This window comes from Intrasporangium sp. Soil_C_50 (genome assembly GCF_057656595.1).
Window position 1 is genome coordinate 114,571 of the sequence record NZ_JBDGKB010000006.1, and the last position, 57,508, is coordinate 172,078.

49 protein-coding genes and 1 riboswitch (2 of these 50 running past the window's edge) are annotated in these 57,508 nt (G+C 72.8%); of the genes, 25 read left to right on the top strand and 24 right to left on the bottom strand.

Translation table 11 applies throughout. From position 1 onward, the window contains the following. Positions 1 to 1,278, top strand: partial view of a cell division protein PerM gene (locus tag AC3A5R_RS14730; protein ID WP_487621517.1) — the 3' portion only. The gene continues 57 nt to the left of window position 1, outside the view; only the last 1,278 of its 1,335 coding nucleotides appear in the window; the start codon falls outside the window, past its left edge; it ends in the stop codon at positions 1,276 to 1,278. On the opposite strand, the gene AC3A5R_RS14735 is transcribed toward AC3A5R_RS14730, so the two are convergent. Beyond that, complete coding sequence (locus tag AC3A5R_RS14735; protein WP_487621518.1) at positions 1,265 to 1,669, bottom strand: hypothetical protein; 405 nt, start codon at positions 1,667 to 1,669, stop codon at positions 1,265 to 1,267. The two genes, AC3A5R_RS14730 and AC3A5R_RS14735, sit on opposite strands and share 14 nt — an antisense overlap. A gap of 139 nt (positions 1,670 to 1,808) precedes the next feature. On the opposite strand from AC3A5R_RS14735, the gene purN reads away from it, so the two are divergent. From purN to AC3A5R_RS14750, 3 genes are all read left to right on the top strand, one after another. Continuing rightward, positions 1,809 to 2,405, top strand: a complete 597-nt coding sequence (purN, locus tag AC3A5R_RS14740) for a phosphoribosylglycinamide formyltransferase (protein ID WP_487621615.1) — start codon at positions 1,809 to 1,811, stop codon at positions 2,403 to 2,405. Positions 2,406 to 2,500: 95 nt separating this feature from the next. After that, positions 2,501 to 2,578: riboswitch (ZMP/ZTP riboswitch) on the top strand. Between the two features lie 45 nt (positions 2,579 to 2,623). Further along, a complete protein-coding gene (gene purH, locus AC3A5R_RS14745; protein ID WP_487621519.1) occupies positions 2,624 to 4,225 on the top strand; it encodes a bifunctional phosphoribosylaminoimidazolecarboxamide formyltransferase/IMP cyclohydrolase in 1,602 nt (533 codons plus the stop codon). 259 nt (positions 4,226 to 4,484) lie between these two features. Next, positions 4,485 to 4,907: an OsmC family protein gene (locus tag AC3A5R_RS14750; RefSeq protein WP_487621520.1), complete on the top strand. Its 423-nt coding sequence runs from the start codon at positions 4,485 to 4,487 to the stop codon at positions 4,905 to 4,907. A 170-nt stretch (positions 4,908 to 5,077) separates the two neighbouring features. Here AC3A5R_RS14750 and bar read toward each other — a convergent pair whose 3' ends face one another. Together bar and AC3A5R_RS14760 are read right to left on the bottom strand one after the other, a co-directional pair. Next, positions 5,078 to 6,214: a barbiturase gene (gene bar / locus AC3A5R_RS14755; protein ID WP_487621521.1), complete on the bottom strand. Its 1,137-nt coding sequence runs from the start codon at positions 6,212 to 6,214 to the stop codon at positions 5,078 to 5,080. A gap of 18 nt (positions 6,215 to 6,232) precedes the next feature. Further along, positions 6,233 to 7,267, bottom strand: a complete 1,035-nt coding sequence (locus AC3A5R_RS14760) for a carbamate kinase (protein WP_487621522.1) — start codon at positions 7,265 to 7,267, stop codon at positions 6,233 to 6,235. 202 nt (positions 7,268 to 7,469) lie between these two features. On the opposite strand from AC3A5R_RS14760, the gene AC3A5R_RS14765 reads away from it, so the two are divergent. After that, complete coding sequence (locus AC3A5R_RS14765) at positions 7,470 to 7,715, top strand: hypothetical protein (RefSeq protein ID WP_487621523.1); 246 nt, start codon at positions 7,470 to 7,472, stop codon at positions 7,713 to 7,715. 35 nt (positions 7,716 to 7,750) lie between these two features. On the opposite strand, the gene AC3A5R_RS14770 is transcribed toward AC3A5R_RS14765, so the two are convergent. From AC3A5R_RS14770 to AC3A5R_RS14780, 3 genes are read right to left on the bottom strand one after another with little or no spacing between them, the layout of a single operon-like run. Then, positions 7,751 to 8,584 (bottom strand): SDR family oxidoreductase, encoded by an 834-nt coding sequence (locus AC3A5R_RS14770; RefSeq protein ID WP_487621524.1) that lies wholly within the window; start codon positions 8,582 to 8,584, stop codon positions 7,751 to 7,753. Positions 8,585 to 8,587: 3 nt separating this feature from the next. Next, positions 8,588 to 10,627 carry a hydantoinase B/oxoprolinase family protein gene (locus tag AC3A5R_RS14775; RefSeq protein WP_487621525.1) on the bottom strand — a complete coding sequence of 680 codons (2,040 nt, stop codon included), beginning with the start codon at positions 10,625 to 10,627 and terminating at the stop codon, positions 8,588 to 8,590. A gap of 1 nt (position 10,628) precedes the next feature. Beyond that, positions 10,629 to 12,764 carry a hydantoinase/oxoprolinase family protein gene (locus AC3A5R_RS14780; RefSeq protein ID WP_487621526.1) on the bottom strand — a complete coding sequence of 712 codons (2,136 nt, stop codon included), beginning with the start codon at positions 12,762 to 12,764 and terminating at the stop codon, positions 10,629 to 10,631. A 186-nt stretch (positions 12,765 to 12,950) separates the two neighbouring features. On the opposite strand from AC3A5R_RS14780, the gene AC3A5R_RS14785 reads away from it, so the two are divergent. Both AC3A5R_RS14785 and AC3A5R_RS14790 read left to right on the top strand, forming a co-directional pair. Next, entirely contained in the window at positions 12,951 to 13,391 is a 441-nt protein-coding gene (locus AC3A5R_RS14785) for a YciI family protein (RefSeq protein ID WP_487621527.1), read from the top strand. A 32-nt stretch (positions 13,392 to 13,423) separates the two neighbouring features. Then, positions 13,424 to 14,608 (top strand): RNA polymerase sigma factor, encoded by a 1,185-nt coding sequence (locus AC3A5R_RS14790; RefSeq protein ID WP_487621616.1) that lies wholly within the window; start codon positions 13,424 to 13,426, stop codon positions 14,606 to 14,608. Between the two features lie 37 nt (positions 14,609 to 14,645). Here AC3A5R_RS14790 and AC3A5R_RS14795 read toward each other — a convergent pair whose 3' ends face one another. Both AC3A5R_RS14795 and AC3A5R_RS14800 read right to left on the bottom strand, forming a co-directional pair. Beyond that, positions 14,646 to 15,956 (bottom strand): glycosyltransferase, encoded by a 1,311-nt coding sequence (locus AC3A5R_RS14795; protein ID WP_487621528.1) that lies wholly within the window; start codon positions 15,954 to 15,956, stop codon positions 14,646 to 14,648. Between the two features lie 35 nt (positions 15,957 to 15,991). Then, on the bottom strand, positions 15,992 to 16,675 hold the full coding sequence (locus tag AC3A5R_RS14800; RefSeq protein ID WP_487621529.1) for a head GIN domain-containing protein: 684 nt from the start codon (positions 16,673 to 16,675) through the stop codon (positions 15,992 to 15,994). Positions 16,676 to 16,870: 195 nt separating this feature from the next. Between AC3A5R_RS14800 and AC3A5R_RS14805 the strand changes: the two genes are divergently transcribed. Both AC3A5R_RS14805 and AC3A5R_RS14810 read left to right on the top strand, forming a co-directional pair. Further along, on the top strand, positions 16,871 to 17,860 hold the full coding sequence (locus AC3A5R_RS14805; protein WP_487621530.1) for a hypothetical protein: 990 nt from the start codon (positions 16,871 to 16,873) through the stop codon (positions 17,858 to 17,860). Between the two features lie 5 nt (positions 17,861 to 17,865). After that, positions 17,866 to 18,438: an RDD family protein gene (locus AC3A5R_RS14810; protein WP_487621531.1), complete on the top strand. Its 573-nt coding sequence runs from the start codon at positions 17,866 to 17,868 to the stop codon at positions 18,436 to 18,438. A gap of 20 nt (positions 18,439 to 18,458) precedes the next feature. On the opposite strand, the gene AC3A5R_RS14815 is transcribed toward AC3A5R_RS14810, so the two are convergent. After that, positions 18,459 to 19,982, bottom strand: a complete 1,524-nt coding sequence (locus tag AC3A5R_RS14815) for a YhjD/YihY/BrkB family envelope integrity protein (RefSeq protein WP_487621532.1) — start codon at positions 19,980 to 19,982, stop codon at positions 18,459 to 18,461. Between the two features lie 369 nt (positions 19,983 to 20,351). Between AC3A5R_RS14815 and AC3A5R_RS14820 the strand changes: the two genes are divergently transcribed. From AC3A5R_RS14820 to AC3A5R_RS14830, 3 genes are all read left to right on the top strand, one after another. Then, entirely contained in the window at positions 20,352 to 21,665 is a 1,314-nt protein-coding gene (locus tag AC3A5R_RS14820) for a hypothetical protein (protein WP_487621533.1), read from the top strand. 278 nt (positions 21,666 to 21,943) lie between these two features. Further along, on the top strand, positions 21,944 to 22,711 hold the full coding sequence (locus AC3A5R_RS14825) for a hypothetical protein (protein WP_487621534.1): 768 nt from the start codon (positions 21,944 to 21,946) through the stop codon (positions 22,709 to 22,711). Beyond that, positions 22,708 to 23,076: a winged helix-turn-helix domain-containing protein gene (locus tag AC3A5R_RS14830; RefSeq protein WP_487621535.1), complete on the top strand. Its 369-nt coding sequence runs from the start codon at positions 22,708 to 22,710 to the stop codon at positions 23,074 to 23,076. Before AC3A5R_RS14825 ends, AC3A5R_RS14830 begins: the two co-directional genes overlap by 4 nt. Before the next feature lie 21 nt (positions 23,077 to 23,097). Here AC3A5R_RS14830 and AC3A5R_RS14835 read toward each other — a convergent pair whose 3' ends face one another. From AC3A5R_RS14835 to AC3A5R_RS14865, 7 genes are all read right to left on the bottom strand, one after another. Beyond that, positions 23,098 to 24,021, bottom strand: coding sequence for a carbon-nitrogen hydrolase family protein (locus AC3A5R_RS14835; protein ID WP_487621536.1), 924 nt, complete (start codon positions 24,019 to 24,021; stop codon positions 23,098 to 23,100). Between the two features lie 3 nt (positions 24,022 to 24,024). Next, positions 24,025 to 24,681 (bottom strand): SRPBCC family protein, encoded by a 657-nt coding sequence (locus AC3A5R_RS14840; protein WP_487621537.1) that lies wholly within the window; start codon positions 24,679 to 24,681, stop codon positions 24,025 to 24,027. Next, positions 24,678 to 27,131, bottom strand: a complete 2,454-nt coding sequence (cutA, locus tag AC3A5R_RS14845) for an aerobic carbon-monoxide dehydrogenase large subunit (protein ID WP_487621538.1) — start codon at positions 27,129 to 27,131, stop codon at positions 24,678 to 24,680. The genes AC3A5R_RS14840 and cutA overlap by 4 nt, the downstream gene beginning before the upstream one ends. Beyond that, positions 27,128 to 27,721, bottom strand: a complete 594-nt coding sequence (locus AC3A5R_RS14850; RefSeq protein WP_487621539.1) for a (2Fe-2S)-binding protein — start codon at positions 27,719 to 27,721, stop codon at positions 27,128 to 27,130. The genes cutA and AC3A5R_RS14850 overlap by 4 nt, the downstream gene beginning before the upstream one ends. Beyond that, complete coding sequence (locus tag AC3A5R_RS14855; protein ID WP_487621540.1) at positions 27,718 to 28,617, bottom strand: FAD binding domain-containing protein; 900 nt, start codon at positions 28,615 to 28,617, stop codon at positions 27,718 to 27,720. Before AC3A5R_RS14855 ends, AC3A5R_RS14850 begins: the two co-directional genes overlap by 4 nt. Positions 28,618 to 28,830: 213 nt before the next feature. After that, complete coding sequence (locus tag AC3A5R_RS14860; protein WP_487621541.1) at positions 28,831 to 30,321, bottom strand: uracil-xanthine permease family protein; 1,491 nt, start codon at positions 30,319 to 30,321, stop codon at positions 28,831 to 28,833. Positions 30,322 to 30,474: 153 nt separating this feature from the next. Further along, positions 30,475 to 32,184 carry a helix-turn-helix domain-containing protein gene (locus tag AC3A5R_RS14865; RefSeq protein ID WP_487621542.1) on the bottom strand — a complete coding sequence of 570 codons (1,710 nt, stop codon included), beginning with the start codon at positions 32,182 to 32,184 and terminating at the stop codon, positions 30,475 to 30,477. Positions 32,185 to 32,323: 139 nt separating this feature from the next. On the opposite strand from AC3A5R_RS14865, the gene AC3A5R_RS14870 reads away from it, so the two are divergent. From AC3A5R_RS14870 to AC3A5R_RS14910, 9 genes are all read left to right on the top strand, one after another. Further along, entirely contained in the window at positions 32,324 to 33,271 is a 948-nt protein-coding gene (locus tag AC3A5R_RS14870; RefSeq protein WP_487621543.1) for an oxamate carbamoyltransferase subunit AllH family protein, read from the top strand. Further along, positions 33,264 to 36,269, top strand: coding sequence for a bifunctional FdrA/YlbE family protein (locus AC3A5R_RS14875; RefSeq protein WP_487621544.1), 3,006 nt, complete (start codon positions 33,264 to 33,266; stop codon positions 36,267 to 36,269). Before AC3A5R_RS14870 ends, AC3A5R_RS14875 begins: the two co-directional genes overlap by 8 nt. Positions 36,270 to 36,452: 183 nt before the next feature. Further along, positions 36,453 to 38,126 carry a sialidase family protein gene (locus AC3A5R_RS14880; protein ID WP_487621545.1) on the top strand — a complete coding sequence of 558 codons (1,674 nt, stop codon included), beginning with the start codon at positions 36,453 to 36,455 and terminating at the stop codon, positions 38,124 to 38,126. A gap of 123 nt (positions 38,127 to 38,249) precedes the next feature. Beyond that, positions 38,250 to 39,860: a N,N-dimethylformamidase beta subunit family domain-containing protein gene (locus AC3A5R_RS14885; protein WP_487621546.1), complete on the top strand. Its 1,611-nt coding sequence runs from the start codon at positions 38,250 to 38,252 to the stop codon at positions 39,858 to 39,860. A gap of 105 nt (positions 39,861 to 39,965) precedes the next feature. Continuing rightward, positions 39,966 to 41,954, top strand: coding sequence for an ABC transporter ATP-binding protein (locus AC3A5R_RS14890; RefSeq protein ID WP_487621547.1), 1,989 nt, complete (start codon positions 39,966 to 39,968; stop codon positions 41,952 to 41,954). Continuing rightward, positions 41,951 to 43,948: an ABC transporter ATP-binding protein gene (locus AC3A5R_RS14895; protein WP_487621548.1), complete on the top strand. Its 1,998-nt coding sequence runs from the start codon at positions 41,951 to 41,953 to the stop codon at positions 43,946 to 43,948. The genes AC3A5R_RS14890 and AC3A5R_RS14895 overlap by 4 nt, the downstream gene beginning before the upstream one ends. Positions 43,949 to 44,359: 411 nt before the next feature. After that, complete coding sequence (locus AC3A5R_RS14900; protein ID WP_487621549.1) at positions 44,360 to 45,622, top strand: NAD(P)/FAD-dependent oxidoreductase; 1,263 nt, start codon at positions 44,360 to 44,362, stop codon at positions 45,620 to 45,622. Positions 45,623 to 45,708: 86 nt separating this feature from the next. After that, positions 45,709 to 46,566: a bifunctional methylenetetrahydrofolate dehydrogenase/methenyltetrahydrofolate cyclohydrolase gene (locus tag AC3A5R_RS14905; RefSeq protein WP_487621550.1), complete on the top strand. Its 858-nt coding sequence runs from the start codon at positions 45,709 to 45,711 to the stop codon at positions 46,564 to 46,566. 9 nt (positions 46,567 to 46,575) lie between these two features. Next, positions 46,576 to 46,896, top strand: a complete 321-nt coding sequence (locus AC3A5R_RS14910) for a DUF3017 domain-containing protein (protein ID WP_487621551.1) — start codon at positions 46,576 to 46,578, stop codon at positions 46,894 to 46,896. Between the two features lie 243 nt (positions 46,897 to 47,139). Here AC3A5R_RS14910 and AC3A5R_RS14915 read toward each other — a convergent pair whose 3' ends face one another. The 7 genes from AC3A5R_RS14915 to rfbB form a co-directional block, all read right to left on the bottom strand. Further along, positions 47,140 to 48,129: a malate dehydrogenase gene (locus AC3A5R_RS14915; protein ID WP_487621552.1), complete on the bottom strand. Its 990-nt coding sequence runs from the start codon at positions 48,127 to 48,129 to the stop codon at positions 47,140 to 47,142. Positions 48,130 to 48,274: 145 nt separating this feature from the next. Continuing rightward, positions 48,275 to 48,628, bottom strand: coding sequence for a hypothetical protein (locus AC3A5R_RS14920; protein WP_487621553.1), 354 nt, complete (start codon positions 48,626 to 48,628; stop codon positions 48,275 to 48,277). Between the two features lie 158 nt (positions 48,629 to 48,786). Beyond that, on the bottom strand, positions 48,787 to 49,572 hold the full coding sequence (locus tag AC3A5R_RS14925) for a hypothetical protein (protein WP_487621554.1): 786 nt from the start codon (positions 49,570 to 49,572) through the stop codon (positions 48,787 to 48,789). Further along, positions 49,569 to 50,219 (bottom strand): SatD family protein, encoded by a 651-nt coding sequence (locus tag AC3A5R_RS14930; RefSeq protein WP_487621555.1) that lies wholly within the window; start codon positions 50,217 to 50,219, stop codon positions 49,569 to 49,571. The genes AC3A5R_RS14925 and AC3A5R_RS14930 overlap by 4 nt, the downstream gene beginning before the upstream one ends. A gap of 123 nt (positions 50,220 to 50,342) precedes the next feature. Beyond that, positions 50,343 to 51,155 (bottom strand): aquaporin Z, encoded by an 813-nt coding sequence (aqpZ, locus tag AC3A5R_RS14935; RefSeq protein WP_487621556.1) that lies wholly within the window; start codon positions 51,153 to 51,155, stop codon positions 50,343 to 50,345. A gap of 152 nt (positions 51,156 to 51,307) precedes the next feature. Further along, positions 51,308 to 52,183, bottom strand: coding sequence for a dTDP-4-dehydrorhamnose reductase (gene rfbD / locus AC3A5R_RS14940; protein WP_487621617.1), 876 nt, complete (start codon positions 52,181 to 52,183; stop codon positions 51,308 to 51,310). Beyond that, positions 52,180 to 53,193, bottom strand: a complete 1,014-nt coding sequence (rfbB, locus tag AC3A5R_RS14945; RefSeq protein WP_487621557.1) for a dTDP-glucose 4,6-dehydratase — start codon at positions 53,191 to 53,193, stop codon at positions 52,180 to 52,182. Before rfbB ends, rfbD begins: the two co-directional genes overlap by 4 nt. Positions 53,194 to 53,266: 73 nt before the next feature. On the opposite strand from rfbB, the gene AC3A5R_RS14950 reads away from it, so the two are divergent. Beyond that, on the top strand, positions 53,267 to 54,610 hold the full coding sequence (locus AC3A5R_RS14950; RefSeq protein WP_487621558.1) for a UDP-glucose dehydrogenase family protein: 1,344 nt from the start codon (positions 53,267 to 53,269) through the stop codon (positions 54,608 to 54,610). 227 nt (positions 54,611 to 54,837) lie between these two features. Here the strand turns inward: AC3A5R_RS14950 and AC3A5R_RS14955 are convergent, their stop codons facing one another. Then, complete coding sequence (locus AC3A5R_RS14955) at positions 54,838 to 55,152, bottom strand: LCP family protein (RefSeq protein ID WP_487621559.1); 315 nt, start codon at positions 55,150 to 55,152, stop codon at positions 54,838 to 54,840. Positions 55,153 to 55,365: 213 nt separating this feature from the next. Here AC3A5R_RS14955 and rfbA point away from each other — a divergent pair, with 213 nt between their 5' ends. The 3 genes from rfbA to AC3A5R_RS14970 all read left to right on the top strand — a co-directional run. Then, positions 55,366 to 56,244, top strand: coding sequence for a glucose-1-phosphate thymidylyltransferase RfbA (rfbA, locus tag AC3A5R_RS14960; RefSeq protein WP_487621560.1), 879 nt, complete (start codon positions 55,366 to 55,368; stop codon positions 56,242 to 56,244). 84 nt (positions 56,245 to 56,328) lie between these two features. Next, complete coding sequence (locus tag AC3A5R_RS14965; RefSeq protein WP_487621561.1) at positions 56,329 to 56,937, top strand: dTDP-4-dehydrorhamnose 3,5-epimerase family protein; 609 nt, start codon at positions 56,329 to 56,331, stop codon at positions 56,935 to 56,937. Further along, positions 56,934 to 57,508: the 5' portion of an arsenate reductase/protein-tyrosine-phosphatase family protein gene (locus AC3A5R_RS14970; RefSeq protein ID WP_487621562.1), read on the top strand. The gene runs 97 nt beyond the window's last position; only the first 575 of its 672 coding nucleotides appear in the window; its start codon is at positions 56,934 to 56,936; the stop codon falls past the right edge of the window. Before AC3A5R_RS14965 ends, AC3A5R_RS14970 begins: the two co-directional genes overlap by 4 nt.

Here is a 57,508-nt window from a genome sequence, read left to right on the forward strand (position 1 = left end):
CGCGCCGGACTGCTCGCCGCGGTCGGTACGTGGTCGGTCGTCGGTCTGCCCGCCCTCATCGGCTGGGTGGCTGCTCCAGAGAGCTCGCTCGGGTGGTTCTCCGCGGTGTCCGTCGGCAGCGCCGTGTGGTTCCTCGGGCACGGCCAGTCGGTCGGCACCGCCGCGGGCGTGACGCTCTCGGTGACGCCGGTGCTGCTCCTGCTCGTCTTCGTGCACGTCACCTTCCGGTTCGCCCGACGCGTCGTCGCCACGGAGCGGCTCCGCGTCGGTCCCGACGCGTGGAGCCAGGTGGCGCGCTGGGGCGTCGTGCCGGGGTTCGTCGTCGGCTACGGCGCCGGCTCCGCGGTCTTCGCGCTCTTCACCCTCGGCGGCCCGGCGACGCCGGGGGTCGCAGCGGTGCTCGGCTCGCTGCTCGTGCCGCTGCTCGCCCTCGGCTTCGTGCTCCTGCGCCCCGAGGACGACGCGGCTCCGGCCTTCGTGCGCACGTGGTTCCGCCGCGGGCCGACGTGGCTGCCGGCGGTGTGGCGTACCGGCTGGCGCGGAGTCGGCGTCCTGCTGACGCTCGGGGCGGCCGTCGTCGTGGCGCGGCTCGCCGTGTCATGGGGCCAGGTCATGGCGATCCAGGACGAGTACGGCGTCAACGCGGGCGCCACCGTCGTGCTCGGCCTCGCGCAGCTGACCCTGCTCGGGAACGCGGCGACGTGGGCGCTCGGGTTCCTCGCCGGGCCCGGCTTCCAGCTCGCGCTCGGCGGGGCGATCACCCCGGCTGCCGCCCAGCCCGGCCTCCTGCCACTCGTGCCCGTGCTCGGCGCGATGCCTCAGTCGGCCGACTACCCGGCGGCGATGTACCTCGTGCTCCTCGCGCCGGTCGCCGTCGGCGCGCTGCAGGCCCGGCGTGTCGACCGCGAGCTCGAGTTCTTCGGCAACGTCCGGGCGCGCGTCACCGCGACCGCCGTGGCCGCCCTGCTGCCGGTGGCCGTCGTCGTGGCGCTCACGGCGCTCGCGAACGGCGCGGTGGGCACCGACCGGCTGTCACGCGTCGGCGTGCCGGTCGGGGCCTTCGCGGCGGCCCTGGCTGCAGAGGTGCTTGCCGGGGCGCTGCTGTGGCTGGCGGTCCTGCTCGTGCGCGAACGACCGGACCGAGGGGCGGCCGACGCCTCGGCCGCGTTCACGTCGGCCGGAGCCGGGAGCGCAGGTGCCGCCGACGGCGCCGACGCTGCCGACGCTGCCGACGCGTCGGCCGGCTCCCCGGGGACCGGACGCGTCAGTCCGCGATGAACCCCAGCGGGCTCGCGTCGCGCAGCCGCTCGCACTGTCCGCGGGCGACGTTCGTCTGGGCCCCGGCGACGCACTCCTCGTAGCGGCTGACCGGCCCGTACATCAGGGCCTGCAGCAGCAGCGAGGTCACCGGCAGCATCAGCACGGCGAGGGAGATCCCGGCCCAGACCTTCTCCCGGCCCGGTCGCGGCGTCAGGAAGCGCAGCAGCCGCACGGCCAGCACCATCGCGATGACGAGCGGCAGCAGGGCGACGAACCGCTGCGGCAGCGGCAGGTACATCGCGGTGATCCCGACGAGCGCGAAGAGGGGCACGGGCAGGGAGTACCGCGCCTTCTCGCGCGCGTAGGCGATCTCTGCCTGGCGCTGCGGGTCCCGGGGCGGCTGGCTCATGGGCCCATCCTCACCCATGCCCGCGGGCGGGGCAGCACGGGGCTGCGGTGCCGTCGTTAGACTCCGGCGCGTGACGACCGCGGCCACTCCCAGCCAGCCCGACCCCGCAGCGACCCCCTCGCCCGCAGAAGGCCCGAGCGTGCCGGTCGACGTCGTCGTCCTCGTCTCGGGCTCGGGCACGCTCCTGCAGGCGCTCCTCGACGCGTCCGCCGACCCCGCGCTCGGCGTCCGCGTGGCCGCAGTGGTGGCCGACCGGCCGTGCGCCGGGATCGAGCGCGCCCAGCGGGCCGGGGTGCCCGTCTCGGTCATCGCCCCCGTCGACCACGCCGACCGGGCGTCGTGGGACGCGGCGCTCGCGTCGCGCATCGCGGAGGCGTCGCCGGCGTTCGTCGTCAGTGCCGGGTTCATGCGCATCCTCGGCCCGGCGGCCCTGGCCGTCGCGACCGTCGTCAACACCCACCCGGCGCTGCTGCCGAGCTTCCCCGGCGCGCACGGCGTCCGTGACGCGCTCGCCTATGGCGTCAAGGTGACCGGCACGACGTGCCACCTCGTCGACGCGGGGATCGACACGGGCCCGATCATCGAGCAGCGCGTCGTCGCGGTCGCGGACGACGACACCGAGGAGACGCTCCACGAGCGGATCAAGGTGCAGGAGCGCGAGCTGCTCGTCGACGTCGTCGGGCGGATGGCGCGCGAGGGGTTCACCGTCGACGGGCGTCGGGTCCGCATCGGCTGACCGAGAGAGCACTCCGTCACCTCGCCTCCCGATCGAGAGAGCACTCCGTCAGCGCAGACGGCGACGATTCGGCGGGTGAGACGTCGGCCGCTACGCTGGCCGTACACGACTGGCGCAGGTGGGGAACCACCAGGGAGTGAACGATCGGAACATCGCCCGCCTGGGTGTTCCGGAGTCATCGACACCGCTACCCACAGCACCCACAGCCAGGAGTTCTGATGTCCGACGGCCGCCGTCCGATCAAGCGTGCGCTCATCTCCGTCTACGACAAGACCGATCTGGAGGACCTCGCCCGCGCGCTCGATGCGGCCGGCGTCTCCATCGTCTCGACCGGCTCGACGGCCAAGACCATCGCGGCGCTCGGCATCGCCGTGACGCCGGTGGAGGAGCTGACCGGCTTCCCCGAGTGCCTCGAGGGCCGCGTCAAGACGCTGCACCCGAAGGTCCACGCCGGCATCCTCGCCGACACCCGCAAGCCCGAGCACCTCGAGCAGCTGGCCGAGCTCGGCGTCGAGGCCTTCGAGGTCGTCGTCGTCAACCTCTACCCGTTCCGCGAGACCGTCGCCTCCGGCGCGACCCCCGACGAGTGCATCGAGCAGATCGACATCGGCGGCCCCTCGATGGTGCGAGCGGCCGCGAAGAACCACCCCAGCGTGGCCGTCGTCACGAGCCCGGCCGCCTACGGCGCCGTCGCCGACGCGCTCGGCGCGGGCGGCTTCACCCTCGGCCAGCGCCGGCGCCTCGCCGCCGAGGCGTTCGTGCACACCGCGTCCTACGACAACGCCGTCGCCAACTGGATGGGCAACGCCTATGCCGACACGACCGACGGCACCGGCTTCCCGGCCTGGACCGGCGCGACGTTCGACCGCGCGGCCGCCCTGCGCTACGGCGAGAACCCGCACCAGAAGGGCGCGCTCTACACGCACTGGCGCCCCGGCGTCGCCTCGGCCGAGCAGCTGCACGGCAAGGAGATGTCGTACAACAACTACGTCGACACCGACGCCGCGGTGCGCGCCGCGCACGACCACGGCGACCAGCCGACCGTCGCGATCATCAAGCACGCCAACCCGTGCGGCATCGCCGTCGGCGGCACGATCGAGGAGGCCTACGAGCGGGCCCACGCCACCGACCCGGTGAGCGCGTACGGCGGCATCATCGCGGCCAACCGCACCGTGACGGCGGCGATGGCCGCGGCGGCCAAGCCGGTCTTCACCGAGGTCATCATCGCGCCGGACTACGAGCCCGAGGCGCTCGAGATCCTCACCGCCAAGAAAAACCTGCGCATCCTGCGCCTGCCCGTCGGGATGGCCGAGGCGGCCGACCCGGTCGAGACCCGCCCGATCAGCGGCGGCCTGCTCGTGCAGTCGGTCGACCGCGTCGATGCCGTCGTGCGCGGCGAGGGCGACGCCGTGACCGGTGGCGACGACGCCGCGAACTGGCGCCTGGTCGCCGGCGACGCCGCCGACGACGCCACGCTCGCCGACCTGCAGTTCGCCTGGCGCGCCGTCCGCGCGGTCAAGTCCAACGCGATCCTGCTCGCAAAGGACGGCGCCGCCGTCGGTGTCGGCATGGGCCAGGTCAACCGCGTCGACTCGTGCTTTCTCGCGGTGCGCCGCGCCGGCGAGGACCGCGCCCGCGGCTCGGTGGCCGCGTCGGACGCGTTCTTCCCGTTCGCCGACGGCCTGCAGATCCTCCTCGATGCCGGGGTACGCGCGGTCGTCGCGCCCGGCGGGTCGATCCGCGACGAGGAGATCATCGAGGCCGCGAAGGCCGCCGGCGTGACGCTCTACTTCACCGGCACCCGCCACTTCGCCCACTGACGGAAACTCCTGAACCTCCACTTCTCAATCGAAAGAGCACTCCGTCACACCCCAGGGTGACCCCGCGATCTCTCTGTCCGGTGACGGAGTGCTCTTTCGATTGGGGCTCGTGACGGAGTGCTCTTTCGATCGGGGCTCGTGACGGAGTGCTCTTTCGATCGGGGTCGGGGGTGTGACGCAGAACGCTCGCCCGGTCCGACCAAGGTGCCCCCGGGGGTATTAGCGTGGAGGGGTAGGGCCGCACCACCAGGAGTCCGTCATGAGCCACGCAGCCGTCTCCACCCGTCCGTCCGTCTCGGTCAGCCACCTCGGCCGCGACCGGTTCGAGATCGCCGTCCGCGAACACGTCGTGACGGTCGACCAGCCCGCCGCGATGGGAGGCGAGGACACGGCGCCGACGCCGACGGAGCTGTTCGTGGCGAGCCTCGCCTCGTGCACCGCCTTCTACGCGCGCCGCTATCTCTCGCGGCACGACCTGCCCGTCGAGGGGCTCCGTGTCGAGGCGAGCTACGACATGGGCAGCCGCCCGTCGCGCGTCACGCACCTTGATGTCCGCGTGGTGCTGCCCGAGGGTGTGCCCGACGACCGGCACGCAGCCCTGCTCGCCATGGTGAACCACTGCACCGTGCACAGCACCCTGCAGCACGAGCCCGAGGTCGACATCAGGCTCGTCACCACCTGACGCCCACTGACCCACGCCCCCTTCTCGATCGAGAGAGCACTCCGTCACCTTCGAGCGTGACCGCGCGGTCCCGCTGTCCGGTGACGGAGTGCTCTCTCGATTGCCTGGGTGGGACTGCGTGCTCTTTCGATTGGGGCTTGTGACGGAGTGCTCTTTCGATTGGCTCCGGGTCAGCGGGTCCAGCGGTAGCCGGTGGGCTCGCCGTCGCCGAGGTCGACGATCGCCGCGACCGGGCCACCGCCGTCGGGGCCCTGGTGGGCGGCGGACACCGACACGAACACGGCCGGGTCGCCGGTCACCGACGCCGTGACGCCGCCGACCGCCGACTTGATCTGGCGGTGCCAGTGCACGTCGGAGTCGTCGAGCATGGCGTTGCGCCGACCGTGCACCTGGCCGTCCTGGCTCACCTCGCACTTGAGGAAGACGTTGACGAGCCGGCCGTCGAGGTCGGAGGTGTGCGGGCGGTCGGGCAGGTCGAGGCCGGCGTCCTTGATCGCGGCCCAGATGCCGTCGGCGTCGAGGGCGTCCTGCATGACCGAGTGGCCGATCCGGTACCGGCCACCGACGCCGCGGGCGTTGCCGACGACGACGACCTGCGCCTGGTCCAGCTCGACCCCCGAGCTGCACGAGGCCACCGAGGAGAACAGCGACCGGTCGTGCATGACGTCGGCGTCGGTCGGCATCTCGATCTCGCCCAGGGCGACGGCGATGCCGAGCGCCGTGGTGCCGTTGGACAGGTCCATCGACTCGTGGGTGTGCTCGGTCCAGACCCGGTGGCCGCGCTCCTTGGCGTCGCGGATCGTGTGGATCGTCAGCAGCGGGGTCTTGGTCTGCACGTAGTGGACGTCGGCGGGGTCGGTGATGCCGGCACGCTCCATGGCGACCTTCACCGCGTCGGCGACCTTCGAGACCATGGCGACGTAGCCGATCTCCTCGGGCTTGATCGCCTCGCTCATCGCGAACCCGACGGTGAGGCGCAGGTCGTCGGACGGCTCGACCTTCTCCGCCGGGACGGTCGCGAAGATCGTCGCGTGGGGGCTGATGACGCCGTCGGTGCCACCGGACCACACGATCGGCACCTGCTTGACCTGGTCGGCCGGGGCGCCCTTCGCGACGAGCACCTCGCGGAAGGCACGGTCGGCGATGATGCGGGTGTAGTCGTTGACGCCGCCGTTGCCCTCGGTCTTGCCGATGATGGCGATGACGCGGCTCGCCTCCATGACGCCGTCGTCGATGAGCTTCGCGAGCTCGGACGCGTCGGCGACGGAGTGGATCGGCACCTTGCGGACCTCGATGGCTTCAGGCACGGTGGATGACCTTTCTCTTCAGTGGTTTTCGACGACGGTTCCGACGCCGCCCTCGACGGCGTCGGCGATGCGGGACAGGTCGGTGATGACGGACCGGCGGCCGCCGGCGCGGACGAACCGCAGCGCGGCCTCGACCTTCGGGCCCATCGAGCCCGACGCGAAGTGGCCGGCATCGGCGTACGCGGTCAGCTCGTCGAGCGTGACGCGTCCGATCGGGTGCGCCTCGGGCGTGCCCCAGCCCGCGACTGCGTGCTCGACGTCGGTGGCGATGACGAGGACGTCGGCGTCGAGGGCCCGGGCGAGCAGGGCGGCCGTCAGGTCCTTGTCGATGACCGCCTCGACGCCGCGGACGCGTCCGTCGCCACCGCGCACGACCGGGATGCCACCGCCGCCGGCCGCGACGACGACGTAGCCGGCGGCGAGGAGCGTGCGCACGGCAGGGGTCTCGAGCACCTCGAGCGGCTCGGGTGAGGCGACGACCCGCCGCCACCCGCGCTCGCCGCGGTCCTCCCACGTCTCGCCGTGGTCGATGAGGGTCTGGGCCTGGTCGTGCGGGAGGTACCGGCCCACCGGCTTGGTGGGCCGGGTGAAGCCGGGGTCGCGAGCGTCGACGCGGGTGCGCGTGACGAGGGCGGCGACGGGGCGCTCGACGCCGCGCGCTGCGAGCGAGGCCTCGAGGGTGTCGAGCACCGTGAAGCCGATGGTGCCCTGCGTCTGGGCGCCGCACCAGTCGAGCGGCACGGGCGGCACGACGTGCGCCGCGAGCTCGTTCTTGACGAGGAGGTTGCCGACCTGGGGCCCGTTGCCGTGCGTGATGACCACCTCGGCGCCACGGGCCACGAGGTCGGCCACGTGCTCCATCGCGCGGGCGATCGCCGAACGCTGGGCGTGCGGCGTCGCGCTGCCGTCGGGACCGGTCATGGCGTTGCCGCCGAGGGCGACGACGACGCGCAGGGGCGCCCCGGGGACGGGGGACGCGTCGGGCGTCGCAGGAGACGTCGCGGGGGACGTCGCGGGGGACGTCGCGTCGGAGGGCCGCGTCGGCTGGCTCATGCGGCGAGCCTAGGAGCGGGCGCCCGCGCGGTGCGTTGTCACGTCCTGCCAGAGGGGGGCGCCGCGATTGGCAGATCTGTGCCGTGCGGCACGGCCCCGGTGGAGGGTGGGCCGTGTCACGTCGAGGTCAGCGGCGATACAGTTTCGGGTAAAGGGGCAGTACCGGGCCGCCGCCAGACCCGGTAGGAAGGGGCCACACATCGTGGGCGTCGGAGTCCTGCTCGCCGTCATCGGCGCGATCCTGACGTTCGCCGTCCGGGCGAACACGTCGGTCATCAACCTGCCCGTCGTCGGGGTCATCCTCATGGTCGCCGGCGGCGCCCTCATCTGGCACGGCAGCAAGGGCACGCACCGCAAGAAGATCGTGACGCGTGAGGAGAACCCGGGCGGTTCGACGTTCCCGACGAACACCGTGCGCCAGACGATCGAGGAGCGCGACGTCGACTGACGCCGTCTTTCGGACCGCGTGTGACACCGCGGCTCTCACCCGGCCGTGAGGGCCGCGGACCACGCGCGGGGCGGGCGGGGCAGCAGGCCGGTGAGCGTCGTCGGGTCGCCGACGAGGCCGTCGCGGTCGTAGGCGGCGAACATCGCTTCGAGGTCGGCACGTGCCGACGCGGGGAGCGCCGCTCCCGGCCCCGCACGCCAGGCCTCGAGGCTGGTGCGTTCGGCGACGACCTCCCGTCCGAGGGTGCGTGCGGCGATGTCGGCGAGCTCGCGCACGGAGAGCCGCTCCGGGCCGGCGAGCTCGAGCGTGCGTGCTTCCCACACCGTCCCGGTGAGCAGGAGGGCCGCGACGTCTGCGACGTCGTCGAGGTCGACGTTCGTGAAGGGGGTGTCGAGCGAGTACGGGACGACGATGCGGCCCGCGCGGGCCGCATCGAGGAGGTTCTGGTGATATGCAGCCGGGCGCAGCACGAGGGCGTCGGGGTGCAGGTCGCGCACGATCGCCTCGGCCTCGCCTTTGCGGACGTGGTGCGGCATCGACGCGTCGTCGGGGTGGAGCACCGAGTGGAAGGCGAACCGGCTGACGCCGGCGAGGCGGGCGGCGCGCGCCACGCGACGGGCGATGCCGACCTCGTCGGGGTGGACGTTCGGCGCGAGGTGGTAGACGGCGTCGACCCCCTCGAGGGCGGCGTCGAGGCCCGCCCCGGTCTCGAGGTCGAGGACCGACGCCGACCGTGCCCCTGTCTCCCGCACCCGGTCCGCTGCGTCGGACGACCGGACCGCGGCACGGACGTCGACGCCGCGTGATGCGAGGGCGCGCGTGACGGCGCGACCGGTCTTGCCGGTCGCGCCGATCACGAGGGTGCGCACCGCTCAGACCCAGTCGACGTCTGCAGCCTGCTGGCCCGCCGCGAGCGTCGCGTAGCCGGGCCCGCGGTCGAAGAACGGCTGCTCGTCCGCCCGCTCGGCCCGCAGCTGCGTGCGCAGGGCCTCGGACGCCGCAGTGTCGATGGCAGGCTCGTCCTTCGTGCCGCCCGCGACGACGCCGTAGTCGCGGTGCGCACCCTCGAAAGACACCTTGCCCCACCGGAGGTCGCGCTCGACCTCGTCGTAGGGACGCTCGAGCGGGTCGCCCCAGCCGCCACCGCCGGTGGTGCGGATGCGGATGACCTGGCCGGCCTTGACCACCTCGGCGTCGGCGAGGGCGTCGACGGTGCGCTCGTCGGGGCCGCCGACGTCGACGGTCACCTCGAACGGACGACCGGCCTTGCCGCCCTTGACGCCCCAGCAGGCGAGGATCGAGCGGTCGGCGATCGACATGAAGTGCGCGTCCTTGAGCATGCGGATGTGCTTCTCGTAGCCGAGGCCGCCGCGGTGCCGACCCGCGCCCCCGGAGTCGACCGCGAGGCCGAGGCGCTCGACGATGAACGGGAAGCGGCTCTCGGTGAACTCGGTCGGCAGGTTGCGGCTGTCGGGCACGACGTGGATCGTGTCCTCGCCGTCGGCGTAGTAGCGGCCGCCCGAGCCGCCGCCGAGCACCTCGCGCATCAGGTAGTCGTTGCCGTCGCGGTCCTTGCCGTAGACGCCGGTGTAGCGGATCGTCTCCTGGTCGGCGGGCATCTTGCCGTCGACCGCCTTGGCGACGACGCCGGCCAGCACGCCGAGCAGGCGCAGGATGACGAAGGTGCGCGCGTTCGTCGGCGCCGGGTAGATCGGGGTGAGCAGCGTGCCCTTCTCGGGGAACCTCATCTCGATGAGCGGCACGATGCCCTCGTTGACGTCGAGCTCGGCCATCCGCTCGGGGGTGTCGGCGAGGTTGCGCAGGATGGGGGCCAGCCACTTCTTGAGGAAGTTGCCGCCGACGTAGTCGCCGCAGTGGTTGATCGGGCCCTTGGCCTGGGGCGCCGTGCCGGTGAAGTCGATGACGAGCTTGGGGCCGCCGTCGCCCGGGCCGGGGCCGCCGGTGGACTGCTTGGTCAGCGTGATCCGCTGCGTGTGCAGCTTCGGCTCGTCGACGCCGTCGTGCTCGGCATAGTCCTCCCAGACGTACGTGCCGTCGGGGATCTTGCTGAGGATCTCGCGGCGGTAGGTCTCGGTGGTCTTGTCGAGGATCGCGTCGAACGCAGCCTCGATCATGTCGCGGCCGTAGCGTTCGAAGAGCTCGCCGAGGCGACGCGCGCCCATGAGGCAGGCCGAGCACTCGGCGTCGAGGTCGGCGGCGAGGCTGTCGGGCATGCGGCTGTTGCGCGTCATGATGCGCAGCGCCGCCTGGTTGGGAACTCCCTTGTCCCACAGCTTGATCGGCGGGACCGACAGGCCTTCCTCGAAGACGGTCTGCGCGTTGCTCGGCATCGAGCCGGGCACGGCACCACCGATGTCGTCGTGGTGGCCGAACGCCTGGACGAACGCGACGACCTCGCCGCCGGAGAAGACCGGGACGGTGACGCAGAGGTCGGGCAGGTGGCCGATGCCGCCCTCGGACTCGTAGACGTCGTTGTGGAAGAAGACGTCGCCCTCGCCCATCTCGGCGAGCGGGAAGTCGCGGGCGATCGGGTGCACGAGCGCGCTGTAGGAGCGCCCGGTCAGCTTGCGCAGCTGACGGTCGTGGATGCCGGCGCGGAAGTCGTGCGCATCGCGGATCATGGGGGAGCGGGACGTGCGGGCGATGGCGGTCTCGACCTCCATCTCGACGCTCGCGAGGGTGCCCTCGACGATCTCGACGAGGATCGGGTCGACGGTCGTGCCCTCGGGCGTCAGGCGGTTGCCGTGCTCGTAGGCGGTGGGCAGCCCGGCCGGGTTGACCGGCGCGCCACCGGTATGGCCGGGGCCGGCGTGGCCGTCACCGGTGTGCGAGCCGGTGGCCGCGTCGGCGGGAGCGAGACGGGTGCTGGCGGTCTGGCAGGAGAAGCACATCTCAGGCCTCCTTGGTGATGACGAGGTTGCCGAGCGCGTCGACGCGCACGACGAAGCCGGGGTGGACGGGGACGGTCGAGCCGAACTCCTCGACGATCGCCGGGCCGTGCACGGTGTCGCCCGCCCGCAGGTCGGGTCGCCACCACACGTCGGTGTCGACGTAGCCGGCGTCGGCGTCGAAGCACACCGGTCGCACGCTGCGGTGAGCGCGCTCCCGCACGTCGGCCGCGCCCTCGGCGGGCTCGAGCTCGCGCAGCTCCGGGCGGGTGATCGGTCCGACACCGGTGACCCGGAGGTTGACCCACTCGACCTGCTGCGTCGGGTCGCTGCGGAAGTCGTAGCCGTAGAGGGCGCGGTGCTCGTCGTGGAAGCGTGCGGCCACGTCGGCGGCGTACGCCTCGGTGACGTCACCATCGGGTGCGGTGACGCGCACCTCGTAGGCCTGGCCGAAGTAGCGCAGGTCGACGGTGCGCGTGTAGCGGTGCGACTCGCGCGGGAAGCCCTCGGCGTCAAGGGCTTTGGCGGCACGGTCGGTGAGGTCGTCGAACGTCTTCTGCACCGCGGCGTGGTCGAGCGAGGAGTGCCGCGCGACGGCTGTCTGCACGTAGTCGTTCTTGACGTCGACCGTGAGCAGGCCGAAGGCGGAGACGTTGCCCGGGTTCTGTGGCACGACGACGCCGGCGAGGCCGAGGATGTCGACGAGGCGGCAGGCGAGCAGCGAGCCGGACCCGCCGAACGTCGCGAGCATGAAGTCGCGGACGTCGAGGCCGCGCTTGACACTGACCTGGCGCAGGGCGTTGGCCTGGTTCCACGCCGAGATCTCGAGGATGCCCGTCGCGCAGCGCTCGAAGTCGAGCCCGAGGCGCTCCGCGAGAGCGGTGACGCCCGCCCGGGCGGCCTCGACGTCGAGGGGGATCTCGCCACCGAGCAGGTGCGGGGGGATGCGCCCGAGGGTGACGTGCGCGTCGGTGATCGTCGGCTCGGTGCCGCCCTTGGCGTAGCAGAGCGGGCCGGGGTCGGCGCCCGCGGACTGGGGCCCGACCTTGAGCGAGCCCTCGGGGGAGATCCAGGCGATGGAGCCGCCACCGGCGCCCACGGTGACGACGTCGATCATCGGGATCTTGCTCGGGTAGGCCCCGACGCTGCCCTCGGTGGTCAGCGTCGGCTCGCCGTCGAGCACGACGGACACGTCGGTCGACGTGCCGCCGCCGTCGCAGGTGAGCACCTTGTCGAAGCCGGCGCGGCTCGCGATGAGCCCGGCACCGAGGGCCCCGGCGGCCGGTCCGGACAGCACCGTGGTGATCGGCTGGTGCACGACCTCGTCGGCCGAGAGCACCCCGCCGTTGGACTTCATGATGTAGAACGGCAGCTTCTCGCTGCTGTCGACGAACTCGTCGAGGCGCTGGTGGATGTTGGCCACGTAGCGGCTGACGTTGGGCTTGACCGCGGCGTCGACGAGCGTCGTCATCGAGCGCTCGTACTCCCGGTACTCGCGCAGCACCTCTGAGCTGATCGAGACGACCGCCTCAGGGTGCTCCCGGCGCAGCACCTCGCGCATCGCGAGCTCGTGGCTGTCGTCGGCGTACGAGTGCAGGAGGCAGACGCCGATGGTCGTGATGCCGCGCTCCTTGAACCAGCGCGCGACGGCCACGGCACCGGCCTCGTCGAAGGGCCGGATCTCGTTGCCCTCGAAGTCCATCCGGCCACCGACGGTCTTGACGTAGTCGGCCGGGACGATGCGCGGCGGCTTGACCCAGAAGTAGGAGTTGCCGTAGCCGTCCGGCACGGCCTGGCGGGCGATCTCGAGGATGAACTCGTAGCCCTCGGTCGTGACGAAACCGAGCGCTTCGACCTTGCCCTCGAGCAGCTTGTTCGTCGCGACCGTCGTGCCGTGCGACACGGCGGTGATGTCGTCGCCGCTCGCGCCCATGAGGTCGAGCACCTTGCGCACCCCGGCGAGGAAGCCGTCGGCCGGGTTGCTCGGTGTCGAGGGCGTCTTCGTCGTGACGAGCTCGCCCGAGTCCTCGTCGAGGGCGACGACGTCGGTGAACGTGCCGCCCGTGTCGATCCCGATGCGGAGGCGCCGGCGGGCCGACGCGTCGGTGCTGGGGGACGCCGCTGGGGTCGCTGCTGTCATGGTCAGGATTCAACCGAGGGAGCGGGTGCCGGGGCGTTGGCACATGCTGCCAACAGGCCGGGGTCCCGGCGTCAACCCTCGACAGTCGTGCTCCCTGACTACCGGCGGATGTCGAGGTCGTACCCCTGGCTCCGTCGACGGGGTGAGCGTGCCACGCTGGGCACGCCCCACACGAAGGAGAGCACCATGGCGAAGTACCTCATCGGCGTCGACTTCCAGTCGGGCCCCGACGAGACCCCGATGTCGGAGTGGGAGCCCGCGGAGGTCCAGGCGCACCTCGACTACTACGCGGCCCTCAACGACGAGCTCGTCGCGAACGGCGAGCTCGTCGACACGACGATCCTCACCGGACCGGACCTCGCCAAGATCGTCACGTCCGACGGCGGCGTCCCCGTCGTCACCGACGGCCCGTTCCAGGAGTTCAAGGAGTGGCTCGCCGGCTTCCAGGTCGTCGAGGTCGACACCGAGGAGCGGGCGCTCGAGATCGCGGCCCGCGTGTCGGCGGTCCCGGGGCGCGGGGGTCGCCCGACGCAGCAGCCGATCCACGTGCGTCGGGTCATGGAGCAGGCGCCCGCGGACACCGAGCAGATGGACGCGTTCCTGCGCACCGCGGGCTCGACCCGCTGAGCACGTCGCCGCTCGAGGACCTGCTGCGCACCCTGGCGCCGCAGGTCGTCGGCATCCTCAGCCGGAGGTTCGGCGACTTCGACGCCGCCGAGGACGCCGTGCAGGAGGCGCTGCTCGCCGCGTCGCGGCACTGGCCCGTGGACGGGCTGCCCGACGAGCCCCGCGCCTGGCTCGTGCGGGCGGCCTCGCGCCGGCTCGTCGACCAGTGGCGCAGCGACAGTGCCCGCCGCGAGCGCGAGGCGCGGGCCGTGGACTGGCAGGTGCCGGCGTCCGACGCGACGGGCCACGACGACAGCCTCAGCGTGCTGCTCATGTGCTGCCACCCGTCGCTGACACCGGCGTCGGCAATAGCCCTGACGCTGCGCGCCGTCGGCGGCCTGACGACGGCCGAGATCGCCGCGGCCTTCCTCGTGCCCGAGCCGACCATGGCACAGCGGATCAGCCGCGCCAAGGCAGCGATCCGCGCGTCCGGTGAGCCGTTCCCTCGCCCGGCTCCCGACGAGCTCGACGCCCGCCTCGCCTCCGCCCTGCACGTCCTGTACCTCCTGTTCAACGAGGGCTACACCGGCACGCGCGGAGCAGACCTGCAGCGGGTCGAGCTGTCCCGCGAGGCGATCCGGCTGCAGCGGATGCTCGTGGCCGCCGTCCCCGAGCACGCCGAGGCGCTCGGGCTGCTCGCCCTCATGCTGCTGCTCGAGGCCCGCGCTCCGGCCCGGAGCGACGCGTCGGGCGGGCTGGTGCCGCTGCCCGAGCAGGACCGCTCGCGGTGGGACCGCGTCCTCGTGACGGAGGGTCTCGACGTGCTGGGGCGTGCCCTGGCGATCGGTGCGGTCGGGGAGTACCAGCTGCAGGCCGCCATCGCCGCGGTGCACGACCGAGCGCAGACAGCCGCCGACACGGACTGGGCCGAGATCCTCATCCTGTACGGACTTCTCGAGAAGGTCACCGGTAACCCGGTCGTCACCCTGAACCGCGCGGTCGCTGTGGCGATGGTCGAGGGCCCGCGGGCCGCTCTCGACGTCGTGGACGAGGTCGAGGACCGCCTCGGCAGCACGCACCGGTGGCTCGCCGTGCGTGGCCAGCTGCTCGAGATGGCGGGCGACGACGCCGCTGCGGCAGCCACGCTCGACGCGGCGGCCCGCGTGGCCACCAACGACGCCGAGCGACGCCACCTGGCAGGCCGCGCCGCAGCCCTGCGCCGGTGGCCCACCTCGTGACGAGACGACATGCCATGGTCCGGTGCCCGGTCCGTCCTCAGCCGGTCCGGAGCAGGAGCTCGGCCTCGTCGGCAGCGGACGGTCGGGTGCGCGCCTCCTGGGCGAGGACGGCCGCGAAGCGTCGTGCCGCGAGACCGTAGCGCTCCTCCTCGAGCACCCGCCGCACCGCGGCCGCGATCTCCTCGGGAGCCGCGGATGCGCGGACCCGCACGCCGGCGCCCAGCCGAAGCACGCGCACCGTGTCGTCCTGTTGGTCACGCCCCATGGGCAGGCACACGAGCGGGACGCCAGCGGCGAGCGAGCGCAGGACCGTGCCGTGGCCGGCGTGGGTGACGACCACCGACGCCCGACGCAGGACCTGGCGGTGCGAGGCGGCACGCACCACCTGGACGTTCGCGGGAGCCGGTACGGCCCCGGGGTCGACGGCGCGGCCGGTGGTGACCAGCCCCCGGACCGGCAGGCGCCCGAGGGCGGCGGCGATACGGCGCAGCGTGTCCACCTGGTCCTGGTGGACCGAGCTGAGGGCTACGAGCACGAGGGGGCGGCCGTCGTCGGTCCCGTCCTCCCAGTCGGGGGCCCATCCCGGGTCGTCAAGCTGCGGGCCCACGTAGCGGACGTTGCGCGGCAGGTACGGAGTGGTGAAGTCGAAGGACGGGCTGGTGAGCACGAGTACCGCGTTCGCGTGGTCGAGCATGCCCAGCATCTCGTGCACTGGGTCGAGCCCGTAGGCCGTGCGAATGGCGTTGAGCTGCTTGGTCATTCCCGCCGACGCCTTCCGGATGGCGGTGAGCGCCGCCGCATCGCGGGCTCGACCGAGCGGGCCGCGGGCTGCCGGCCAGCCGGTGCTGAAGGGCGGGAGCCCACGCGTCGGCCGGGCGTAGATGTTGGCCATGAGCGCCGCGAAGGGCAGGTGCGTCGCCTCGGCGCCCATGACCATGCCGGGAATGGTCCCTTCGACCAGCACCGCGTCCGCCCGGAACCCGCCCGCGGCGTCGAGCACATCACGGGCGAAGAAGCCGGCCGGCCCGACGAGCACCCGCTCGCGGACGCGTCGCAGCCGACGGAGCGGGCTCCCGGTCTCGAACTCGGTGATCATCGCGGTCTGCTCCTCCAGGGAGCCGATCTGCGGCGCCGTCCGCCAGGTCGTGTAGCCGCATCCGGCGGCGCGGGCCACGTCCTCGGCCGTGGGGTCGGCCAGGACCTGCACCTCGTGCCCGCGCCGGACCAGCTCGGCCGCGACCCCGATCATCGGCGGCAGCGTGCCGCCGGCGTCGATGGCGACCATGAGGAACCGCCCCGGGGCGGCGCGGGGCACTGGTCCGACGGCTCCTGCTGCATCGTCCCGCATGGCGAAACCCCTGTCGACGGTTGGCTGCCCTGCCTCTACTGCTTCACAACCTCGCCCGAGCCGCTGACGTCCTTCGTCACCGCCGGCTCCCCGACGTAGCGCACGTCTCCGCTGCCACTGATCGACGCGTGCAGGGTGGCGCTTGCGTGTACGAGGGCGCTTCCGCTGCCTGAGACCGTGACGTCGACGTCCCGGGCCGCGAGCGAACCGCCCGCGAAGTCGCCCGAGCCCGAGATGTCCACGGAGAGCCGGTCGGTCGTGCCCGCCGCCGTGATCGTGCCCGAGCCGGAGATGGCGACCGACAGGGCCGGCCCGGCAGACCCGCCGGCGGTGATGTCGCCCGACCCGCTGACCAGGAGCCCGGAGAGGTCGGTGACCGTCACCCGGTAGCTGATCGGGGTCCGCGGCGAGATCGAGGACCCCGGCTCGGTGCCGAGCACGAGGGTGTCGCCCGCCACGTCCGAGCTGAGCATGGGCAGGATGTTGTCGTCGGCCTCGACGGTGACCGACTCCGTCGCGCCCGGCTCGACGACCACCGTGCCGACCCCGGCGAGCTCGACGGCCGAGAAGCCGCTGACCGGCCGCGACTCCGACGCGGGCGTGCCGGAGCCCGTCGTGGAGGAGCACGCCCCGAGGGCGGCGACCGCGAAGGCCACGGTGACGAGGCCGGCGGTGGAGCGGGCCGCACGGACTGGGGTGCGGGTGCGTCGTAGTCGCATCGGGGTCCTCGGTCCGATGGGTCGTGGGCCCGTGCAGTGGCCGAAGCCGCCGGGCGCGGGGGAGCCGGGAGGTGTCCGCTCCCAGTCTGGGCCCCTCGGCGACGCGGCGGGTCACCCGCTGAGGATGACGCGCGGGCGCGCGCGCGGCCGGACGATCGAGGGGTCGTCACCGTCCGTCGTGAGGAGCGAGAGACCGTGCTCATCGAACCCCCGGACGAGCCCGTCGCCACGCCTGCACCGCCATCGCCCGACGCCGGTGGTGTGCCGCCCGGCTGGTCGCCGGTCGACGTCGCCGACGGGGTCACCGCCATCGTGGCGCTCGTCGTCGAGCGCGCCGTCCGGGTGGCCGCCCTGGCGGCCCTCCTCGCCCGCCCGTTCACCGCGTTGGCCTGGGTGCCGCTCGCTCTGGGCCGACAGCTGCGGGCGGTGCCGTGGGTCGACGGCCTGATCGCCCGCGGGGCCCAGGAACGCCAGGAGGCCGCGAGGCGCGCATACGGCGTGGCGCAGCGGGTGGCTCCGAAGCTCGTCGACTCGGTGCTCGGCCTCGTCGACCTCGACGACGTCGTGCAGGAGCACGTGGACATCGACGGCATCGTCGCCGGGGTGGACCTGGACCGGATCGTCGACCGGATCGACGTCAACGCCATCGTGGCGCGCGCCGACATCGACGCGGTCATCGCCAAGCTCGACATCGACGGCATCGTCGCGGGGGTGGACCTGCAGCGGATCATCGACCGGATCGACGTCAACGCCATCGTGGCGCGCGCCGACATCGACGCGGTCATCGCCAAGCTCGACATCGACGGCATCGTCGCCGGGGTGGACCTGCAGCGGATCATCGACCGGATCGACGTCAACGCCATCGTGGCGCGCGCCGACATCGACGCGGTCATCGCCAAGCTCGACGTCGTCGCGCTGGCCGAGGTCGTCGTCGAGGGGATCGACCTGCCCGGGATCATCCGCAGCTCGACCGGGTCGATGGGCTCCGAGGGGATCCGGGAGGTCCGCCGGCAGGGGATCGGGGCCGACGAGCGGGTGGCACACGTCGTCGACCGGCTCCTGCACCGGCCCGAGCGGGCTCCCGGCCCGACCTTCGAGGAAGGGGACGGCATCCCTCCGACGCGACCATCGATCCGGCGTGACTGGGGCGGGCCGGATCCGGACGGCCCCGACCCCACCCCCTGACGACCATGACCGCGCAACCGCCGCTGGACCCGGCCCGGGGGCCGATCGCGCGCCTGACCATCCCGCAGGCCGCCCGGTCGGTGCAGGGCCACCGTGCCGGCGTCGTGACGCGCGTGCTCGCAGGGACCGTCGACGGCCTCGTCGCTGTCGTGGCCGTCGCCGTCGGGTACGGCGGCGTCGTCGCCGTGACCTACCTGCTGCGTCCGCGGGGCTTCACCGTCCCCGACCCGGGCTTCCAGCTGCTCCTGGGCGCGTTCCTCGGGTTCCTCACGTGCTACCTCGCCCTCGCGTGGGCGATCACCGGCCGCACCTACGGCGACCGCCTGCTCGGGCTGCGGGTCGTCAGCTCCCGTGGCCGGCGGGTCGGACCCCTCGTCGCCGTCGCGCGGGCGCTGCTGTGCGTCTTCGTGCCGATCCTGCTCTTCTGGGTGGTCTTCAGCCGGGAGAACCGCTCCGCGGTGGACGTCCTGCTGCGCACCTCCGTCGTCTACGACTGGGCTTCGGCGTCCGAGCGCGCCGACCCGCCCCCTCGAGGTGGGTCGGGCGCGCAGGGCAACGGCGGGTCCTCCGCTGCCTGACGCGTCGGGTCCCGGGGTGGTCAGGCGCCGAAGTACTCGCGCAGCGCGGCGTCCTGCTCCGGGGTGAGGTCGGTGTGGAGAAGCGTCGGGTGGTGGGCCACGAACGCAGCGCGGACCTGCTCGAGCACGACGTCAGAGGTCATGACGAAGAGGGCCGACGTACCCGGGGTGACCTCGTCGCGGACCTGCCGGATGAAGGCCTCGCCGATGCCCGCCTCCCGCAGCGAGCCGCCGAGGGCCCCGGCCGCGGCGCCCACGGCGAGCCCCAGCACGGGGGCGAAGAAGATGATGCCGAGGAGCAGGCCCCAGAAGGAGCCGCCCAGTGCGCCGCTCGCCCGGGAGGACACCACCTGCGAGGCCCGTGGGCGTGACGCGCCGGCCGGCCAGGTGACGACGGCGGCGTCGAGGACGCGTAGCGCCCCGCGCCGTTCGAGCTCGCCCAGCGTGCGGCCGGCCTCCTGTGCCCCGCTCTCGTCGTCGAAGCGCCACACGGTCAGGGCGGCCGCCGTGGGCCCGGTCCCGGTCGGCTCCGGCACGTCGGGTGGCGTGGACGCACTCGTGTGGGTGGCGGCCACGATGTCGCGCCAGTCGGCCCGCAGCCGGGCCGGCAGGCTCCGCAGCGGTGCCGCCATGGCCTGCTCGCTCCCGGCGGGCAGCCGGGCCGCGTCGCGGTACCGGGCGAGGGTGTGGTTGAACGTCGAGGCGCCGATGAGCACGCGGGCGAGCAGGTAGCCCCAGAGCAGCACGGTCGCGGCCGCGCCGAGCGCGCCGTAGAGCTGGGAGGAGGTGCTGATGCGGTTGACGAGGTAGAAGGCGCTGACGAGGTGGAGCACCTGGACTCCGGCGCCGATGAGCAGCGCCCCGGGCAGCAGCTCGACTGCCGTCGTGCCCGGCGGGCGGGGCAGGACGCACAGGACGTACCAGCCGAGCAGCGTGTACAGCGCGAGCATGACCAGCGTGACGACCACCCCGACCGTGTAGGCCACGGAGCGCACCCATCCGGCCGCCAGCGTGAGCACGACGCCCAGCACCATGAAGGCGACGACGACCGCCGCGGCCCGGGGCGAGCGGTGCAGCCTGGCGACGGGCAGGTGCCAGGCCAGGCTCGTGCCGATCCACATCGCCTTGGCCAGAGCCACCGACGTCGAGTAGAGCGCGACGACACCGATGAGGAGCAGGAGCCAGCGGCCCTGGTGGGCCTGTGCCGTGGCCTGCGAGATGGTCGAGGCCATGAAGCCGCCGAGCCCGGCCTCGGTCAGGTCGGAGCGGACCCGGTCCGGGCTCGAGAAGCCGAAGAGGGCGACGACCACCAGCACCGCCGGCAGCAACCACAGGAAGAGGCGGAAGGCGAGGGCGCCCGCGAGGAGCGCGCCGCCGGTGTCGCGGTCCTCACGTAGGGCGTCCGTGAGGAGCCGGACCGACGCGTGCTCGCCGCGGGCGGTCATCAGGCGTCGGCCCGCCGCGGACTGCAGGTGCCGACCCCGGTCGAGGAGCTGGGGGGCTCGGGCCGGTCCCTGGCGCGGACCGTCGGCATCGCTGGGCATGCGCTCGATGGTGCGCCCGCTCGGCACGGCTGCGCCTCACCCCCGGAGCGTGATGCGCGGGCCGCGCGTCCGGCGCGATGGTGGGCGCGAGACCAGCCGTGCCGTCAGGGGCCCGTGGGTCGCGGAAGGGCGCCCACGAGGGGCACGCGAGCGTGGGGAAGGTGACCGGACATGACGACGGACCAGGACCCGGCGGGCGCAGGCCCTGCCACTCCACCGACACAGCCGGTACCCGTGCAGCACGTGCAGTCGGGAGACGGGCCCGTGGGGGCCGTGCCTGCGGGGGAGGTGCCTCCGGAGGGCGTGCCCGTGGGAGTTGTTCGCGAAGGGGACGTCGCTCTGGGCGACGTGCCCCGGGCGGAGGTGCCCGTGGGAGCGCTTGCCGCGGGGGACGTGCCCGTGGGGGCCGTGCCCGTGGCCGCCGCGTCCGGGGGTGACGTGGCGGCGCTCGAGGCGGAGAACGAGAGGCTACGTCGTCGCAACGCCGAGCTGGAGTCGCCGACGGCGGTCCGGGTGGGCCGTGCGGCGCGCACGACGGGCGCCGTCATCCTCGTCATCATCGGCGCGCTGTGCCTGACCCTCGCGGTGCCGGCCATCTGGGCCCGCAACCAGGTGCTCAACACCGACCGCTACGTCGCGACCATGGAGCCGCTCGCGACCAACCCTGACGTGCAGGCGGCGGTCGAGGCAGCCGTCAACCGGCAGATCGCGGCCCGGCTCGACATCGGCGCCCTCGTCGACGAGGCCCTCCCGCCGCAGGCCGCGCGCCTCAAGGCCCCCATCGAGAACGCGGTGTCGGGCCTCATCTCCACGATCGTGCACCGGGCCGTGACGAGCGAGGCGTTCGCGACGCTCTGGACCGCGGCCAACCGCACGGCGCACGACTCGCTCGTCGGCATCCTCACCGGCGAGGAGCAGGGCAAGGTGGTCACGGTGTCGAACGGGGCCGTGCTGCTCAACCTCGGCCCGATCATCGAGGCCGTCAAGGCGCGCCTCGTCGCGGCCGGCCTGACGGTCGCGGCCCAGATCCCGGCGGTGGGTGCCACGATCGAGATCGCCAGGCTCCAGGGCGTCGACAAGGCCCAGAAGGCCGTCCGGGCGCTCAACACCCTGGCGAACTGGCTGCCGTGGATCGGACTGGTCGCGTTCGCCGGCGCCATCGCGTTGGCCCGGGGACGCCGGCGTCAGACCCTGATGTGGGCCGCGCTCGGGACCGCGATCGGCCTGCTGCTGCTGCGCATCGGGCTCGTCGTGGTCCGAGGGATCTACCTCGACCAGATGCCCACCGACGTCATGTCGCCGCAGGCGTCGGCGTACGTCTTCGACACCGTGACGCGCTTCCTGCGCGACGGCATCCGCCTCGTCTTCATCATCGCCCTCGTCGTCGCGGCAATCGCGATCCTGCTCGGCCGCCGCGCGGCCATCGCGCGGGGCGGTCGCCGGGTGGGCGAGGCGGCCGGCCGATCGTGGAGCTCGCTCAGCGGCGGGCCCGTCGGCGCCACCGTCGCGCACCACACGCTGGCCGTCGGCGGCGCGGTCGTCGCCGTCGGAGCCCTGGTGCTCGTGCTCTGGGAGAACCCGTCCGGCCTCGTCGTGCTCGTCATCGCCGTCATCGTCGCCCTCCTGCTGGTGGCGGTCTGGGGGATGGCGCAGGGCGTCGGTCGGCAGCGACCCGCGGGTTGAGGGAGGGGCCGGCCCGGGCGACCCGTCCGCGGGTGCCCGGGCCGGCGGCCGTTGGTCGACGCGTCGCGCTCGGCTGCGGCGCGTCATCGCCGACACGCCGCGCGGGAACGCGTCGGGCGCACCAACGGCCGTCGGTGGGCCGCCCGGGACGCGTCCGGTGCACCAGCGGTCGTCAGTGGTCGCTTGGTCCTGTCGAGAACTCTTGACACGCGACCACTCTGCATTGCAGAGTAGCCGCACCGGGCTCACAGGGGCGCCCACTGCAGAAGGAGCCTCCGATGACCGACGCCCAGCCCGCCCAGCCGGTACGGCCCGCCGAGCTCGCCGTGGCCGAGGACGTCCTCGCCCGCACGGAGCAGCTGCGCCGGGCCGCGCGTCGGGACACGCAGGGTCTGGCGATCCCGCTCATCGTCCTCGGTCCGCTCACCGTGGCCGCTGCTGCGCTGCAACGGTTCTGGCTCTGGTGGATGGTCCACGACCTCGGCCCGGGAGAGAGTCGCAGCGCCACCGAGGGCGAGCTGGCCGTCTCGAACGCCGTGGACACCTACTGGGGCACGGTCGGTGCGCTCGGGCTGCTCGCCATCGGCCTGTGGTTCGCCCTGCGCAGTCGTCGGCTCGGTGCGGGCGCCGGGGCCGGCGCCTGGGTCGCGGCCGCTGTGGCGACGTTCGTCCTCGTCGCCCACAACGGACTGCTCGTCTGGGTCCCGTTCCTGTCCCTTCTCGGCATCGCCTCGATGCTGGCTCCCAGCGCCTTCATCGCCTTGGCGCTGCTCGTCGTCGCATGGCGGCGACACAACAGCCGGCTGGCCCTGTGGGTGGCCACCTTCGGCGTGGTCACGGTCCTGGCCTCGTTCGGCTTCTTCGACAACCGGCTCTACGACCTGCTGGGGCTGCTCCGTGTCCCGGAGGACGCCCTGCTCGCGGTCGGCGGGTACGGGGACCTGCTCGCCCAGGTGGCACTGGGCGTCGCGATGTTCGTCGTCGGCCGGCGGACGCGTCACGGCGAGGTCCGGCGTGGACGCGTCGGCGGGCCGGTGGCGTCGTGACCCCGCGCGACGCGGTGCCCGCCGATCCCGTCGACTCCGCCGTCGCGTCGGGCGAGGACGAGCCGCACCCGACGAGCCGGCTCGACGACGTCGTGCACCAGAAGGCGCGTCTCGGCATCCTCGCCGTGCTCGCGGAGGCCGACCGTGCCGACTTCACCTACCTGAGGTCGAACCTCGGCCTCACCGACGGCAACCTCGGCCGGCACATCGAGGTGCTCGCCGGCAGCGGGCTCGTGCACGTCGAGAAGGGCTACGCCGGCAAGCGTCCGCGCACGTGGGTCACCATCACCCGGGCAGGCCGGCACGCGCTCGCCGAGGAGATGGCTGCCATCCGCGAGCTGCTGCGGCGCTTCGAGGGCGGTTGACGCGTCCGGCCGGGGCAGGCCTCAGCCGGCCTCGCCGCGGTGGATCGGGGCGTGCGGGAAGGACGTCGACGCCGGTCGCTCGAGGTCGTCGCGGTGGTTGCGGATGAGGTCGAGGTTGCGGTCGCGGAGGTGGTCGAAGGCCTGGCCCACGTTCGATCCGGGGGTCAACGACGCGAGGGCCTCGGCCGGGTCGAGCCGCGCGGTGACCCAGCCCTCGTGCGTGGCGGCCCTGGCCACGATGTGCCCGATCGGCGTGACGATGTGCGAGTTGCCGAAGTAGAGCACCCCGGCCGGGTCGGTGCCGACGGCGTTGGCGCCGACGACGTACACGTGGTTGTCGTAGGCGCGGGCCCGCGACGTGAGGTCCCAGACGTCGGCCGAGCGCAGCAGCGCCGACGGCCGGCAGATGACCTCGGCACCCTGCACGGCCTGGATGCGGGACAGCTCGGGGTAGTCGCCGTCGAAGCAGATGATCATGCCGATGCGGCCGAGGTCGGTGTCGCACACCGTCACGGTGTCGCCGGGCGTGACCCAGCCGCCGCCGCTGACGATCTCGGAGCAGAACGGGTGGGTCTTGCGGTAGACGCCGAGCACGTCACCGGACGGCCCGACGAGCACCGAGGAGTTGTACACGACGCCGCGCTCGGGGCCGCGCTCGTACGAGCCGAGGCACACGTGCACGCCGAGCTCGCGGGCCACGGCCTGGACCGGCTCGGTCAGTGGGCCGGGGATCTCGGCGACGAGGTCCCACAGCTCCTCCTTGGAGCAGCCGGGGGTGAAGCCTGTGGTCGCGGTCTCCGGGAGCACGACGAGCTCGGCGCCGGTGGCCTCGACGCAGCGGCGGGTCCACTCGACGCAGTGCTCGACGTTGGTGCGGATCGTGTCGGGGCTCAGCGGCGCCGGCACGGGGGCGACCTGAACGGCCGCAGCGGTGAAAGCGCGCATGCCTCATCCTCTCCCGATGGCCCAGCCGACGACGACCCCCACGAGGGCGATCGCGCCGCCGGCGAGGGTGCCGAGGGCGAAGTCGCGCATTCGGGACGGTTCGCCGGACGCGGCGGCCCGGCCCGCGTAGACCGCCCCGGTGCCGCTCGCGGGCACAGGAGCGGTGGCGACGGGAACGCCGGCCGCGACCGCTGCGGCAGGCGCAGGGGCCGGGACCCCGCCACCGGCGAGGTCGGCGTCGACCGCCGTGAAGAACTGGCCGGCCATCTTCTTCGTGACGCCGGCGAGCATCCGCTGCCCGACGCCGCCGATCGGACCCCCGACCGACGCGTCGGCGTCGTAGGTGAGGTCGGTGCCTCCCGCAGCGCCGGCGGCGAGGCGCACGACGACGTCGGCGTCGACCGTGCCCGGGGCACCGGCGCCCTTGGCGCGCATCGTGAACGACTCGGGTGCAGCAGGGTCGCCGAGCGACACCTCGCCGTCGTAGGTGCCGCGGATCGCGGCGACGCCGGCGGTGACCGTCATGGCGTACGTGTGGGGTGCGAGCTCGACGAGGCGCTCGCAGCCCGGCAGGCAGCGGGCCAGGACCGCGGGGTCGTGGAACGCGTCCCACACCTGCTGCGGCGGCGCGGCGAGGGTGGCGGATCCGGAGATCTTCATGCGGTCGGCTCCTTGGGGGCGGGCGCACCGGCGTCGGTGACGGTGCGCGTGGAACGGTGCAGGGACGGGAGCTCGCCGGCGGCGTGGCGACGGCGCAGCTCCCAGAGGTCGTTGGGCGAGATCGGCATCCGGGTGATCGGGAAGCCCTCGGCGTCCTCGATGGCAGACGCGATCACGGCCGTGACCGGGATGCACCCGGCCTCACCGGCGCCCTTGATGCCCAAGGGGTTCAGCGGCGACGGGGTCTCGAGGTGGTCGGCCTCGATGGTCGGCACCTCTGAGGCGTAGGGCATGAGGAAGTCCATGAACGAGGCGTTGAGCAGCTGCCCCGACTCGTCGTAGACCATCCGCTCGTAGAGCGCTCCACCGACACCCTGGGCCACGCCGCCGTGCACCTGGCCCTCGACGATCATCGGGTTGATCATCGTGCCGCAGTCGTGGATGACGCAGTAGCGCAGGATGCGGATCTCGGCGGTGACGGGGTCGGTCTCGACGATGGCCGCGTGCATGCCATTGGCGAAGGTGGCCTGGGTGGGGGAGTAGAAGCCCTTGCCCTCGAGGCCCGGCTCCTCGCCCTCGGCGACGGGCGGCTTGTCGGGGTCGAAGGTGCCGGCGAACTGCGTTGCCGCCTTGGCGGCCTCGTCGAACGCGTAGCGCAGCGGGTTCGAGAGCACCGACACCGTGCCGAGGCTCATCGACGTGCCCGGGGCGCCCTTGACGCGCACGGTGCCCTCGACGATCTCGAGGTCGTCCGGCGACACCTCGAGCGCGTCGGCCGCGATGCGCAGCGCCTTCTCGCGCACCTTGCGGGCGCCGAGGGCGATGGCGCTACCGCTCATGACGGCGGCCCGCGACGCGAACGTGCCGACGGCGTAGCCCATCCGACGCGTGTCGCCCGTGGTCACGTGGACGTCCTCGAGTCGTACCCCGAGCTCGTCGGCCACGATCTGCGCGAACACGGTCTCGTGCCCCTGGCCCTGCGAGGTCAGGCCGGTCGACACGTTGACGCGCCCGCTCGTCTCGATCTGGATGTGGCCGCCCTCGTAGGGGCCGACGCCGGTGCCCTCGACGTAGCAGCCGATCCCGAGCCCGACCCTGCGGCCCTCGGCCTCGGCGGCCGCGCGGTACTGGGCGAAGTCGTCCCAGCCGACGAGCTGCTTGAGCTTGGCCAGGCTCGCCGGGAAGTCGCCCGAGTCGTACCTGAGCGGGCGGCCGTCCTGGAAGAGCAGGCCGTGGTCGTAGGGCATCTCCTCGGGCAGGATGAAGTTGCGCGAGCGCACCTCGGCGCGGTCGAGCCCGAGGGCGTCGGCGATGGCGTCCATCGTGCGCTCCATCGCGAAGCAGCCCTGCGGTCGGCCGGCGCCACGGTAGGGCGTGACGAGCACGGTGTTGGTGTAGAGCGACCAGAACTCGACCCGGTACGTGCCCGGCTTGTACGGCCCGAGCAGCTGGGTCGAGGTGATGATCGGGACGATGATGCCGTAGGGCGTGTAGGCGCCGTTGTCGTGCCAGATCTTGACGTCGAGCGCGAGCAGCCTTCCGGCGTCGTCGAACCCGACCTCGATGTGCTGCAGCTGGCCGCGCTCGTGGGCCGCGCCGATGAAGTGCTCGCGGCGGTCCTCGGCCCACTTGACCGGCTGGTTCAGCAGGCGCGCCGCCCAGGGGACGAGCACCTCCTCGGGCCACGGGTGCACGATCTTGACGCCGAAGCCGCCGCCGACGTCGGGCGCGATGCACTCGACCTTCGCCAGCGGCAGGTCGAGCTTGGCGGCCACCGCCGCGCGCACGCCCGTCGACGTCTGGGTCGACGAGTACATCCGCAGCTCGCCCTTCTCGTCGTCCCACCGCGCGTAGACGCCCTTGCCCTCCATGGGCATGCAGGCGCTGCGCTCGATGTCGAGGTCGAGGGTCAGCCGGTGCGGCGCCGAGGCCATCGCGGCGTCGACGTCGCCGACGGTCTGGAGCATGTTGGCGGCGACGTTGCCGGGCACGTCGTCGTGAACGAGCAGCGCTGCCTCGCGGGCGTTCTCGATGCCGACGACGGCCGGACGCTGCTCGTAGGTGACGCGGATGCGGTCGCACGCGTCCTCGGCGACGTAGCGGTCGGTGGCCACGACCATGACGACGGGCTCGCCGACGTGGTTGACCTCCTCGCGGGCCAGCGGGTAGCCGGTGCGGCCGTGGGTCAGCGTCGGGTGGGGGATGAGCAGCGGCAGCGGTTCACCGACGCGTCCGGGGAGGTCGTCCCACGTGTAGATGGCGACGACGCCGTCGACGTCGATGGCATCGGACGCGTCGATGTCGACGACGCGCGCGTGCGCGTACGGGCTGCGCACGAAGGCGGCTGCGAGGGCGTCGTGCCCGAGGTCGTCGAGGTAACGGCCACCCCCGGTGACGAGGCGGGGGTCCTCCTTGCGCTTGACCGGGGCGCCGAACATCTGGGTCGTCATGCGCGCTCCTCCGACGTGTCGTCGGACGCCCGGTCGGCCTTGATCTCGGCCTTGATCTCCGCCTTGATCTCGGCGGCCCGCAGGACGCTCTTGACGATGTTCTGGTAGCCGGTGCAGCGGCACAGGTTGCCCGAGATCGCCTCTCGCGCCTCCTCGCTCGTGGGGGCCGGGTTCTCCTCGAGGTAGGCCGTGACGGTGGTGAGGAACCCGGGGGTGCAGAACCCGCACTGGAGGCCGTGGCACTCGGCGAACGCCTGCTGCACCGGGTTCATCGACTCGCCGGTGGGGGCGACGCGGGCATCGGGCGCGGTGCACAGCCCCTCGACCGTCGTGACCTCGTGCGCCTGCGCGGTGACGGCGAACATGAGGCACGAGCGCATCGGCTCGCCGTCGACGAGCACGGTGCAGGCGCCGCAGACGCCGTGCTCGCAGCCGACGTGCGTGCCGGTGAGGCGCAGGTCGTGGCGCAGGAAGTCCGACAGCAGGCGCCGTGCGGGCACCGTCGCGCTGCGGCTGACGCCGTTGACGCGGATGGTGACGTCGTGCAGCTGCTCGCCGGCGGAGGTGGTGGAGGTGGTGGTGTCGGTCATTGGCGCTCCTCGCTCGGGCCGGCGGTCGGGGTGCCGGTGACGGCGGCGGTCAGCGTGCGGCGGGTCAGCTCCGCCGCGAGCATGCGCCGGTAGCCGGCGGTGGCGTGGATGTCGCCGTCGGGGTCGACGTGCTCGTCCACGGCGTCGGCGACGGCGTCGAGGCCGCTCGCCCACGCGTCGGAACCGGGCTCGAGCCCGCCGAGGACGTCGGTGAGGTCGAGGACGGAGGGCACCGGCGTCACCGACACGAACGACGCGCGGGCCCCGGACACGACGCCGTCGGCGAGCGTCACCGCGACGCCGACACCGGCCAGCGCGTAGTCGCCGTGCCGGCGGGCCGACTCGGCGAAGGCGGTGCGAGTGCCCTCCGGGAAACGCCCGAACCGGGCTGCGACGGCGAGCTCGTCGTGTTCGAGGGAGGTCTCGAGCGGGCCGAGGAAGAAGGCGTCCCAGGGGATCTCGCGCGAACCGTTCGGGCCGACGGCCTCGATGACGCCGCCGGTCAGGGCGAGCACCGACGGCATCTCGCCGGCCGGGTCGGCATGGGCGAGCGAGCCCACGGTCGTGCCGCGGTTGCGGATGGCCGGGTGGGCGACGTTGACGACCGCCTGGCGCAGCAGTGGCAGGGCTGACGCCGCGGCGTCGGACCGCTCGAGCCCGCGGTGGCGCACGAGCGCGCCCACACGCACCGCATCAGGCGTGACGTCGATGCCGTCGAGGCCCGGGATGCCGTTGACGTCGACGAGGTGTCCGGGCGAGGCCAGGCGCATGTTGAGGACGGGCACGAGGCTCTGGCCGCCGGCGAGGACCTTGCCGTCGTGGCCGGCCTGCGCGAGCACCTCGACGGCCTCGTCGACGGAGCGCGGTGCGTGGTGCACGAAGGGTGCGGGCTTCACCGAACCGATCCTGCCTTCCGTCGAGGGGTGGAACCAGAGAATCCGGGTGCATCGGTGTGCCGCCGGTTTTGGCACGTTCTGCCGAAGGAACGGCGCCCGGCTGCCGATGACCGTCCGGCGGTCGATCCGGCCGGCGACCGAACTGGCCGGGAAAGGGCGTGGCCCCCGACAGCGTCGGGGGCCACGCGGGTCGTGCGGGTCGTCCGGGAAGCGTCAGTGTCGACGGTCCGGGGCGCCCGGAGCGTCCTGGTAGAGGTCGTCGACGCCGTCGGCGTCGCCGTAGTCGCCCTCGCGTTCGCCGAGGGAGATCATCGTGCCCCCTGCCGCGTCGGCCCGTTCTCGCAGGTCGGCCGGTGCGACCGAGCGGGCCAGGTGGTAGGCGCCGACGGCGACGATGGTGCCGAGTGCGATGCCGCCGAGCTCGAAGGTGTCCGTGAACTTCAGCGACACGCCGCCGATGCCGATGACGATGCCGGCGGCCACGGGAACGAGGTTGATCGGGTTGCCGAAGTCGACCCCGTTCTCCTTCCAGATCTTCGCGCCGAGCAGGCCGATCATGCCGTAGAGCACGACGGTGATGCCCCCGAGGACGCCGCCCGGCACCGAGGAGACGAGGGCGCCGAACTTCGGGGAGAGGCCGAAGATGATCGCGACGACGGCCGCGACGTAGTAGGCAGCCGTGGAGTAGACGCGGGTGGCCGCCATGACGCCGATGTTCTCGGCATAGGTGGTCGTCGGCGAGCCCCCGACCGAGGAGGCGATGACGGTGCCGATGCCGTCGGCCGCGATGGCACGACCCATGTACGGGTCCAGGTCGGCCCTCGTCATCTCCGCGACGGCCTTGACGTGGCCGGTGTTCTCGGCGATGAGGGCGATGACGGCCGGGAGCACGAGCAGGATGGCCGCGACCGAGAACGACGGGGCGTGGATACCCACGATCTCCTTGCCATCGGCGCCGGTCGTGGACGTCGGAGGCAGGCCGAACCACGGCTGCGCGGCGAGGTTGTCGAAGTTCGTGCGGAAGTGCGTGGTGACCTTGCCGGCGCCGGCGTCGAAGGACGTGATCTGGCCGAAGACCTTGTCGAAGACCCACGAGATGACGTAGCCGAAGATGAGCGCGAGGAAGACCGCGATGCGCGAGATGAAGCCCTTGAAGGCAACCGCGCAGACCACCACGAAGAGCATGACGAGCAGCGCGACCCACTGGTCCTGGGGCCAGTAGACGTTGGCCACGACCGGCGCGAGGTTGAAGCCGATGAGCATGACGACCGCGCCGGTGACGACCGGCGGCAGCACCTTGTGCAGCACACCCGACCCGAGGAAGTGGATGACCACGCCGACGAGTGCGAGGACGGCGCCGGCCACGAGGATCGCGCCGGTGACCGTGGCCGACGTGCCGCCCTGTGCCCGGATGGCGATGACCGCGCCGACGAAGCTCGCCGACGTCCCGAGATAGCTCGGGACCTTGCCGCCCACGATGAGCAGGAAGCAGATCGTCGCGATGCCGCTCATCATGATCGCGAGCTGGGCGTTGAGGCCCATGAGGAGGGGGAAGACGAACGTCGCACCGAACATCGCGACGACGTGCTGGGCGCCGAGGCCCACCGTCTTGCCCCAGGACAGGCGTTCGTCGGGAGCGACGACGTCGTCGGGGCCCAGCGTCTTGCCGTCCCCGTGCAGTTTCCAGCCCAAGCCCAAAGCCATTCCGACTCCTATGGTTGCCGCATTCGGTGATGCGGGTCACGTCCCACTCCGGGATGGGCGAAAACTACTCCCGGGTCAGGGGATTGCGTTCGTCAAACGTTGATACACGCCGATGGAGCCCCTCTGGCAGGTCATGCCGTAGGGCGAAGCGGGTCAGATGCCGCGCATCGCGTGGATCTTGAGGGCCAGCGCCAGGGTGAGGCGCAGGTCGGGGTCGGTGGTGAAGGGTCCGAGCATCTTCTCGAGCTTGCCGATGCGGTAGCGCAGCGTGTTGTAGTGGAAGAAGAGCAGGCGGGCCGTCTCTGCGACGTTGAGGTTGGTGTCGAGCAGGACGCGCAGCGTGTCGCGCAGCCCGGCGTTCTCGGCGGAGTCGTCGGTGGCGAGCTCGCGCAGCGACTCGTGGACGAACCGACGCAGGTCGGCGCCGTCGGGCACGAGGGCGAGCAGCCGGTAGATGCCGAGGCCGTCGACGTGCGCCAGGGCGCCGTCGCCGTGCATCTGGCGGCCGACCGTGACGGCGGACAGCGCCTCGTCGTAGGCCTGGGCCAGCCCCGCGGCCGAGGTGATGGGCCGGGAGACGCCGGCCGAGAAGCTGCGCCGCCCGCCGCCGCCGTCGCCGCGCACGACGCGGACGAGGTCGCCGACGACGCGCATGACGCGGTCGGTGTCGGCGCCCTCCGGTACCGGCACGAGCGTGACGACCTCGCGGCTGAACCCCATGACGGGGGAGCGTGGGTCGCGGACGGCGACGGCGTGCGTCCACGCGCGGGCGAAGCGCTGCTGGAGGAAGCGGACCTCCTCGGGGTCGCGCGTGGTGCGGTCGTCGTCCTCGTCGGTCTCGGCCACGACGACGACGAGCGGCCGGTCGATGTCCCAGCCGAGCGAGGCGGCGTGGGCCACCGCGTCGGCCGGGCTGCCCGCGCGCCCGGCCAGCGCGTCGCGGAGGAACTCGGCGCGGTACTTGCCCTCGACGGCCGAGACGGCCTGGTCCTTGGTGATGGCGAGGGCCGCGACGGTGGCGGCGCGCTCGAGCAGCCGGGCGTCGTCGGCCGTGAGGTGCCGGTGGCTGCAGAACGCGACGAGCACCCCGTGGTCGAGGTGGCCGGCGACGATGCGCACGGCGGCGCGGTCGGCGGTGGGGCCGTCCGGGCGGGGGCCCATCGGCTCGGCCTCGGTCAGCAGGCGCCCGGTGCGGTCGAAGCACTCGAGCGACAGCGCGTGCTCGAGCTCGCGCGGCGACCCGGCCCGGGCGATGACGCGTCCGTCGGTCGTGGTGACCATCGCGGCGCCGTCGAGGAAGCCGACGACCTGCTCGCAGAGGTCGTCGAGCGAGCCGCCGGCGAGGACGATCTGCACGAGGGCCCGGTCGGCGTCCTCGAGTCGGCGCAGCGTCGCGGTCTGGTGGGCCAGGATCGCGCTCAGCACCTCGGTGGTGAACGTTGCGACCGCCTCGAGGGGCACGTCGATGAGGGTGAGGCCGACGCGTCGGGCGGCGTCGCGGAGGGTCCGTGAGAGTGCTCCGTCGACGCCGGAGAGGACGAGACCGGCCGCGCCGGCGTCGGCGAGCGTGTCCACGACCGCCTCGGCTGTCTCGACTGCCACGACGGCGCCGCCGGAGGCGGGCGCGTCGGGACCCGAGTCGACCGGCCCGGACGCCTCGGCCAGGCCGGCGGCGTCGGCGAGGACGAGCTGGTGGGTCAGGGCGTCGCCGAGGGCGGCGGCGTGCAGCGCCGTGCGCAGCGGCGTGGTGCTGTCGACGGACACGTCGAGCTGCGCCCCGGTGGCGTGCACGGCGCCGTGGACGCCGGCAGCGAGGCCCGCGATGAGACGCAGGGAGATGCCGGAGACCTCCGGCTCGCTCACGGCCCGTGACCGTGCGGGCGCTGGCAAGTCACCGTCGTGGAGGGCTGCATCGTTGGCAACTTTCACCATGAGGGCACCCTACCGAGCCTCGGTAGCGTCGCGTCAGGATCGGTGCGGGACGAGAGGGGCGGTGGAGGCGGTGACGGATCCCTCGGACGTGCTCGTGCCCGCCGCGGTGTCACCGCTCGTGGCCGGGGCGGTGGCGGGCGTGGTGCGGCCCTGCACCGTGCTCGCGGCCTTCCCCACCTGCCTCTACGTCGGCCTGGGCGCCCATGCGGACGTCCTCGCGGTGCTCGCCTCGGACGCGCTCGCCCTGCCCATCGGCCTGCGGCTCGCAGAGCCGTCGACGACGGTGCGGTGGGGCGTCGGCGCGGGTGACACGGTGCTCGTCGGCGCCGGACGCGTGCGGCTGCCGCACTCCGAGCTCGTGGCCTCGCGCCTCGCTCGCCCCTCGCGGGTACGGCCCGGGGTGCGGCGCGTCGGCGCGACGGGGCTGCTGCCCGACCCCGGCGTCCTGGGCCAGCTCGTGCGCGAGCTCGTCGCCGACGCCCTCGCGGGGCGGCCGGTCGAGCCGGCCGTGTGTGGGCTCGTCGGGGCGGGCCGCGGCCTGACGCCGAGCGGTGACGATGCGCTGTGCGGTGCCCTGCTCGCCCTCGTGGCTTCCGGGGGGTCCGGAGCCGCGTCGGTGACGGGGCTCCAGCGCGTCCCCGACGCCGGTCGCGCACTCTCGATGGTGCGCACGGCCGTGCGGTCCGCGCTCGGTCGCACGACGAGCCTGTCGGCCGCCCTGCTCGTCGCTGCCGGTGACGGTTACGCCACTCCCGAGGTCGCTCGTCTCATCGCCGCGTTGCAGGTCGGGCCCACCGTGGCCGCCCGGTCGCAGGCCCCGTCGGTCGCGGTCGTGGCGGCCGTCTCCGACCTGCTCGGACCCGTCCTGTCGATCGGCCACTCGTCCGGCCTCGACCTCGTGTCGGGCCTGGCCGGAGCGCTGCTCGCGCTCGAGGAGGGCGAACCCGTCGACTCCCAGAGCCTTTCGGACCATAGTCACCGAACCGACCCCACCGAGAAGGGATCCCGCAGTGCCTGAGTACGTCGAGCTGCGAACCGGCGCCTACCACGACTCCGTCAGCCTCATGCAGGTGTCGCGCACCGTCGCCGCCACCGATGGGGTCGAGGCGGCGCAGGTCGCCATGGCCACCGACCTCAACCTGGAGGTCATCCGCGGCATGGGGTTCGAGGTGCCGAACGCGTCGCCGAACGACCTCGTCGTCGCCGTGCGCGGCACCGACGACGGGGTGGCCGCGGCCCGGGTCGCCGTCGACGACGCCCTGGCCGGGCTGCGGTCGGCGTCATCCGGCGGCGGGGGCGGTTTCGGCGAGGCGCCGGCGCGGCGCACCCTCGGCGGGGCCATCGCCACGTCGGGCGCGGACCTCGCGCTCGTGAGCGTCCCGGGCGCCAACGCGACGGTCGAGGCGTTCGACGCCGTGCGCGCCGGGGTGTCGGTCATGGTGTTCTCCGACAACGTGCCCGTCGAGGACGAGGTGCGTCTCAAGGACGCCGCGGCCGAGGCCGACGTGCTCGTCATGGGCCCGGACTGCGGCACCGCGGTGGTCGGCGGCGTCGCGCTCGGTTTCGCCAACGTGGTGCGTACCGGGACCGTCGGCCTCGTCGCCGCCTCGGGCACGGGGGCGCAGCAGGTCATGTGCCTGCTCGACGCCGCCGGCCTCGGCATCAGCCACTGCCTCGGCGTCGGCGGCCGCGACCTGTCGGCGGCGGTGGGCGGCCGCTCGACACGTCAGGCCCTCGCCGCGCTCGCGGCCGACCCGGCCACGGACCGCATCGTCGTCGTGTCCAAGCCGCCGGCGGCCGAGGTGCTCGCCGACCTCGAGGCGTTCGCCGCGGGGCTCGGCAAGCCGGTGCACTGGGCGACGCTGGGGGAGGGGCGTGCCGATCTCACGGCCTCGGTGGAGGCGGTCGTGGACGCCGCCGGTGGCCCACGGCCCGAGTGGCCCGTGTGGCAGGGCGTCTCGTCGCACGAGAAGGCCACCGGCGGCAGCCTGCGCGGCCTCTTCTGCGGCGGCACCCTGGCCGACGAGGCGATGCTCGTCGCGGGCAGCGCGCTCGGTGACATCCGCTCGAACATCCCGCTGCGCCCCGACCTCGCCCTCGGTGCCGACCTGCGCGACCCGGGCCACGTCGTCGTCGACTTCGGCGACGACACGATGACCCGTGGCCGCGCCCACCCGATGATCGACCCGTCGCTGCGGCTGCAGCGGATCGCCACCGAGGCCGCCGACCCGACGTGCGGCGTCCTTCTCCTCGACCTCGTGCTGGGTCACGGCGCGCACCCGGACCCGGCCCCCGAGCTCGCCGACGCCGTTCGCGCCGCGCGCTCCACGGCGGCCGACGCCGACCGCACGCTGCCCGTCGTCGTGTCGGTCACCGGCACGGCGTCCGACCCGCAGGGGCTGGAGGCCTCGGTCGAGGCCCTCGTCGAGGCCGGCGCGACGGTGCTGCTGTCCAACGCGGCCGCCACCCGCGAGGCCGTCCGGCTCCTCGGCCGCGAGGTGCCCGACCGCCCCGCCGCGGTGCCGACGTCCGGGTCGACGTCCGCGGCCGGGTCCGCAGCAGCGAGCGCGGCGCGCTCGGTGGCGTCGGACGTCCCGGTGGCGCCGCTGCACGGGCTCCTCGACGCCGACGTGGCGGTCGCGACGGCGGGCATCCCGCTGCTCACCGAGTCACTGCGTGCCCAGGCGGTCCGCGTGTCCGAGGCCGCCTGGCAGCCGCCGCTCCCGGGAACCGAAGGGCACCTCTCCACGGTTCTCGCCGACCCGCGTCGCGACGCCGCCAACGCCGAGGCGCTGCGCCGCATGGTGGCCGCCGGCGCCGACCTCGTCGACGTCCGGCCCGCGTCGGAGGCGCTGGGCCTCGAGCGCGGCACCTTCCTGCACGCCGGGCCGCCGATCGAGTTCGCCCGCGCCTCAGGGCCGCTCAAGGGCGCGCTCATCGGGGCGATGCTCTTCGAGGGCCTGGCCGACACCGCCGAGGAGGCCGAGGCCAAGCTCGAGAAGGGCGACGGCATCACCCTCGAGCCGTGCCACCACCGCGACGCCGTGGGGCCGATGGCCGGGGTCATCAGCCCCTCGATGTGGCTCTACGAGCTGCGCGACGACGTGCACGACAACACGTCGTGGTGCTCGCTCAACGAGGGCCTCGGCAAGGTGCTGCGGTACGGCGCGTACGGCCCGGAGGTCATCGACCGGCTGCACTGGATGAACTCCGTGCTCGGCCCGATCCTCCAGCAGGCCGTACGGGCTCGAGTCGACGCGTCGGGCCCGGTCGACATCAAGGCGGTCATCGCCCAGATGCTCCAGATGGGCGACGAGGGCCACAACCGCAACCGGGCCGGCTCGCTCATGCTCCTTCGCGAGCTGCTGCCCACCATGATCACGGCCGACGCGTCGTCGACCGACATCGCCGAGGCGGTGCGCTTCTCGGGCGCCAACGAGCACTTCTTCCTCAACCTCGGCATGCCCGCGTGCAAGCTGAGCACCCTTGCGGCGCACGGCATCCCGGGCTCGAGCGTCGTGACCACCATGGCGCGCAACGGCACCGACTTCGGCATCCGCGTCTCGGGGACGGGCGATGCGTGGTTCACCGGACCGGCCAACACCCCGGAGGGCCTCTTCCTCGGCTCGTACGGCCCGGCCGACGCCAACCCCGACATCGGCGACTCGGCCATCACCGAGACCGCCGGTATCGGCGGGTTCGCCATGGCGGCCGCGCCGGCCATCGTCAAGTTCGTCGGCGGCGACGTGCCGTTCGCGCTGCGGGCAACCCAGACGATGTACGAGATCACCGTCGGCGAGCACCAGGCCTTCCAGGTGCCGATCCTCGAGTTCCGGGGCACCCCGACCGGCATCGACGTCGCGGCCGTGGCGCGCACCGGCATCCTGCCGCAGATCAACACCGGCATGGCCGGACGCGTCGCCGGCACGGGCCAGGTCGGCGCCGGCCTCGTGACTCCGCCGGAGCAGTGCTTCACGCAGGCGCTCGACGCGCTGGCGGCCCACGCCGCGCGCTGAGCGACGGACCGCCCGGATGCCTTGTCGGGGCGTCCGGCGCGGGAGCACTCTGGGAGGTGGCCGCCACGGGCGCCGACGCGACGACCGTCCACTTCCCGATCCACGAACGGAGCAGTCATGCGTCGACCACGCATCGTGACCGCTGCCCTGGTATCCCTGGCTACCGCCTTGTTGGGTACCGCCGTGGCAGCCGCCGCGCCATCGGACGTCCTCGTGACGAACGGCAGCCCGGCCACTCCCTTCTCGCAGAACAAGCAGAACGAGCCCGCCGTCGCCATCGACGCCCACGCCCCCTCGGTGGTGGCTGCCGGCGCCAACGAGGAGATCGACATGGAGTCGTGCGCCGCCGGCGCGCCGAACACGTGTCCCTTCACGGCCGGCGTCGGGGTGTCCGGCGTCTACCTGTCCTCCACCGGGGGCACGTCGTGGACCCAGCCGATGTACACCGGCTGGAGCGCGCGAGCCTGTCTCACCGGCCCGGCACCGTGCCAGCCGGCGGTCGGCCCGATCGGCACGCTTCCCCGCTACTACGAGGCCGGCCTGGTCTCCGACGGCGACCCGGGTCTGGCTTTCGGGCCGCGCCCCGACGCGTCCGGCCACTTCTCGTGGGCGAACGGCTCGCGCCTCTACTACGCCAACCTGACCGCCAACTTCGGGGCGACCCGCTCGGACCAGACCTTCAAGGGCTTCGAGGCGATCGCGGTCTCGCACACCGACAACCTCGCCGGCGCGACGGCCGGCCAGAACAACGCCTGGTCTGCTCCCGTGCTCGTCTCGAAGCAGTCCTCGACGACGTTCTCGGACAAGGAGCAGATCTGGTCCGACAACGCGGCGAGCAGCCCGCACTTCGGTACGACGTACGTCTGCTGGGCCTCCTTCCGGAGCCAGGAGAAGGGCCACGCGCTCCCGACTCCGCTCATCGTGGCCCGGTCGACCGACGGCGGCGTCACGTGGACCTCGAAGCAGGTCGGCCCGGCCACGAACAACGGCGTCAACGGCCAGCCCGACGGCTGCACCGTCCGCACCGACAGCCACGGCGTCGTGTACGTCTTCGGCGTCGGACGGCGCAACGGTACGAGCTTCGAGATGATGTACCGCTCGACCGACGCGGGAGCCCACTTCACCGGCCCGACGCTCATCACCTCCGTCGTGGAGCCGGGCGTGTTCGACCCGGTTCAGGGTCGCCCGGTCATGGACGGCATCGGCGGTGCTCGTGTCGACCTCGCGCCCGCGCCCAGCGTCGACATCGCCAACGGCGCTCCCTACGGCACCGACGCCACGAACCAGATCGTCATGACGTGGTCCGACGGCGCGAACGGCCTGAACCACGAGCGGCTCATGGTCGCGACGTCACTCAACGGCGGCACGACGTGGACCGGGCCCGACACCGTGCCCTTGCCCACCGGTGACCGTCCGGTCTACAGCGCACCGGCGATCTCGCCGAACGGCACCGACGCCTACATCGTCGTCAACGCCTTCACGACGAAGTACCAGGACAACACGACGGCCCCGCGTGGTCTCGTCGGCGAGGTGCTGCACTCGGACGTCGTCGGCGGATCGCTGACCGGGTTCACCTCGATGCACCGCGGCACCGTGGGTGATCCCCGTGGCTCGTCGGCGAACTCCCTGACCGACGAGTTCCTCGGCGACTACGTCTACGCCGCGGCGACCCGCACCGGCGTCGTCGGCGTGTGGAACGACACGCGCGACGCGGCGCACTGTGCAGCAGTCGACGCGTTCCGCGCGGCGCTCTACACGAACCCCAACGCCACGCCACCGAGCATCGTGCCCGGCTGCCCGGCGACCTTCGGCAACAGCGACATCCGCTCCGCGGCGCTGCCCGACCCGACTCCGTGAGCCGCGTCGCCGACCCGAGGAGCTGACCGACTATCAGACACCGCTCCACCGGCGCTGCAGAACCGGTGGGGCGGTGTCCGTCGTCCCGACCCGGTGCCCATCAGGCTTGGCTAGCCTCGCAGGGTGAGCGCGAGCGGGAAGGAGCCGTCGCGACGCGCCGTCCTCGCGGCGGGTGGGGCGCTGCTGCTCGGCGCCTGCACGGCCCCCGGGCCCTCGTCACCCGGGGCCCCCTGGACGGCACCCTCACCCTCGCCGCGAAGGCCCGATGCCTCCGGCCAGACGAGCGCCACCGCGACGAGCCAGGTCTCCGGAGGCCCGGGGTGGGTGCGTGCCGAGAACGCCAAGCCCGGCGCCACGGACTGGCGGGTCGCGCAGCACCACCTCGCGAACGGGACCGACCTCGCCGGCTACGCCGACTGCGTCAGCGTGCTGCCGGGCGTCACGTTCGGGCTGCACCTCAGCTCCGCCCTCGGCGCGGTGACGGTCCGGGCCTTCCGCCTCGGCTACTACCAGGGCACGGGCGCGCGAGAGGTGTGGACCTCAGCCGCCGTCGCGGCCACGAGACAGCCGCAGCCGAGCCCCGACGCCTCCGGCACGGTGCGCTGCCGCTGGCCGCAGTCGCTCTCGGTGCCCACGGCTGGATGGCCCGAGGGGAGCTACCTCTTGCGGCTGGATGCCGGTGGCCGGGCCGGCTATGTCCCGATCGTCGTGCGTTCGCGCGAGACCGCCGGCCGGCTCGTGCTCGTCTCGGCCGTCACCTGCCACCAGGCCTACAACGCGTGGGGCGGCTTCTCGCTCTACAAGGGCCCGGCCCGCAGTGCGGAGCCGAGGGCCTCGGTCGTGAGCTTCGACCGACCCTACGACCGCAACGGCGCTCCGCTGGTGCTGGCCTACGAGCAAGGGCCGGTCTTCGTGGCGGAGAGTCTCGACCTCGACCTCGCCTACGTGACGTCGTGGGAGCTCCACGGCGAGCCGGGCCTGCTCGCCGGCGCGCGAGGGCTCGTCTCGCCGGGTCATGACGAGTACTGGACGGTGCCGATGCGTCGGCACGTCGAGGCCGCCCGCGACGCGGGCACCAACCTCGCCTTCCTGGGCGCCAACGCCTGCTACTGGCGCGCGCGCCTCTCCGCTGACGGCCGCCTCATGACGTGCTACAAGTCCGCTCCGCTCGACCCGGAGCGGGGCACCGTCGGGACCACGACCACGTGGCGGAGCAGCCCCCACCCCGATCCCGAGAACTCGCTCACCGGCATGCTCTACGAGGCGTTCCCGGCCGAGGCCGACCTCGTCGTGCACGACCCGGGCTTCTTCCTCTTTGGAGGCACGGGTGCCACCACCGGCGAGAGGTATGCCGGCCTCGTCGCCGTCGAGATCGACCGGGCCTACCCGGTACCCGGCACGCCGGCGAACCTCCAGGTCGTGGCGCACTCGCCCGTCGCGCTGTACCGGAGGCCTTCCACCCACTCCGACATGACCTACTACTCGGTGCCGAGCGGGGCCGGGGTCCTCGCGGTGGGCACGATGGCCTGGGCGGCGGGTCTGCGCGGCGCCCACGCCCGCCCACGCATCGACGCGCGTGCCTCGGACTTCGCACGACAGGTGACGCGCACACTCCTCACGGCGATGGCCGAGGGCCCGATGGGCCGCGCCCACCCCGCGCAGGGCAACCTGGCCGCGATCGGGGCGTCGCCCAGCACGAGCACCGGCACCGGCGGGCCGGTCGACCACGTCTGACCGGCGACCTGGTTCACGGCCCCGCAGAGACCCGGCGTCGGCGTCCGCCGTGGGCCAAAAAACCGGTGGGGCGGCGTCGGTCGTGCGGCCTAGGGTGGACGGGCCATGCGAGACTTCCCGCCCCAGACCCGCGCCTACACCGAGCGCGGGGCCCCCGAGCCCGACACCCGCAACCCGCGCCGCTTCCTCTGGTGGATGGTGCGGCAGAACGGCGTGCTCTTCGTCGCCGGCCTGGCCGCCGCTCTCGTGTGGATGGTCCCGCAGACCGTCGGCCCGTGGATGGTCGGCCGGGCCATCGACGCCGGCATCGTCGCCGGCGACAGCAGCACGACGCTGCGATGGGTGCTCGCGCTCGCGGCGGTCACCATCGTGGGCGCGAGCAGCGGCATCGTCTTCCACACGTTCATCGTGCGGGAGTGGCTCATCGCGCTCTACGGCACGACCAAGCTCGTCACCCGCAAGGCCCTCCAGCTCGGCCACGTGCTGACCCGCCGTACGCCGACGGGGGAAGTGCTGTCGGTGTCGGGCAGCGACGGCGACCAGTTCGGCGCGCTCATGGAGATCACGACGCGCGCCTTCTCGCAGCTGGCCGCCTACCTCGTCGTGGCCGGCATCGTCCTCACCACCTCGGTGCGCATGGGGGTGCTCGTCCTCGTGTCCGCCCCGCTGCTCGTCGTGCTCGGGGCGCCGCTGCTGCGCCCGATGCAGCGCTGGCAGGGTGTCGAGCGCTCGCGCAACTCCGAGCTGACCTCGATGGCCACCGACATCGTGGCCGGCCTGCGCATCCTGCGCGGCATCGGCGGTGAGGACACCTTCGGCGGCAACTACGCGGCCCAGTCGCAGCGGGTGCGCCACTCGGGCGTCGCCGCGGGTCGCTGGCTCGCGGCCGTCGAGTCGGTCGGCGTGCTGCTGTCGGGTGGCTTCGTCGTGGCCCTCATGTGGGTCGGCACGCGCGAGGTCGCCCAGGGCCGGCTCACCGTGGGCCAGCTCGTCAGCTTCCTCGGCTACGGCCTGTTCCTCATCCAGCCGATGCGCACCTTCGTCGAGTTCGCGCAGAAGTGGACCCGCTCGGTCGTGTCGGCGCGCAAGGCGGTGGCCGTGCTCGGCCAGCGTCCGCCGTGGGTCCACCCCGACGAGCCGCAGGAACTGCCCCGCGAGGCGACGATCCTCGACGAGCGCTCCGGTGCCTCGTTCGAGCCGGGCCGGCTCACCATGGTCGTGTGCGCCGTGCCCGACGACTCCGCGGCGCTCGCCGACCGCATCGGCCGCTACCTGCCCCGCGACGAGGGGGCGCTCGTCAGCGACGAGATCCCCGAGGAGCTCAAGGGACGGGCGGCCAAGCGCGAGCGGTCCGTTCGGGCGAAGGCCCGTGAGGCCCAGGCGAAGCGCGACGAGGAGCTGGCGCGTCGCCCCTGGGGCGTCACCGTCGGCGGCGTCGACCTCTCGAACGTCGAGCTCGACGACGTCCGCGACACCATCCTGGTCAGCGACACCGCGCCGCAGGTCTTCGCCGGCACGCTGCGCAGCGCCGTCGACCCGCTCGGCCGGCTCACCCGCGAGGACGCCGAGCGGGCCCTGCACACGGCGTCCGCCGAGGACGTCTTCGACGCGCTGCCGGGCGGATGGCAGGGCGAGCTCGAGGAGCGCGGCCGCGGCCTGTCCGGCGGCCAGCGCCAGCGGCTCGTCCTCATGCGCGCCCTCGCGGCCGACCCGGAGGTGCTCGTCCTCGTCGAGCCCACCTCCGCCGTCGACGCCCACACCGAGGCCCGCATCGCCGAACGGCTCGGGGCGCACCGCTCCGGTCGTACGACGATCGTCATGACCGCCTCGCCGCTGCTGCTGCACCACGCCGACGACATCGTCCTGCTCGAGGACGGCCGCGCCACCGAGCGTGGCCGCCACGTCGACCTGCTGGCCCGCTCCGACGCGTACCGCTCGGTCGTCGCCCGCGGCGAGGCCGACCACTCGGTGCTCGCCCCCGACGACGCACCGTGGCCCGGTGCCACCGGGCCCGACCCCGCACTGACCGACCCGGCCCGCAGCGCGGTCCTGCCGGCCGACCTGACCGTCACCGACCCGGAGGAGGTGCGATGAACGCGACCACGACGCCGTCCACGACTCGGTCCACCGTGGTGCCCGGCGACCTGCTGCCCGAGTACCTCGCGGCCGAGTCCGCCCGCACCTGGGGTGCGGCGCACGAGGCCCCGGCCGTGCCCGCGGAGCTACGGCCGCCGGTGTCGGCCTCTTTGGGGGAGCGTCTCGCGGCGCTGCGGCGCCGGCACCTGCTGCGCGAGCGTCGGGCCCAGGAGTTCGTCGCCGACACGATGAACGCCCGCACGGGTCTGCCGATCGCCACCAACCGCGACGTCGTGCGCTTCATCGGTGGCCTGCTGTCGAACGAGAAGGCCCTGGTGACGTTCGTCATCGTCGCCAACGCGCTCGCCGCGGGCGCCGGCCTGCTCGTGCCGCGCCTGCTCGGCCAGCTCGTCGACTCCACGGTGGCCGACGTCGAGGCCGGACGCGTCGACGCCGCGATGGCCGGTGCCACCTCGTCGGCGCTCGTCGTCGCCGGGCTCGTCGTCGTGCAGGGCCTGTTCACCTTCGCCGCCCAGCTGTCGGCCACCTACCTCGGCCAGGGTGTCCTCGCCACGGCGCGCGAGTTCGTCGTCCGCGCGATCCTGCGCCTGCCGCTCTCGCGCGTCGAGAGTGCCAGCACCGGCGACCTCGTCACGCGTGTCACCCGCGACGTCGGCACGATGAGCGAGAGCGTGCGGTGGGCGCTGCCGCAGTCGATCTTCGCGAGCATCACCGTCGTGCTGACCCTCGTTGCGATGACGACGAACTCGCTGTGGCTCTCGCTGCCCTCGATCGTGCTCATGCTCCTCGCGATGATCCAGGTGCGCCGCTATCTGCGCCGGGCGCCGAAGGGCTACCTCACCGAGGGCGGCACGTACTCGCGCATCAACACGACGCTCACCGAGACCGTCGAGGGCGCGCGCACCGTCGAGGCGCTCGGCGTTGCCCGGCACCGGCTGCGCCGCGGCGACGACGACATCGAGGTGTCGGGCCAGGCCGAGCGTTACACGATGACGCTGCGCAACCTGCTCTTCGCCGTCATGGACGTCACCTTCAGCCTGCCGCGCGTGCTGGTGCTGCTCCTCGGTGCCATCGGGTTCGCCCAGGGCTGGGCCACGCTCGGGCAGATCACCACCGCGATCCTCTACGCCGAGGCGCTGTGGGGCCCGTTCGACATGCTCGTGCACACCGTCGACCGCGTGCAGGTCGGCGTCGCCTCCACGACGCGTCTGCTCGGCATCGCCACGGTGCCGCCCGACCGCACGCCGGGGGAGGCCCGCCCGGCCGGCCCCGACCTCGAGGGCCGCGACCTGCGCTACGCCTACCGCGCCGACCACGACGTGCTCCACGGCATCGACCTCACCATGGCCACCGGCGAGCGGCTCGCCATCGTCGGGCCGAGCGGCTCGGGCAAGTCGACGCTGGGGCGGCTGCTGTCGGGCATCCACGGCCCGCGCACCGGCTCGGTCACCGTCGGTGGCGTCGAGCTCGTCGAGCTGCCCCTCGACGTCCTGCGCACCGAGGTCGCGCTCGTCACCCAGGAGCACCACGTCTTCATCGGCTCGGTGCGCGACAACGTCGTGCTGGCCCGCGAGGGCGCGGGCGACGACGCGGTGCGTGAGGCCCTGCGCGCCGTCGACGCCCTCGACTGGGTCGAGCGTCTGCCGGAGGGCCTCGACACCAAGCTGGGGTCGGGTCATCAGGCGCTGACGCCGGGCCAGGCCCAGCAGGTCGCGCTCGCGCGCCTCATCCTGGCCGACCCGCACACCATCGTCCTCGACGAGGCCACCTCGCTCATCGATCCGCGCACGGCCCGTCACCTCGAGGGTTCGATGAACGCCCTGCTCACCGGTCGTACGGTCGTGGCCATCGCGCACCGGCTGCACACGGCCCACGACGCCGACCGCATCGCCGTCGTCATCGACGGCCGGGTGGTCGAGCTCGGCAGCCACGAGGAGCTCGTCGCCCTCGACGGCGAGTACGCGGGCCTGTGGCGGGCCTGGACCTCCTGACGGGCCGACGAGTCTGCTTGTCGCACAGTAGGGCCCGCCCCTGGGAGGTGGGGCGGGCCCTCGTGCCGTGCCGTGGCTTCCCCTGCCTGCCACGGTCCGGTCTGGTGGTCGCGAGGAGGGCAGTGGCCCACCGGCGCAACCGGTGAGGGAGTCGCGACGCGGCCGCCCGGCGGCTGTCGGTGCCGGCATCGGCCGCGGGGGACGGCGACCCCCCGTGGGTGGTGCGCTCACCATAGGCAGGAAAGTTCCCATTCCTGTGTGAGTTACGGGAAATTGCTTCGGATCCGTGACCCGGCCCCAGCGGGCCCACGCCCGGGGTCTCGACGCCGTGGGCGCGTCGTGTTTGGGTGGCCCCATGAGTGCCATGAGCGAGGGCGGCCGCACGGGCCGCAGCGAGGGTATGAGGCGGGCATGAGCGACACGACGACACCGCAGGGCGAGCACGCCACCTACGTCATCGTCGGCGGGGGCCTCGCCGCCGCCAAGGCGGTCGAGGGCATCCGCGAGAGCGACGAGAAGGGCTCCATCGTCCTGGTCACCGAGGAGGACCGCCTGCCCTACGAGCGACCGCCGCTGTCCAAGGGCGTGCTCAAGGGAGAGGACGAACCGGCGTCGGTCTTCCCGCACGACGAGGCGTGGTACGCCGAGCAGGGCGTCGACCTGCGGCTCGCCGCCCCGGCCACCTCGCTCGACACCGGCGCTCACACCGTGACGCTCCGCGACGGGACCGTCCTAGGCTACGACAGGCTCCTGCTCGCCACCGGTTCGTCGGCCCGTCCGCTCACCGTTCCCGGCGCCGACCTGCCCGGCGTGCTGTACCTGCGCGAGATGCAGGAGTCCGAGGCACTCAAGGCGCAGCTGACCAAGGGCGCCCGCATCGTCATCGTCGGGGCTGGCTGGATCGGTCTCGAGGTCGCCTCCGCCGCGGCCGACGCCGGCGCGTCGGTCACGGTCGTCGAGCCGCAGCCCACCCCGCTCAACGCCGTCATGGGCGACACCATCGGCGGCTGGTTCGCCGACCTGCACCGCGGCCACGGCGTCGAGTTCCGCTTCGGCGAGGGCGTCGACCGCCTCGAGGGGGACGGGCGCGTCGAGGCCGTCGTCACGAGCACCGGCGACCGGATCCCCGCCGACGCCGTCGTCGTCGGGGTCGGCATCACCCCCAACACCGGGCTGGCCGACGGCGCCGGCATCGACGTCGACAACGGCATCGTCACCGACGCCGCCCTGCGCACCTCGGCCGACGGCGTCTGGGCCGCCGGCGACGTCGCGAACTGGCACAGCACGACGCTCGGCACCAACGTCCGCGTCGAGCACTGGGCCAACGCCAACGACGGCGGGCTCGCGGCCGGCCGATCGATGGCCACCGGCCAGCAGACCTACGACCCGATCCCGTTCTTCTTCTCCGACCAGTACGACGTGGGGCTCGAGTACGCCGGGTACGTGCCGCGCGACTCCGGCGCCGAGGTCCTGCTGCGCGGCAAACCCGAGAGCAACGAGTTCATGGCGTTCTGGGTCGTGCCCGAGGGGAAGGGCGTGCGCGTGCTCGCGGGCATGCACGTCAACGTCTGGGACACCATCGACGCCGTCCAGAAGCTCGTGCGCGAGCGCACCGTCGTCGACCGCGACCGGCTGGCCGACCCCGACGTCCCGCTCGAGGACCTCGCCGGCTGAGCGAGGCCCTGAGCGAGGCCTGGGGGAGGCCACGGCGGCGCAGGAGCGGCGGGGCCCGCACCGTGGGCCGTGGCAGGATGTCACCCGTGACGGCACGCATCCTCGACGGCAAGGCGACCCTCAAGACGATCAAGGCCGAGCTGGCCGAGCGGGTGGCGCGGCTCGCCGAGCAGGGGGTCGTCCCCGGGCTCGGCACGGTCCTCGTCGGCGACGACCCGGGCAGCCACTGGTACGTCAACGCCAAGCACAAGGACTGCGCCGAGATCGGCATCACGAGCCTACGCCGCGACCTGCCGGCCACGGCCACCCAGGCCGAGGTCGAGGCCGTCATCGACGAGCTCAACGCCGACCCCGCCTGCACCGGCTTCCTCGTCCAGCAGCCCACCGGCCTCGACGAGATGGCCCTGCTCTCGCGCGTCGACCCCCGCAAGGACGTCGACGGCCTGCACCCGACGAACCTCGGCTGGCTCGTCCTCGGCAAGAAGGCGCCGCTCCCGTGCACCCCGATGGGCTGCATCGAGCTGCTGCGCCGCCACGACGTGCAGATCGCCGGCGCGAAGGTCGTCGTCGTGGGTCGCGGCCTGACGGTCGGTCGCCCGCTCGGCCTCATCCTGACCCGCAAGAGCGAGAACGCCACGGTGACCCTGTGCCACACCGGCACCAAGGACCTCGCCGCCGAGGTGCGCCAGGCCGACATCGTCATCGCCGCGGCCGGTGTGCCCGGCATCATCACGGCCGAGATGGTCAAGCCCGGTGCGGCGGTGCTCGACGTCGGCGTCAGCCGCGTCGACGGCAAGGTCGCCGGCGACGTCGCCCCCGAGGTCGCCGAGGTCGCCGGCTGGGTCAGCCCCAACCCCGGCGGCGTCGGTCCGATGACCCGAGCGCTGCTGCTGACGAACATCGTCGCGGCCGCGGAGGCGTCGGTCGCCGGCGCCCGCCGCTGAGCAGCGTCGATGCAGTGGCGGGGTAGCGGGTTCGTCGTCCTCAGCTGGTGGTACCTCGTCGCGGGCCTCGCGGCGATCGGCGTGCTGATGATGGGCTTCTACGACGTCCGGTGGGGCGGTCGCGTCATGGCGGCGGCGTTCGGCATCGGTGCCGTCATCCGCCTCATCGCAAGGCCGGCGCGCAAGGCGGGTGGCCTCAACGTGCGCTCGCGCGCCCTCGACGTCGTCATCCTGCTCGTCCTCGGCATCGGCGTGCTCATCGCCTCGGCCACGGTCAACGTAGCGACCGAGGGCCCGAGCCGCACGTCGGTCGAGCGCACCTCTCGCTGACCCGAGCGTCGTCAGACCACGATGTCGCCGCCTCCGAGGCGTCCAGCTCGGCGGGTCCCTCCCTTCCCATCGAGTGAGCACTGAGCCACAGGCGTCACGTCCGACGCGTGACGCATGTGGCTGGGTGCTCTCTCGATGTGCAGGAGCGGTGCCGACGGATTGCCTTGTCGGTGAAGGGAATGCGAACGGGCGCCGGCCACCTGGTGGTGACCGGCGCCCGCCCGATGCTGCGAGGGGTGCGGCTCAGATGAGGCCCAGGCCCTTGACGGCGTCGCGCTCCTCGGCGAGCTCGGCCACCGAGGCGTCGATCTTGCCGCGGGAGAACTCGTCGATGTCGAGGCCCTGCACGATGCTCCAGGCGCCGTCCTCGACCGTGACGGGGAAGGAGGAGATGAGCCCCTCCTCGACGCCGTACGAACCGTCGGAGCGGACCGCCATGGAGACCCAGTCGCCGTCGGCGGTGCCCTCGACCCACGTGCGGGCGTGGTCGATGGTGGCCGACGCCGCGGAGGCGGCCGAGGAGGCGCCGCGCGCCTCGATGATGGCCGCGCCGCGCTTGGCGACGGTGGGGATGAAGGTGCCGGCGAGCCAGTCCTGGTCGCCCACGGTCTCGGCGGCGTTCTTGCCGCTGACCTCTGCGTGGAAGAGGTCGGGGTACTGCGTGGCCGAGTGGTTGCCCCAGATCGTCATCTTCCTGATCTCGGTGACCGGCACGCCGAGCTTGGCGGCGAGCTGGCTGATCGCGCGGTTGTGGTCCAGACGCGTCAGGGCCGAGAAGCGCTCGGTGGGGATGTCGGGGGCGTTGCTCATGGCGATGAGCGCATTGGTGTTGGCCGGGTTGCCGGTGACCGTGACGCGGATGTCGTCGGCCGCGACCTCGTTGAGGGCCTTGCCCTGCGGGGCGAAGATGCCGCCGTTGGCCTCGAGCAGGTCGCCGCGCTCCATGCCCGGGCCGCGGGGACGGGCGCCGACGAGGAGGGCGTGGTTGACGCCGTCGAAGACCTTCTTCGCGTCGTCGCCGATCTGGACTCCGGCGAGCGTCGGGAAGGCGCAGTCGTCGAGCTCCATGACGACGCCCTCGAGCGCCTTGAGCGCCGGGGTGATCTCGAGGAGTCGCAGCTCCACGGGGGTGTCGGGCCCGAGCAGCGCACCGCTGGCGATGCGGAACAGGAGGCTGTAGCCGATCTGGCCGGCGGCGCCGGTGACGGCGACCTTGACGGGGGTAGTGCTCACGGGGATGGCCCTTCACATCGGTCTGGCGCGTGGACGCTCCGACGCTACCAGCGTGTGTGCGGCCGCTTGGTGCCGCCCGGGTGCGGCCTTGGTCACCCGGCCGCGGCCATGGCGTGTTCGTGCGCCAGCGGTCCCGGCGTCCGGGTCAGGACGCGGCGGGCGGGCGCCGGTACCGCGACACCGGGGTCGGCGGCTTGGACCGCTTCGCGCCGTAGTGCGGGTACCGGGCCGCCATCCGCAGCTCGGGCCGCGCGAGCTCGGGCCGCTCGGTGGGCACGGGTCGACCCGTCCGCTCCCACTCTCGCAGCGCGGCGCGCAGGTGGGTGATCGCGTCCTCGATGGCGTTGCCGTGCAAGGGCCGCAGCGGCGACACCCATCCGCAGATGCACGAGGCGAACCACTGGGCGCCGACGGCGGAGCTCTCGACGACGATGTCGTAGTGCCCGAGCCTCGAGGCCCGCTCTCCGGGGGCGAGGCCGGTCGGCTCGTGGCCGCTCATCGATGCGCGGCTGACGGGGTCACCGAGGTCGTCGAGGCTGACAATGGGCTGTCGGTCATGCGACCCGCTTTCGGTGCGGCCCCGAGGCGGAACCAGTAACTCGACGGTACACCGGGTCGGTATCGGCCCTCCGGCGCGGTGGAGTGGGTGGGGCGGCGTCAGCGACCGAGGGCGAGTGTGGCGAGGGCGAGGATCCAGCTGACGAAGCTGCCGACGAGGAAGTACTCGGTGACGTCGTCGATACCGGCAGGGCCCCCGGTGTAGCTGCCCGACCCGCTCCGGGACCCGCCGCGAGCTGCCGCCTGCACTTCGGGGAAACGGAGCAGCCCCTTGGCGGCGATGACGAAGCCGGCCGCGCCGAGCTCGCCCGCGAGGCCGAGGCCGAGGATCACGAGACGTTCCATGGGCCCGAGGAGCCGGCCGCCCTTGAGACGGTCCGCGGGGTCGGGCACGGGGGGAGCGGCGACCTGGTCGGGTCGCAGGGCTCCGATCGTGAGCAGGATCAGGCGCACGATGACGTTCGCCGTGGCGATGTTGAAGGCGATGAGACCGGCCACGAGCAGGACGCGGGCGGGCGAGTGCGATGTGCTGCCGGGGAGGTCGGCCCAGTGCAGCCACGTCGCGAGGGCTCCGTCGGGCGTGCTGGCGGCGCCGGAGAATAGGATCAGGCCGACCACGACCACGGCGAAGGCGGCCAGCGCCTCGAGCGCGCGGCGGCCGGTGCGCTGCGCGTGGCGTGACAGCTCCATCCACCCCGCACAGCCGGCGAGGGCGAGTGCGAGGGCGATGACGTCGGCCCACGACGTCAGGCCGGCGACCCAGGCGAGGGCGGCGACCACCACTGGCGCGGCCACATGGGCGACGAGCCGCGACCAGCGCCAGGACGAGGAGCGGACGAGGTCGGCGACCCCGAGCCCGACGAGCACGACCGACAGCCAGGTCACGACAGCCGCCCGAGGGCAGCCATGGCGTCGAGGGCGACGCCGACGCCGTCGCGTCGCACCCGCTGCGACACCGCGGACGCGCTGATGCCGAGCCGCGCCGCGACATCGTGCTGGCTCTGGCCGTCCATGAGTCCTCCGAGGATGTCGCGCGTCGTCGTCGACATCGACCCAACCATGAAGTCCAGACAGTCGAGCGCGGCGCGCAGGGCCGTCACCGTGTCGGGCGCGTCCTTGTTGTGGCCGACCCCGCCGGCCTCGGAGGCGCCGGGGGAGTAGCCGGTGCGTGCGGTCCGGGTGCGGGGCCGGGTGGCGCGCTCCTCGATCTCGACGATGGCGTCGCGCGCCGCCCAGTAGCCGGGGCCGTCGTGGACGCCGCGCACTGGGTCGAGCGTCGAGACCTCACCCCGGCCGACGCCGAAGCGGACGTCGGCGAGCGGGTGCAGGTGGGCGCGGACGCGGAAGCTGGCGGTGAGCGCGTCGCCGACGGTGGCGAACACACCCTGGAACTCGTCGCCGAGCGTGATGACGAGAGGGTCGAGCGGCGTCGTGGACGCGTTGGCCTCGCCGATCGCCTCCTCGAGGGCGTCGTGCAGCTGCTGGCGGTCGGGGTGGAGTCGCGAGTCGACGACGTCCCCGATGAGCACCACGGGTGAAGCCTCAGCCTTCAGGACTGCCATATGAAGATCTTACCTTCATATTGAGCCGAAGAAGGGAGGTGCTTCATATGGAACGAATGAAGGCCACAGATGTAACGGCCGACCGAGCCGACGTCAGTCCAGCACCGGGTGTCCTTCGGCGTCGCGCGCCGCGTTGTCGACGTCGTCGGTCGAGCCGTCGATGTCGAGGTCTGCCTTGTCCTCGCCGGTGATCCAGGCGTACGTCGCGCCGGCGATGAGGCCGCCCACGATGGGCGCGACCCAGAACGCCCAGAGCTGGGCCGGGGCGTCGTTGCCGTTGAAGAACGCGACCGCCGTGGAGCGTGCCGGGTTGATCGAGGCGTTGCTCACCGGGATGGCGACGAGGTGCGCCAGGACGAGGCCGAAGCCGATGGCGAGCGGCGCGAAGCCCTTCGGGGCGTCGTCCTTGGTCGCGCCGAGGATGATGTAGACGAAGAACGCGGTGACGAGGGCCTCGACGACGAGGACCGCGCCGAGCCCGAAACCGCCGGGGGAGTGGGCCCCGTAGCCGTTGGCCGCTAGGTTGCCGGTGGCAGGAAGGCCCTGCGAGGTCCACAGGCCCGTCAGGGCTGCGCCGGCGAGCAGGCCGCCGACGACCTGGGCGACGAGGTAGAGCGGAACCTCGCGCCATTCGAACCGCCGGGCGATCGCGATGCCGATGGTCACCGCGGGGTTGAAGTGTGCGCCCGACACGTGGCCGACCGCGTAGGCCATCGTCGTCACCGCGAGGCCGAAGGCGAGGGCGATGCCGAGGTGGCCGATGCCGAGCTGGACAGGGGCGGAGTCGCTGAGTTCCTGGCGCACGAACTTGCCGTTGAAGATCGCCGACCCGCAGCCGATGAACACGAGCCAGAAGGTGCCGAGGGCCTCGACGGCGAGACGCGAGCTCATCTTGGGGGTGTACATCGTGCTCCTCCAGCGGACGTCGACGTGAAGACCCCGGGCCGGTGCCCGTGCCTCGCAGCGTAGTGCGGGGATGTCGTTCGGCGGGGGACCTCGGGGGGCTCGGCTCGAGCGGCGACCAACGAACCTACGGAGGTCCGTGTCCGCCGGGTCGGCTAGGGGTGGAGATCCCCGAAGAAGTCCCTGAGCCCTTCGCGCCAGTCGCGGATCGGGACGACGCCGGCGTCCTCGAGCGACGCGTGGGACAGCACGCTCCATGCGGGGCGTGGAGCGGGTCGGGGAAAGGCGTAGGACGTGGTGGGCAACACCCGCTCCGGGTCGAGGCCATTTAGCTCGAAAGCCGCTTGTGCGAACCCGTACCATGTCGTCTCACCGCTCGAGGTGCCGTGATGGGTGCCGTACGGCGCATCTGCCGTCACCAGGCGCACGACGAGGTCGGCGAGGTCGGCCGTCCAGGTCGGCTGGCCCACCTGGTCGTCGACGCCCGACACGGTGTCGCGCTCCGAGGCCAGCCGCAGCATCGTCGCGACGAAGTTGGGGCCGCCCGCCCCGTAGAGCCACGCCGTGCGCACGACCCACGACTCGGGGCACAGCGCACGCACGGCCCATTCGCCGGCCACCTTGGTGCGCCCGTACGCGGAGCGGGGTGCGACCGGGTGGTCGACGGTGTAGGGCTCGGACGCGGTGCCGTCGAAGACGTAGTCGGTCGAGACGTGCACGAGGCACGCATGGCCGCGGCTGCAGGCGCGCGCGACGTTGGCCGCGCCCACGGCGTTGACGGCGAAGGCCGCGGGCTCGTCGGTCTCAGCGTCGTCGACCCGCGTGTACGCCGCGGTGTTGACGACCAGGTCATGGCCCTCAACGGCAGCGACACACTGGGCGGGGTCCGTGACGTCGAGGTCGGCGCGGTCCATGGCCGTGACGACCCAGCCGGCGGCCCGGAGCGCCGGCACGAGGTCGTGGGCGAGCATGCCGCTCGCGCCCGTCACGAGCGCGCGGCCGGCGCCGACCGCGTCGGGGACGCCGGTCATCGGCCGAGCCTGGCGTAGGTGCGCTCGGCCACGACCTTGGCCGCCTGCCACCACTCGGGGTTGGCGCGGTACCACTCCACCGTCTGCTCGAGTCCCGCGCGGACGTCGGCGTACCGCGGACGCCAGTCGGTCTCGAGACGCAGCTTCGTCGCATCGATCGCGTAGCGGAGGTCGTGGCCAGGTCGGTCGTCGACGTGGTCGAACCAGTCGGCAGGGCGGTCCATGATCTCGAGGAGTATCCGCACCATGTCGAGGTTGTCGCGCTCGCCGTCGGCGCCGATGAGGTAGGTCTCGCCGAGCCGGCCCTGCTCGAGGATCGCGATGACGGCGTCGTTGTGATCGTCGACGTGGATCCAGTCGCGCACGTTGAGCCCGGAACCGTAGAGCTTGGGCCGGATGCCGTCGAGGATGTTCGTGATCTGCCTCGGAATGAACTTCTCGACGTGCTGGCGGGGACCGTAGTTGTTCGTGCAGTTCGAGACCGTCGCCTTGATGCCGAACGAGCGGATCCAGGCCCGCACGAGCAGGTCGGCGCCGGCCTTGGTCGCGGAGTAGGGCGACGAGGGGTTGACGGGCGTACTCTCGGTGAACCGCTCGTGGTCGTCGAGATTGAGGTCGCCGTAGACCTCGTCGGTCGAGATGTGGTGGAGGCGCCTGTCGTGACGGCGGATCGCCTCGAGCAGCGTGAAAGTGCCGACGACGTTGCTCTCGACGAACGGCCACGGCGAGTCGAGCGAGTTGTCGTTGTGCGACTCGGCGGCGAAGTGCACGACGACGTCGTGGCTCGCCACGAGCGGGTCGATGAGCGACGCGTCGGCCACCGACCCCTCGACGAGCCGTACCGAGCCGTCGCCGCCGAGGTCGGCCAGGACGGGCGCGAGCGACTTGCGGTTGGCCGCATACGTCATGGCGTCGAGCACCGTCAGCGTCCAGTCCGGGCGCGTCTCGCGTGCCCGGAGCACGAAGTTCGAGCCGATGAACCCGGCACCGCCGGTCACGAGGACGCGCATGAGGCGAGGGTAACGAAGCGGGGGAGACCTCGCGGCCACCTGCCGTTTCCCACCCCTCGATATGCTGCCCGGCGTGAAGATCTCGGTCATCGGATGCGGATACCTCGGCGCGGTCCACGCCGCGTGCATGGCCGACTTCGGCCACGACGTCGTCGGCGTCGAGGTCGACCCGGAGAAGGTCGACAAACTCGCTGCCGGCATCCCGTCGTTCCATGAGCCGGGCCTCGCCTCGCTGCTGCGCCAGGGTGTCGACGCCGGCACCCTCGCCTTCACCACGGACAAGACGCTCCTCGCCGACGCGCGCGTCCACTTCATCGCTGTCGGCACTCCGCAGCGTGGCGGCAGCTACGCGGCCGACATGAGCTACGTGTGGTCGGCCGTCGACGACATCATCGCCAACGCCCAGCCCCATCCGGACGGCCCGATCGTCGTCGTCGGCAAGTCGACGGTTCCCGTCGGCACCGCGCAGGCGATGGCCGACCGGTTCGCCGAGGCCGGCCTCGACGCCGTCGTCGTGTGGAACCCGGAGTTCCTCCGCGAGGGCTTCGCCGTCAAGGACACGAAGCACCCCGACCGCGTGGTCTACGGCCTGCCGGACGACGTCGAGCGCGGCGAGGTCGGCCGGGCGCTTCTCGACGAGGTCTACGCGCCGATCATCGCCGCCGAGACGCCGCGCCTGCTCCTCAACTACCCGACGGCCGAGCTCGTCAAGGTCGCGGCCAACTCCTTCCTCGCCACGAAGATCTCGTTCATCAACTCGATGGCCGAGCTGTGCGACGTCGCCGGCGCCGACGTGTCCAAGCTGGCCGAGGCGATCGGCCACGACGACCGCATCGGGCCGAAGTTCCTCCAGGCCGGCATCGGCTTCGGCGGCGGCTGCCTGCCCAAGGACATCCGGGCCTTCATGGCCCGGGCCGGCGAGATGGGGGTCGACCAGTCGCTCACCTTCCTGCGCGAGGTCGACTCCATCAACATGCGCCGCCGCGACCACGCCGTCGACCTCGCCTCCGAGATGGCCGGCGGCCGCCTCGTCGGCGTCAAGGTCGCCGTGCTCGGCCTCGCGTTCAAGCCCGACAGCGACGACGTGCGCGACTCTCCGGCCCTCGACATCGCCGGACGTCTCTGGGGCCGCGGCGCCCACGTCGTGGCCACCGACCCCGCCGCAGCCGGCATCGTGCGAGGGCAGCGGCCCGACCTGCACATCGTCGACAGCACCGACGAGGCCCTGGCCGGCGCTGAGCTCGTCATCCTCCTGACCGCGTGGAAGGAGTATGTCCAGCTCGACCCCGCCCGCACCAAGACGCTCGTCGCGGTCCCGCGCGTCATCGACGGACGCAACGTCCTCGACCCGCGGGCGTGGTCCGATGCCGGTTGGGACTACCGGGGGATGGGCCGGCGCGCCAGCACCGCCTGGTGATCCGTCGCCCGCTCGGCCGATTACATCTAGCTGCTGGTCGATAGTGAGGTGCTCGTCGCGGCCTCGGTCAAGTCCTTGAGGCGCACCGGGTTGAGACGACTTCTTGGTGCCGCGTCGTGAGCATGAGTCCCTTGAGAACGCCAACTGCCGCTGACAGCGAGAGATGTCGCCCTCCGAGACCTGCTTGCGCTCGCGGACGAACGCGAGTGCCATGGCGCCGTCCAGGGTCATGGTGCCGCTGGTGAGAAGACGTCAGGCTTGGTGTTGCTGACCTCTGCGACGTGGAGGTCGACGTCGCCAACGGCGTCGGTCATGCTCTTGAAGCCCTCAAATCCGAGCATCGCCATGTAGTCGACCCGGATGCCAACGAAATCCTGCATGCCGCTGACCAGCAGGGGAGCGCCGCCGAACGCGTAGGCCGGGTTGAGCTTGTTCTTGCCCTTGACGGGGATCGAGACGTAGAGGTCGCGGGGGAAGTTGATCAGCGTCACGTTGCGGTGGTCGTCTGCCATGTGCACGAGGAGCCGCACAAGGGCGGCCACGAGGACCTCCTCGTTTCGGCGCCGCACCGGACGCGCGCGGGGAGGTCGGCAGACTCGTCGGCGACCTCCCCGTCGAAGGGATGGGGTCGTTCTCGTGCGCGTCATGCCGTCGCGTCATCAGCTCCGCGCGGTGGGGTGTAGGCGGGAATGTCCGTGTCCGAATGCGTGCGGGACCGCGGCTCGGCCGGGCGGACTCACCTACGCTGGCTGACCATGAAGGGGATCGTGCTCGCCGGCGGTACCGGCACCCGGCTGCACCCGATCACGCGCGGCATCAGCAAGCAGCTGATGCCCGTCTACGACAAGCCGATGGTCTACTACCCGCTGTCGACGCTGATGATGGCCGGCATCCGCGAGGTGCTCGTCATCACCACGCCGTGGGACGCCGACCAGTTCAGCCGGCTCCTCGGCGACGGCTCCCGGTGGGGCATGTCGATCAGCTACACGGTGCAGCCGAGCCCCGACGGCCTGGCCCAGGCCTTCCTCCTCGGCGCCGACTTCATCGGCGATGACAGCGTCGCCCTCGTGCTCGGCGACAACATCTTCTTCGGCCCCGGCCTCGGCACCCGCCTCGCCCAGCACACGACGCTCACGGGCGGCCACGTCTTCGCCTACCGCGTCGCCGACCCCACGGCCTACGGCGTCGTCGAGTTCGACGACACCGGGCGCGTCGTGTCCATCGAGGAGAAGCCGGAGCGGCCCCGCAGCAGCTTCGCCGTGCCCGGCCTCTACTTCTACGACAACGACGTCGTCGAGATCGCCAAGGGCCTGACGCCCAGCGCCCGCGGCGAGCTCGAGATCACCGCCGTCAACGACACCTACCTGCGACGGGGCACCCTGTCGGTGAGCGTCCTGCCGCGGGGCACGGCCTGGTTCGACACCGGCACCTTCGAGGGCCTCATCGAGGCCAGCCAGTTCGTCCACGTCGTCGAGGCGCGGCAGGGGCAGAAGATCGGCTGCGTCGAGGAGATCGCCTGGCGCAACGGCTGGCTCGACGACGACGGCCTGCGGGCGCATGCCGAGGAGCAGCTCAAGAGCGGTTACGGTCGCTACCTGCACGGGCTGCTCGACGAGGGCAAGGACTCGCCGTAGCGGCCGCCCGGCGCCCCACTGACGCCCTTTGACGACGCTTGGCTCGCCCCTGACGCCACGACCTCACGACCCGGAGGACCCCTCATGGACATCCGACCGCTGCGCATCGCCGGCGCGTTCGAGGTGACACCTCGCCAGTTCCCCGACGACAGAGGGCTGTTCGCCGAGGGCTTCCGCGTCGACCACCTGGCCGGGGCCATCGGGCACGAGATGGCGGTGCGCCAGACGAACATCTCGGTGTCGCGGGCCGGTGCCCTGCGCGGCATCCACTTCGCCGACGTGCCGCCCTCGCAGGCCAAGTACGTCACCGCCACGAGCGGCGTCTTCGTCGACTACGTCGTCGACCTGCGCGTCGGGTCGCCGACCTTCGGAGAGTGGGACTCCGTGCTGCTCGACACCGTCGACCGACGCGCCGTCTACGTCGCCGAGGGGCTCGGGCACGCGCTGGCCTGCGTCGAGGACGGCACGGCGGTCTACCTGTGCTCCGAGGTGTTCAACCCGGCCACCGAGGGCGGCATCAACCCGCTCGACCCGCGTGTCGGCCTGCACCTTCCGGCCGGTTTAGAGCCGATCGTCTCGGCCAAGGACGCCGCTGCCCCCACCCTCGACGAGGCCGCCGCCGCCGGCCTCCTGCCGACGTGGGACGCGTACCTGGCCTTCTCGCGCGAGCTCGCCGACCAGGCGGCCCGGTGAGCTCGCCGGAGTCGCCGGAGTCGGCGGGGCCGCTGGAACCGGCGGGTTCGCCCGACGCCGGTGGCTCGGTCCCGGCCGGTCGCGTGCTCATCGTGTGCACCGGCAACGTGTGCCGCTCGCCGTACATCGAGCGCCGCCTCGCCCAGCTGCTCGGCGACACCGGCATCGTCGTGTCGAGCGCCGGCACCCGGGCCATGGTCGGCGCCCCGATCGAGCCCGGCTCGGTGGAGCTGCTCGAGCGGGCCGGGGCCGACGCCGGCCGGTTCGCCTCGCGGCAGCTGACGCCGGCGATCCTCGCCGAGGCCGACCTCGTCGTCGCGGCCACCCAGAAGCACCGCTCCGATGCCGTGGCGCTCAACCCGCGCGTCCTGCGCCGCACCTTCACCCTCGGCGAGCTCGCCGACCTGCTCGCCGAGACCGACCTGTCCGCCGTGGCCGCGGAAGCTCTGGCCGATGCGTCCGCCGGCTCGCCGGCCACGACGCCGTGGGTGACGCGCGTCGCCGAGGCCGCGCGCGACCGCCGGGGCTTCGTGCGGGCCCGCCCGGCCGAGGAGTCCGACATCCCCGACCC

Excerpts from the sequence above, each read along its gene's own strand:
- AC3A5R_RS14735 (WP_487621518.1), bottom strand. The coding sequence starts at position 1,669 with ATGAGCCAGCCGCCCCGGGACCCGCAGCGCCAGGCAGAGATCGCCTAC.
- purH (WP_487621519.1), top strand. The coding sequence starts at position 2,624 with ATGTCCGACGGCCGCCGTCCGATCAAGCGTGCGCTCATCTCCGTCTAC.
- AC3A5R_RS14750 (WP_487621520.1), top strand. The coding sequence starts at position 4,485 with ATGAGCCACGCAGCCGTCTCCACCCGTCCGTCCGTCTCGGTCAGCCAC.
- AC3A5R_RS14760 (WP_487621522.1), bottom strand. The coding sequence starts at position 7,267 with ATGAGCCAGCCGACGCGGCCCTCCGACGCGACGTCCCCCGCGACGTCC.
- AC3A5R_RS14775 (WP_487621525.1), bottom strand. The coding sequence starts at position 10,627 with ATGTGCTTCTCCTGCCAGACCGCCAGCACCCGTCTCGCTCCCGCCGAC.
- AC3A5R_RS14780 (WP_487621526.1), bottom strand. The coding sequence starts at position 12,764 with ATGACAGCAGCGACCCCAGCGGCGTCCCCCAGCACCGACGCGTCGGCC.
- AC3A5R_RS14785 (WP_487621527.1), top strand. The coding sequence starts at position 12,951 with ATGGCGAAGTACCTCATCGGCGTCGACTTCCAGTCGGGCCCCGACGAG.
- AC3A5R_RS14795 (WP_487621528.1), bottom strand. The coding sequence starts at position 15,956 with ATGCGGGACGATGCAGCAGGAGCCGTCGGACCAGTGCCCCGCGCCGCC.
- AC3A5R_RS14800 (WP_487621529.1), bottom strand. The coding sequence starts at position 16,675 with ATGCGACTACGACGCACCCGCACCCCAGTCCGTGCGGCCCGCTCCACC.
- AC3A5R_RS14810 (WP_487621531.1), top strand. The coding sequence starts at position 17,866 with ATGACCGCGCAACCGCCGCTGGACCCGGCCCGGGGGCCGATCGCGCGC.
- AC3A5R_RS14815 (WP_487621532.1), bottom strand. The coding sequence starts at position 19,982 with ATGCCCAGCGATGCCGACGGTCCGCGCCAGGGACCGGCCCGAGCCCCC.
- AC3A5R_RS14825 (WP_487621534.1), top strand. The coding sequence starts at position 21,944 with ATGACCGACGCCCAGCCCGCCCAGCCGGTACGGCCCGCCGAGCTCGCC.
- AC3A5R_RS14835 (WP_487621536.1), bottom strand. The coding sequence starts at position 24,021 with ATGCGCGCTTTCACCGCTGCGGCCGTTCAGGTCGCCCCCGTGCCGGCG.
- AC3A5R_RS14840 (WP_487621537.1), bottom strand. The coding sequence starts at position 24,681 with ATGAAGATCTCCGGATCCGCCACCCTCGCCGCGCCGCCGCAGCAGGTG.
- cutA (WP_487621538.1), bottom strand. The coding sequence starts at position 27,131 with ATGACGACCCAGATGTTCGGCGCCCCGGTCAAGCGCAAGGAGGACCCC.
- AC3A5R_RS14850 (WP_487621539.1), bottom strand. The coding sequence starts at position 27,721 with ATGACCGACACCACCACCTCCACCACCTCCGCCGGCGAGCAGCTGCAC.
- AC3A5R_RS14860 (WP_487621541.1), bottom strand. The coding sequence starts at position 30,321 with ATGGCTTTGGGCTTGGGCTGGAAACTGCACGGGGACGGCAAGACGCTG.
- AC3A5R_RS14890 (WP_487621547.1), top strand. The coding sequence starts at position 39,966 with ATGCGAGACTTCCCGCCCCAGACCCGCGCCTACACCGAGCGCGGGGCC.
- AC3A5R_RS14895 (WP_487621548.1), top strand. The coding sequence starts at position 41,951 with ATGAACGCGACCACGACGCCGTCCACGACTCGGTCCACCGTGGTGCCC.
- AC3A5R_RS14900 (WP_487621549.1), top strand. The coding sequence starts at position 44,360 with ATGAGCGACACGACGACACCGCAGGGCGAGCACGCCACCTACGTCATC.
- AC3A5R_RS14910 (WP_487621551.1), top strand. The coding sequence starts at position 46,576 with ATGCAGTGGCGGGGTAGCGGGTTCGTCGTCCTCAGCTGGTGGTACCTC.
- AC3A5R_RS14920 (WP_487621553.1), bottom strand. The coding sequence starts at position 48,628 with ATGAGCGGCCACGAGCCGACCGGCCTCGCCCCCGGAGAGCGGGCCTCG.
- aqpZ (WP_487621556.1), bottom strand. The coding sequence starts at position 51,155 with ATGTACACCCCCAAGATGAGCTCGCGTCTCGCCGTCGAGGCCCTCGGC.
- rfbD (WP_487621617.1), bottom strand. The coding sequence starts at position 52,183 with ATGACCGGCGTCCCCGACGCGGTCGGCGCCGGCCGCGCGCTCGTGACG.
- rfbB (WP_487621557.1), bottom strand. The coding sequence starts at position 53,193 with ATGCGCGTCCTCGTGACCGGCGGTGCCGGGTTCATCGGCTCGAACTTC.
- rfbA (WP_487621560.1), top strand. The coding sequence starts at position 55,366 with ATGAAGGGGATCGTGCTCGCCGGCGGTACCGGCACCCGGCTGCACCCG.
- AC3A5R_RS14965 (WP_487621561.1), top strand. The coding sequence starts at position 56,329 with ATGGACATCCGACCGCTGCGCATCGCCGGCGCGTTCGAGGTGACACCT.